Below are 44491 nucleotides of genomic sequence, written 5' to 3'. Positions count from 1 at the left end.
TAAAAATAAGAAGTCCGCCATACTCCGTAGTATAGCTCTTAGCCGCCATAGCATAGCCTACAAGCTCTCCCTCTTCCTCAAATACATAGCCCTCTATAAAAGGCAAATCGGAAAGACAGTCATCTATATCTTTGTAGAGAATTTCATCCGGCGCTGTATAAAGTACAGCCTCCGAATTATAGAAAATCCTCATCATTTTAAACACTTCTTCTCTGTCACGAGCTTCCAAATCTCTTATCTTCAACATATCCTCCTTAAAGCAAACAAGCCTCATCCAAAGTCCTGCTGTAAGCCGGTATAAATTCATTTAAAAATACTTCTACTTCTTCTAAGTCTAAAGCTTTAACTGCCTTCAAAGTAGTTTCTTCCGCCTGTAAAAACTCATGATTACCTGCCTTTTTTTCATCCAAACATTTAATATAAGCTGAAAGTTTATCTGCTGCCTTAACCAGAGCCTTCTCATATTTATAATCACCTGTTGGCTCAAATATTCCCTGATATTCTACCCTTAAATCCTCCGGTAAGAGAGAAAGAATTTTTTCACAAGCGGTGTGTTCAATTTCCTTATAAGTGTTCTTGATACTGCTATTAAAATACTTAACCGGTGTAGGCATATCTCCTGTAATTATTTCAGTAGCATCATGATACATTCCTATAAGTGCCGCCTTATCCGCATTCAGACTTTTCCCAAAACGCTTATTTCCTATTGTACAAAGGGCATGGGAGAGCATAGCTACTTCAAGTGAATGTTCGCTTAAGTTCTCCTCTCTGGAATTTCTCATCAAAGCCCAACGATTAATATACTTAAGCCTAGCCATCATTGCAAAAAACGAATAATCTTTTTCCAACCCTTCCTCCTATCTAAACCCTATTACTTTTGCTATGATATTGGATTTATAAAGCAAGGTTAAAAACATATTTTTCTCTATCTGCTCCATACCTGCCTGCACAAGAGGTTTATCTATAAACACTGCCATAAGTGTAAATATAAGCCAAACTATTACTAACCCTTGGAATAGCCCTGCTATGCCACCTCCCATACTATTAAGTTCTTTTAATACAGGTAATTTACTTATGATATTCAGCACCCTGCCAAGAATATACAGTCCGGTACTAAGCAGAAAATATACTAAAATAAAGGTACCCGAATTAATCACTATTCCTGTAAGGTAGATTGCTACCCTATGATTTACTTCTTTTTGTATATCTTCCTTTGCTTTTTCTAAATGTTCATTTTTTAAAATATCAGACACAATTTCTTCAAATACCTTATCGCCTCCGGGCAAATTTTGTGGCATATAAAGTTCATCTTTAATATTCTTTACTTTTTTCTTATTATCTTTTTTCTTATTATCTTTCTTATTATTTTTCTTATTTATCTGAAGTTTATTATCACTTCCTTTAGTATTATTATCAGCCTTTTGATAATTTTCTATTGATTTTTCTACCCTTGTAGAAATAGCATTAAATAACTTTTCATTATTTCTAAACTGATTGCTTAGAACCGGCGATATTACCGTACCTGCAAGCAATACCACAATAGAAGAAAAAAGCCCAAATACAGTCCTTACTAAACCTTTTTTACTTCCTCTGTAAAAGCTTGCTCCAAATATAAGAATCACCATTATCAATACAAAATTAGACATTCATCCTCCAAACTACTCGGTTAATTTTATTAGCTTAAGTTTTTTCCCAAGAACAGCATAATACTTTAAACTACCTCCTGCCGGCATAAAACTTATTATCTTATCTCCAAATTTATTTTTAAATTTTTCATCTCCACTAGACGAAAAAATAATACAGTTGCTATCAGAATATAGGGCTATTTCTCCATCATTACTCCACATTCCTTTCGCATTGATGTCTACCTCATTCTGAAACTTTATATTACCGTTATAATTAAACGAATATAAAACCGACTTCATATCTTTGTCATTTATAAGCAGAGAAAATCCACTTCCATCCTCAGCTATTCTCTCAATCTTACCCTCTATCTTCTTTTCCCACAAAAGTTCAGGCTCTCTTTTAGCAGCAAAACATGCTATCTTATTATCACCATATGCACACACTGTATTGTTATCTGTAAACTTCAGCTTAGGAAAAATAGTATCTTCAAACGGAAATACTCCTACTATTCTATCCGCATTTGAATTTTCACCAACCTTATCAAAATTATAAAATGTAAGGGTTGATTTTATTTCATTATTATCGCTCTTAACATACTCTGTGACCAGTTTTGAGCCATCTTTTGACATTGCCAGTGAAAGCGCATAACCATCATCCTTAGAATAAGTTTTTATTTCTGCCTTTAACTTTTCATTCTTATCATAAGGATTAATAAGGTGTATATTGTAGCCCTTATCAGCCTCCATCAGCACTGCAATTTCTCCCTGCTCAGATATGTCTACCATCATAATGTCCTGAAACATCTGTAAGCTTACCTGCACTGCCGGCACTGTCTTATGATTTACCACAAGTATGTTTCTTCCGCCTATGTCCGCAACCGCCACATAGCCTTTACTTACAGCGATTTTAGGATTAGTCATATTTAGTGCCGCATTCCACTCTATTTCACCTTTATTATTGTATATCGATATTCCTTCATCATTATAGCCAATTAATTTACCATAATCTGCAGCATATACTACATCTTCCGATAATTCTTTTTTATATTCTGCTATCACATCATAGCCATAATATGTCCTACTGCTAAAGAAAAATTCAATAGCTGCAACGGCTACTATTACTAAAGTAAGCATAATTATAAATAATATTTTTAACCAGTTTCTCTTTGTACTGCGTCCCTCTTCCTCCCCTTCAGGAATAGGCTTTAATTCATCTTCACTCAATTCTTTATTATCAAACATTATCTGCTGCCTTTCACTTCTTTAACGCCTCTTTTTTATAAATTTCAATTACTTCACCAACAGAAACATTTGGATTTTTTTCGCTTATCTCTATCAAAGCTTTCAGAATTTCTTCCTGTACAAAATTTTTACCTAAAAACACTTCATAATTCTCTGCTATATATATTTTCTTCTGTTTTATATAGTCCCTAATTTCGGACAGATTAGTTGAAATCTCAGCAAGCCTTGCCTTACATCTATCTATTTCTTCTTGATTAGCATTTTTTATCTCTTCTACGACAGCTAGTCTGGTACTTTCATCAAACAACCTCAATGCCTCTTTTCTCTTTTCAGACAAATCTTCCAACTGGAGCCTTATATCCTCTAGCCTTGCATTGTAGTTCTCAAGCCCATAACTACTATCATCTTTATCTTTTCTAATGTTTCTACTAATCTTTGCAATTACTCGTTTATTATTTTTAATTTTATGCCTTGCATTATTTCCCAGATTGATAGTATCCCTGTATTTAGTCCTGGACGCACTAAAAATAAGCATATAAAGCCCACCAAACACAAATATACAACTTACATAAATAAGCCCAATCATATAAGTGCTTACCGGCTTAGGAAGAAAATACCAAACAATCGCAGGTATTCCTACAAATAACACTGCAAAAGTCAAAATACAATATAAAAAATCTTTTAAACTACTTGGCATAAACAAGGTATAATAAATATCTGAATTAAAAAATCTCGGAGTCTTATTCTGCTTATAGAGCTTTTTAGTGTCTGACCTTATCTGATTATTAGCCTCTATAAAATCTGCTGTTTCTGTCTGAATTCTCTCCGATACCTTACCATCTCTATACCGTTCTCTCTTCTGATTAGTCTTTTTAGCAATTTCATTTAATTTGTCTTCTTCTACATCAAAAGTTTTAGCTATCTCCTCACGCCTTGTTTTTGTTGTATCTGCTATTTCTTTAGCCACAGATTTTTCTTTATCTGAGAGCAGCTTTTCATAGTCATCCTCCGACTTTGCAAGTTCTTTTTCTTTAATCTCACTCTCCTTAAGATTGATTACCTCATCATAAATTTTCTGCAAAACTTCTTTTCCTTCATTAAGAATATTATTTGCCATTTTTTCTCCTTAAAATAATTCTTAAAAAGTTTTATTATTTTTAAGACTCTGAACACAAAATGAACACATTTTTAATATATACTATGCCTTGTAGATGAAGAAAACTTTCCCCAAAGAAATACTTCATCTTCCCCCTCTCATTTAATGTAGAGCTGCTGTACTTGTTACAGTAGCTCTATTATTTTTAAAGTACAGTTCTTCCAACGAAAGCACGAAGTAATGTCACTTCATCAACATTCTCAAGATCACCTCCCACCGGAACACCACTTGCAATCCTAGTTACCTTTATTCCGGTAGGCTTTATAAGTTTACTAATATACATCGCAGTAGTTTCTCCCTCAAGACTTGAACCTGTCGCTATAATAACTTCATCCACATCATTATTTTGAAGTCTTACCATTAGTTCTTTTAATTTTATATCAGAAGGTCCAACTCCCAACATAGGAGAAATTACCCCATGCAGTACATGATAAATTCCATCATATTTTTTAGTTTTTTCGTAAGCTGCTAAGTCCCTCACATTTTCAACCACCATTATCATATTGTGATTTCGCTCCTTATCTGCACATATAGGGCAAATATTTGAATCTGTGAGTGTATAGCATTCCCTGCAATAGCAAATATTATCTTTGGCAGAACTAATTGCTCCTGCAAGAGCCTCTACATTTTCCTTTGGCATGCCTACAATATGAAATGCCAGTCTACCTGCTGTCTTAACTCCTATTCCGGGAAGTTTAGCAAGTTCCTCTATCAGCTTATTAACTTGTTTTCCATAGTATTCCATTTAAAACGGGAATCCTCCACCCAAGCCACCAAGTCCTCCTGTAATCTGATCCATAGACGCATTGCTTGCCTCTTCCACCTTGCGAAGAGCCTCGCCAAGTGCCGCTGCAACCAAATCTTCCAAAGTTTCAATATCCTCCGGATCTACAACTTCTTCTGCAAGATGAACCTTAAGTACCTCTCTCTTGCCATTTAATTTTACTGAAACAACTCCACCACCTGCAGTTCCTTCAAACTCTTTTGTTTCCATCTCTTTCTGTTTTTCTTCCATCTGACGCTGCATACGCTGTGCCTGTTTCATTATATTTCCCATTCCTCCCGGTATTCCACCGCCCGGAAATCCACCTCTTTTTGCCATCTCTTAATTCCTTTCTTAAAATATATATTCTGCTATTCTAAATTCAGCATTAGCCATAGTGTATCGCATTTAATCCTCATATGTCAATAATCCCGGAGCAGGTAAATTGCTGACGATTATTTCGATAAACTGTACCTCAATCATCTAATAACTTCATACTACTCCACAGTTCCATCTTGTAAATTTATAATTAGTTGTCTTCCATCACAATCAAGCCATAGCCTTTCATTATCCAACAATTCATAGTTCGTAACTATATCTCTGAACGCAGTACTCCATTTTTCTTTTTTCTCACTATAACAGATTAATTCCAAATCACATAATACATAAATAGCATTCTTAATACTTATTACATCTAAAATTACTGAAAATAATTTTTCATTAAATAACATTTTTTCATTATTAAAATCAAATAAAATCAAATTTTCCCCGATAGCAATATAGCACAACCCACTTTCTCTGTCCAAATTAAATATAGGTTCTATCCCATAATTGCAGTAAGCCATTCCAAAAACTATATAATTTCCAAAACCGACTGCCACATAACTATTTTGTTCCTCTTCACAAAAAATAATCTCTTTACATTGTAACAATTCTTTCATTTCATAAAAACTGTCAACCTGATAAAGTGTTATATTTTCTGTTTTAAAATCAATCCCCTTTATCTCTATAATTTCAGCTTCTGATTTACTTACAAAACTCATATTATAAGTATTTGTAACTATTATATATAGGTTCTCTTTGTCCCCTTCCAATTTTCTACTTACTATTCTTTTTACTTCACTTGTATAATTTTCATCCTCCACTTCATAAATGATATTTTCATTCTGCTCAATTGTTTTTTCATCGGATATTTTCAAAGAATTCACATTTTTAAATTCTATTTTTATCTGTTTATCTATTTTATACTCATCAGCCCAGGTTGCCAGCTTTACAGTCAATCCTCCATCTTCCCCAAAACATATGTCTGTTGTATAAGTTGCTTTAGGAATTTTGGCTTTACAATATTCTTTCCAGACTTCCATATTACCTCACTTTATATCATATTTTTATCCATTACATAAGGAAAGAGGCACTTATGCACCTCTTCTCCGTTTAATCCTCATATGTCAATAATCCCGGAGCAACCTTATCAAATCCTGTCATACTCAAATCTCCACTATGTCTAGCATCATTTTCAAATTTAATCTTAATATCAACTGACACCTCTAATTCCTCAAAAATAACCTTTTTAATTAGGTCTATACTCTCCTCCCTGTCAAGCCATTTTTTATCAAACTCTTCATTAACTGTAAGGACTAACATCTTATCCTTTTCCGAATAATAAGGTATTGTGTTAAACAATACTGTTTTAAGAGGATTTTTTATCTTCCTATTTGCCATTATTTGTCCAAACGAAACCGCTATCTTCTTTATATCTTCAGGAAGAGCCTTCTTTATCTCTATCTTCTCTTCACTCTTTATTTCCTGTACTTCATCCTCAATTATATCCACTTTTTTAATTTCACTAAATTTACCATTTTCAATTATCTCTTCCAGTTTATTTATTCTTGCTATTAAGCTCTCCTTATCCTCTTCCATCTCAGGCTTACAAAGTTTGATAAGTGCAATTTCAAGCTCTGCTCTTTTAGAAGTCGAATATTTGATTTCAGAAGATAATTTTGAAAATATTCTTATATATCTATATAAATCATTTTCATCACCAATCTTAGCCACTTCTTTTAATTCCTCAAGCTTATCCGTACTTATTTCAATCCTTTCAGCCACCGTACTTGATACTTTTAACAACAATAAATTTCTAAAATACCATGTAAAATCAAGAGCAAACTGCCCGATATCAATTCCATCCATGGATATTTTCTCCGTTACATCCATGCAGGTTGAAACATCTCCTCTTTTTATAGCTATATACAGCTTATTAAAAAAATCTGTATCCACTGCACCTATAACATTAATTACCTTATCATATGTAAGTGTCTCATTAAACGAAAATGCCAGACACTGATCTAAAAGACTCAGGGAATCTCGCATAGAGCCATCTCCCTTTCTCGCTACTAATTTCAACGCCTCTTCTTCATAAGAATTTCCTTCTTTATCCATAAGTTCTTTAAGTCTGCCGGCTATTGTTTCCACCGAAATTCTTCTAAAATCATATTTTTGGCATCTTGATTTAATTGTCGGAAGTACCTTATGAGGCTCTGTGGTAGCTAAAATAAAAATTGCATACTTTGGAGGTTCTTCAAGAGTTTTTAAAAGGGCGTTAAAAGCACCGCTTGAAAGCATATGAACCTCATCGATAATATACACCTTATACTTTGTATCTGCAGGAGAATATTTTACTTCCTCAATAACTTCACGCATATTATCCACGCCATTATTTGTAGCAGCATCTATCTCTATTACATCAAGAGTCCTGCCCTCTCCTATCTTTTTACAAGTCTCACAGACTCCACAAGGACTTCCTTCTCTAGGATTCTCACAGTTTACCGCCTTTGCAAATATCTTTGCTACACTTGTCTTTCCTGTTCCTCTAGTTCCTGAAAACATATAAGCATGGCCTATCTTATCATGCTTAATTTGATTTTTCAGTACCTCAATCACCTGATCCTGACCCTTTACCTCGTCAAATCCTTTAGGCCTGAACTTCCGATATAGTGCTATATATGACATTTCTTCCTCCTAAATACAATGTTAAATAATCTCCTTGTTATAATTATATACAAAGTTATTAATTATTTTTAATTTTTTTATATAAAACGCATAAAAACCTTGTAAATAATATAAATTATAAGTATAATAAATATAAAGGTATATTTACTTTTTTGCAACTAAAATTAACTAAGGAAGGTCAAAATATGGTCAAATCAAAAGTAAAAAGCATTCCTAAAGAAATTAAGCTTTTTAAAGAAGGCGAAAACTATTTTGCCTATGATTACTTTGGTGCCCATAAAGCTGTCAAAAGAAAAAAAGACGGCGTGATTTTTAGGGTATGGGCTCCAAATGCAAAGAGCGTATCAGTGGCTGGAGATTTCAACAACTGGGATAGATTCGCTGCTCCTGCCGAGAACATAGGTGAAGGAATATGGGAAGTGTTTATTCCTGATGTTCCTGAATATAGTGCTTACAAATATGCTATTACACATTATGACGATTCAGTACATTTCAAGGCGGATCCTTATGCTTTTCATAGCGAAACTGACGGAAGCACAGCTTCAAAAGTATATTTTTTAGAAGATTGTTTTAAATGGTCTGATGATAGCTGGATAAAAAATAAAGCTGATATTTTTGCTCCTGCTCCAATGAATATCTATGAAGTGCATATAGGTTCATGGAAGGTGCATGAAGATGGTAATCCTCTTAATTATCGTGATTTAGCTGATCAGCTCATTCCATATGCTAAAGATATGGGATATACCCATCTTGAGCTTATGCCTATAACTGAATATCCTCTTCCGGCTTCTTGGGGTTATCAGGTAACAGGATATTTTTCAGTAACTTCCAGATACGGAACCCCTGCTGATTTTATGTATTTTGTAAATAAGGCTCATAAAGCAGGACTTGGGGTAATTATCGACTGGGTACCTGCACATTTTCCAAAAGATGACTTTGCCCTTGCCAGATTTGACGGAACTCCATTATACGAAGATCCTAATCCTTTAAGAGGTGAACATAAGTCTTGGGGAACTCTCATTTTTGATTTTGGCAAAGCTGAAATACAGTCTTTCCTAGTTTCAAGTGCAATGATGTTTGCTAAAGAATATCATATAGATGGAATTCGTGTGGATGCGGTAGCAGCTATGCTCTATCTTGACTATGACAGACCTGACGGACAGTGGTGTCCTAATGAACATGGCGGGCATGAAAATCTTCAGGCAATAGCATTTTTACAAAAATTAAATCATGCAATCTCTACTAAAATGCCCGGCACTATGATGATGGCTGAAGAATCTACAGCTTGGCCTTTAGTTACCCGTCCTACTACAGACGGTGGTTTAGGTTTCCATTATAAATGGAACATGGGCTGGATGAATGACAGTCTCTCTTATATAAAGACTGACCCTTACTTTAGAAAATTTGAACATCAGAAACTTACCTTCCCAATGATGTACGCCTATTCAGAAAATTATGTACTGCCTATTTCTCACGATGAGGTGGTATATGGAAAAGGCTCATTACTCAATAAGATGCCTGGAGAATATGAGCAGAAGTTTGCCGGTTTCAGAGGCTTCTTAATGTATATGCTCAGCCATCCCGGAAAAAAACTTATATTCATGGGAAGTGAACTTGGACAGTTTGATGAATGGAACTTTAACAAAGAACTGGATTGGAATCTTTTAGATTTTGAATCACATCGTAAGCTTCATGACTTTGTAAGAGATGCAAATCATTTTTACCTTAATCGTAAAGCCCTTTGGGAAATAGAAGATGACTGGTCAGGTTTTTCCTGGCTAAACGCAGACGATGCTGACCATAATATTATTTCTTATAAGAGAATAGCAAAATCCGGTAGAGAAGTTGTCTTTATCATAAATTTCTCACCGGTGACAAGGGAAAATTATTATATCGGCATTGATAAAAAGAAAACATATAAAGAAATTTTCAATACAGATGATGTTAAATATGGTGGAAACGGTTTACTTAATGAAGGAAAAATAACTGCTAAAAAAGGCAAAATTAACGGAAAAAAATATTATATTTCTCTTACAATTCCACCATTAGCTGCAGTTGTTCTTGCATAAATTTTATTATTTTAATTATATTAGGAGGTTTATCATGTTAAGAAAAAAAGAGTGTCTTGCTATGCTGCTTGCAGGCGGTCAGGGAAGCAGACTTTATACTCTTACCAAAAAAGTAGCTAAGCCGGCTGTTTACTTTGGTAGCAAGTATAGGATTATAGATTTCCCTCTGTCTAATTGTATCAATTCTGATATTGATACAGTAGGCGTACTTACACAGTATCAGCCTTTAGAGTTAAATGATTACATAGGCAATGGTTCCCCTTGGGATCTTGACCGTAACTACGGAGGAGTACATATACTTCCACCTTACCAGAAGAGTAGAGGTGCAGACTGGTATAAGGGAACAGCCAATGCCATTTACCAAAACCTTAATTTCATAGAGCGATATGACCCTGAATATGTAATCATCCTTTCAGGTGACCATATATATAAGATGGATTATAATAAGATGCTGCAATTCCACAAGGAAAAGGGTGCAGATGTTACTATAGCCGTACTTGAAGTTACTCTTGAAGAGGCTAAGCGTTTCGGTATCCTTTCCACAGACGAAAATGACCGTATCACAGAGTTTGCTGAAAAACCGGCTAAACCAAAGAGCACTAAGGCTTCTATGGGTATTTACATATTTAATAAAGATATACTTGTAAACTACCTTAAAGCTGATGAAGAAAATCCTAAGTCTTCAAATGACTTTGGAAAGAATATCATACCTGCCATGATAGAGGACGGTCGTGGACTTTATGCTTATCCATTTAAGGGTTACTGGAAGGATGTAGGAACTATCCGTTCTCTTTGGGAGGCAAACATGGATCTTCTTGGTGAGTCTCCTGAGCTTGACCTCTCAGATCCTGACTGGAAAATTTCTTTCCGTCACGATCCTATCAACCCACAGTATATCGGCAATGATGCTAAGATTTCAGACTCCATTATAGCTGAAGGCTGTGACATAGAAGGAACCGTTATTAACTCCGTTCTCTTCTCAGGCATAAAAGTAGGAAAGGGAACTGTTATTAAAAATAGTGTAATTATGCCAAATGTAGTAATAGGAGAAAATGCAGAAATCAATTACAGCATCCTTGATGTCGGTTGTAATATTGAAAATAATGCTGTACTTGGTGAAGACGATGCAACTAAAGATATTACTGTAATCGGTGCTAACATAACCATTGCTGAAAACAAAAAGGTTGAAGCAGGAGTTATGGTTGAAGAAGATTTAAAATAATAATAAAGAAATGAGGTTAATATGGCAACAGCGGGTTTAGTTTTTTCAAATATTCACGATAGAAATGTCTCACAGCTGACCAGTGGCCGTACAATGGCTTCTGTTCCATTTGGTGGAAGATATAGGCTGGTGGACTTTGTACTTTCAAACATGGTAAATGCTGGAATTACAAAAGTCGGACTCATTACAAAATCAAACTATCAGAGTCTTATGAAACATGTAGGTTCAGGTAAAGACTGGGATCTTGCCAGAAAAAATGAAGGTGTTATTATCCTTTCTCCTTTTGGTGAGGCCGGTAGCGGACCTCTTTATACAAACAGACTTGAAGCTCTTCAGAACTCCATTTCATTTATAGAACATTGTGATGAAGAATACTTTATTATGACTGACTGCGATATAGTATGCAACCTTCCTTATGATGAAATTATTGAGTTCCATAAGGCTTCTAATGCAGATATAACCGGTGTATATCAGGAAAATAAGTCTAATCGCACAATAGAGCGTTCAAGCAGTATCTTTGAAATAGATGCCGAAGGAAGAATTACCGACCTTAAAGTTCAGAAATCTATCAGCGGCAAGAAGAACTTTTCATTAAATGTGTGGGTTTTCAACAGCCAGCTCCTTAAAGATTTGGTTCGTGATTCCATTATTTATGGTACAGAAAGCCTTTCTAGGGATATAATTGCTCCTCGTCTTGAAAAATATAAGGTGATGGGCTATGAATTTACAGGACATTCATCCTGCATTGATTCTCTTTCAGGATATTTTGAGGCTAATATGGCTCTGCTTGAAAGAGATGCAAGACGCCAGCTTTTCCATAGCGCAAGCTACCCTGTGTATACCAAAGTCAAGGATTCTGCTCCTACTAAATATGGTCCTAATGCAAGAGTGAAAAACTCTATAATAGCAGATGGCTGCCGTATAGATGGTATAGTAGAAAACTCCATCCTTTTCAGAGATGTAACCGTTTCACAAGGTGCAGTTATCCGCAACAGTATAGTTATGCAGGACTGTGTGCTTGAAAGAAATTCATCCATCGACTACCTTGTAATGGACAAGAGAGTAGTTGTGCGTGGTGGAAGATACTTAAGTGGCTGTGAAGGACATCCATTCTTTATTGAAAAGAATTCTATTTTATAGTAACCTATTAAGGGTCAAAAAGCATACTTGCTTTCTGACCCTAGACTCATATAATCGGTTCTTTCAAAGGGAGGTTAAAATGGCTACAAATAAGCTAAAGGAAACAGAAAAAAGTAAAAATCTTACAGTTGAAAATTTAAAAGTTGAAGAAAGTAAGGCTGAAGAGAGCAAGGCTGTTAAAAATAAAGTTTCTGTAACAAAAGCTGAGGACAATACTTCAGAAACAAAGGTTAAAGGGACAGTACTTGGGAAATCAGAAAAGCCATCAGCTGAAATGACTAAGGAAACAGCTGACAATGGTAAAAAGGCTGCTAAAAAGAGCCGTAAAGATACTGAGGCTAAAAAAGAAGAAAAGCCTAAAAAAACTGTGAAAAAGGCTACGACTAAGAAAACTGAAAAAACTGTTAAGAAAGAGCCTGCCAAAACTAAGCGGGCTAAAAAAGAAGTTAAAGAAACTAATACACAGGTTGAACAGGTGGCTGCTATGATAAATAAAGAAATTACAAAAGATGCTGAAAAATCTAATAAAGCTGCTCCAGAAAAAAAGAAAATTCTTTTTGTTGGCTCTGAAGTGCTCCCATTTGCTGCTACAGGCGGACTTGGAGAGGTACTTGGAAGCCTTCCAAAGGCTCTTGCTGCCAGAGGTGATTACGATGTAAGAGTTATGATGCCTTACTATAGTGATATGGGTGAGCAATATAAAAATGAAGCAAAGTATCTTTGCAACTACAATGTAGGACTTTCTTGGAGAAATCTTTACTGTGGGCTTTTCGAATTAAAAAAGGATGGTGTGACCTATTATTTTATAGATAACGAATATTACTTCCATCGTAACGGACTTTATGGTTTTTATGATGATGGTGAACGTTATGCATTTTTCTCTAAGGCGGTAATGGATAGTTTTTACTTTATCGACTTTATGCCTGATATTATTCATGCAAATGACTGGCAGACTGCTCTCATACCAATTTATAATAATTGCAAGTACCATTATGACATCAAACTCATATTTACCATACATAATATTGAGTATCAGGGACAGTATGATTTAAAAATCATGCCTACCGTATTTGACCTTCCTCCTGAAGCCGGTGCTTTTGTTGAGTATGAAGGCTGTGTAAATCTTGTTAAAGGAGCTATTGAAACAAGTGACTGCGTAACTACTGTAAGTGAGTCTTATGCAAAAGAACTTGAAGATGCAGCTTTTGCACATGGACTTCAAGATATGATTAAAAAGAATAACTGGAAAACAAGGGGTATCTTAAACGGTATAGATGCTGAAGGTTACAATCCTGCTACAGACATAGCCATATCACACAATTTTACTCCTGAGGATTTTTCAGGAAAACTTCAGGATAAATTAGAACTCCAGAGACTTGCAGGACTTAGAGAGGATGCCAATATCCCTGTTATAGCTATTATTTCAAGACTTGTGGCACATAAGGGACTTGATCTTATTACTCAGGCAATGGAAAATATAGTAAGAAACTGTGAAGTACAGCTTGTTGTACTTGGTAAGGGTGACAGAAAATATGAGGATTACTTCATTTGGCTGCAGAATCAGTATCATGGTAAGGTCTCTGCTATGATTACCTATAACAAAGACCTGTCAAGAAAGGTTTATGCCGGTGCTGATATGTTCTTAATGCCAAGTAAGGCTGAACCTTGTGGACTTTCACAGATGATAGCCTGCCGCTACGGTACAGTACCTATTGTAAGAGAAACAGGCGGACTTAGAGATTCTATTACCGACTGCAGTTTTGGTGAAGGTAACGGTTTTACTTTTGCAGCATATAATCCTGATGATATGGCAAATGCAATTTACCGCTCCATTGACCTTTACTATAATAAGCCTGAAGATTGGGATAAGCTCCGTAAATATATTGCAACAATAGACTTCAGCTGGGCTAATTCAGCGAATAAATATGATGAAATGTATAGCTGGCTTATAGGAAGATAATCTATATACTAATTTTTATAAAATTCAAACACCTTATTCATATAGTAATATATGGTAAGGTGTTTTGATTGCCGTCCGGACTTACAGCTATTTTTCATAAAAACTTGCTTTTATTTTAATTCTATGTGATAATTAGTGTGTTTATTTATTTTTATATTTAGGGATAACCCTAGGAAATGAGGTTACTGTGTCAAACAAATTTAAGAAAAAACATGGTCATGTAAGGGAAGTAGCTGAGCCTGCTATAAAGCCGGTACAAACTTCTGTTACAAACTTTGATCAAATTGAAGCTGCAATTACAGACAAACTTTCAAGACATTTTGGTGCTTCTTTTGAAGAAGCTACAAAAGATCAGATTTATAAAGCTACTGCGATTACGGTTAAAGATATTTTACTCGCAAAACGTCGTGAATTTAAAGAAGCTAACAACAAATCCGGAGGAAAGAGAGTTTATTATCTTTGCATGGAATTTCTTGTTGGGCGTTCTCTCAAAAATAACCTTTATAATTTAGGCCTTACAAATATTTATGCTGAAATACTAAAAAAACATGGCTATGACTTGAATGAATTATATGAGATGGAGCCTGATGCAGGTCTTGGAAACGGTGGCCTTGGAAGACTTGCTGCCTGCTTTATGGACTCCCTTGCCTCTCTTAACTATCCTGCTACCGGATTTTCAATTCTCTATGAGTATGGTCTGTTTAGACAGAAAATAGTTGAAGGGTGGCAGATGGAACTTCCTGATGTATGGCTTCCCGGTGGTGAGGTTTGGCTATCTCCTCGTACAGATAAAACCTTCGTAGTTAAGTTTGGAGGACATGTCAATGAAACTTGGACCGAGAACGGACTTATTACAGAACAGGTTGACTGTGAGGAAGTTGAAGCTGTGCCTTACGATATGATGATTTCCGGTGCCGACAGCAAGGGTGTAAGTGTACTTAGAGTATGGCGTAGTCGTGATATAGATACCTTCGATATGAATTCATTTTCAAGAGGTGACTATGCAAGAGCAACTATGGGAAATAACAAGGCTGAACTTATTTCTAAGGTACTATATCCAAGAGATAGCCATTACGAAGGCAAAGAGCTACGCCTTAAACAGCAGTATTTTCTTGTATCTGCATCTGCACAAAACATAATTGCAGATCATATGAAATACTATCCTTCTCTTGATAACCTTGCAGATAAGGTAGCTATACATATCAATGATACACACCCTGCTATGATAGTGCCTGAGCTTATGCGTATTTTTATGGATGAATACCACTATTCTTGGGATAATGCATTTAATATAATAAGCAAAACTCTCGCTTATACTAACCATACTGTTCTTGCAGAAGCTCTTGAAAAATGGCCTGAGGAAATGATGAGGAGACTCCTCCCAAGAATTTATCAAATTATTCATGAATTAAATGAAAGACATTGTAAACATGTATATGATAAATTTGCCGGTGACTGGGGCAAATGTTCCCATATGGCTATAATTTCAGGTGGCGTTATACATATGGCAAATCTCTGCATAATGGGTTCACATAATGTAAACGGAGTATCTGAGCTTCACTCTGACATCCTCAAAAAATCTGTATTTAAAGATTTTTATGATGATACTCCTGATAAATTTACAAACGTTACTAATGGTATAGCTCATCGCAGGTGGCTCTGCCAGTCTAACCCAAGACTTTCAGGACTTTTAGATGAGATTATCGGTACTTCATATAAAAAGAACGGTCCGGATTTGATAAAACTTCTTGCTTTCCAAAATGACAATGCTATTTTGGATAAATTAGCTGAAATTAAATTAGCTAACAAAAAGGATTTTGCAGAGTTGCTCTTTCAGGACAGTGGAATAAAAATCAATCCAGACTCTGTTTTTGATGTACATGTAAAGAGACTTCATGAGTATAAACGCCAGCTGTTAAATGCACTTCAAATTATAGCTCTCTACTTAGACCTTAAGGAAAATCCTAGCTTAGACATAGTACCACAGACATACCTCTTTGCTGCAAAGGCGGCACCTGGCTATGACAGAGCTAAATCTATAATAAGACTCATAGTAAACCTCGGTGAAGAAATAGCCAAAGACCCTATAATCAGCAAAAAGCTACAAGTAGTCTTTCTTGAAAACTACAGGGTTACTATGGCTGAACATATCATGCCTGCCAGCGATATATCTGAGCAGATTTCTCTTGCCGGAAAAGAGGCTTCAGGTACCGGTAATATGAAACTTATGATAAATGGTGCTGTCACAATAGGTACCCTTGATGGAGCAAATGTGGAAATCTCTGAAGCTGTAGGTCGTGACAATATCTACATCTTCGGTATGACAGATAGGGAAGTTGAAGATAAATGGCGTGATGGTTACAATCCTTATAAATATTATGAAGAGAACCACCGTCTTAAAAGAGCCGTTGACTACCTTAAAAATGGAATAAATGGCAATGATTTCTCCGACATACACCGTTACCTCCTAGTAGGCGACCATGGTATAGCAGACCCATATATGTGTATGGCTGATTTCGGTGATTATTGCAGAGCTAGATACGATATGATGAATGACTACAAAAATCAGAGAGACTGGACAAAAAAATCTCTTGTAAACATAGCTTCTGCCGGAAGATTTGCTGCTGATACAGCTATCAGAAAATATGCAGAAGAAATTTGGGGCATTACGCCAATTAAATAAGGTGATGTATGTTTAGACTTTGGGGAAAAATAATTATTTCAGGGAAGATGGTTAAAAATATAACAATTGAAAATAACGATTCTTCCCTGAATCGTACAAAAAAAATATTTGCTGCCTTAGACGAAATCTGCTATACCTATGATCTTAGCAGACCAATTTGGCTAAATAAAAATATCAATGACTTTAAGAAACATAGCAAGACTAGATTTACAAAAGATAATTTTATAGACGAAATAGACTTCGACTCCCTAGACATAGAAGTCATTGAAGAAGATTAATAATATTTTGTAACAAACTGTATGATTAATTTATAATAAAAAATGACACTGTAAAACATTTCACAGTGTCATTTTTTATTTACATTTCTTTAATTAATTCAGCCATCAACTTTACAGTATGCTCTATTGCTTTCATTTCAAACTCACTATAATCTACGGTAGCACTTCCATCTGCCTTATCAGAAATTGCTCTTATTATTACAAATGGAACCTTATTTAGATATGCAGTATGTGCTATTCCACAGCCTTCCATTTCAGTACAATAACCATTAAACTTATCCTTAATCCATGCTTTTTTCTCTTTAGCACTGATAAACTGGTCACCACTCACTACCCTGCCTATAAAACATTTAATATCAGAATTTACCCTCTCACAGATTTCTTTAGCCTTTAACGCCAAATCCTTATCTGCTGTAAAAGTTGAGGTTTTCATCCTAGGTATAATACCTTCCTCATACCCAAACCCAGTCACATCAACATCGTGATAAAGGGCGTCTTTTGAAATGACTATATCACCAACATCCAAGTTTTCGTTTATTGCACCTGCAACACCTGTATTAATAACCCTGTCAATCTTATAATCATCAATAAGAATCTGTGTACAGATTGCTGCATTCACCTTCCCTATTCCACTTCTGACTACCACTACATCCTTGCCATATAGTTTCCCTGACAAGAACTTCATTCCTGCCTTCTCTTTCTCTATAGCCTCTGTCATTTCTATTTTGAGCTTAGATACTTCTTCTTCCATTGCTCCTATTATGCCTATAATCATTATATCTCCTTATTTCTGATTAAATACTTTATCAAACCATCCGGTTCTTCCCCTAGATGCCTTATAATTATTGGATGATGCCTCATTTAAGAATGATATAATTTCATCTGTCAGCCCTATTCTATAAAACTGAGTACCTCCACCATCACCTATTACAGCAAGATAATTATAATTAGTAGTAGTAAAGCAGGTCAATCTTGAAGCTCCCGGATAAAATCTATCCATGCTATCTACAAATTCCACCCTGTAGCCATAATTATCCCTAGTTGCCGTAGAATTATATTCAGACTGACTCACCTCTACTGCCTTTATCTCTTCTTTTTGAAAAAGATTGATTAATTTTTCCGTTTCGTCTTGGTCTAATACATAGCCTAATGATGCTCCTCTTTTATCTGCACTTAATGCTGATACCTTAGCCTTTGTAACTTCTGCTGCAAACAAAACATTTATTTTCTTTATAACTCCTTCAAGTTCCTTCTGCTCCAAGGTAAATTCATCTGATAATTTTACCTCATCATTTTTTTTAGACCCCTTACTTCCACAAGCAGTCAACAAACTTATAGATAAAATTAAATAAAGCATAATAATCTTAATCTTCATATAAAATCCTTCTTTGTATCATTCCAATACCTTCATTATAACTTTATTCTTGCCTGTTTTCTTAGCCTCATACAACATCTCATCAGCCATTCCCATAATTTCAGACTTAGTTATTACCTTATTAGGCTTAGAGATTGCAATTCCTATACTCATGCTTAAAATACCGGACTCCGTATTTTTATTTTCTATACCTAAGTCAAATATTTCCTGCCTTATCCTATTTCCTAAATCATAGCTTTCTTGTTCAGTTAGTCCTGTACAGGCACTGATAAATTCTTCCCCACCAAATCTAGCCGCAACTCCTTTATTCTCAATAATATTTTTATTTATTATATTAGCAGCTCTCTTTAGTGCATCATCACCTGCAAGATGTCCATAAGTATCATTATATTTCTTAAAATCATCTATATCAAACATAAATACACTTATCATCTTCTTTCCATTAAGTGCCTCTTTTCGCAGTGCATGAAACTTTTCAGTAAATTCTCTTCTGTTACTTATCTGCGTAAGTGCATCAAGTCCTGCTATTCTACTCAACATACAGTTCGCTTCTTTTAATTTTTCTTGTATTTCCTGATTTCTCTCTATCTCATTTTGGAGTTTCCTTGAATGAATAGCATTATTTAAAGCAATAACAAGATATGGATGCAATTCATTTAAAAAATCCAAATTTTCAGATTTATAAGCTCTTGGATATCTACTCTGAATAGAATAAGCTCCTATAACCTTATCTCCTATGCTTAGTGGGATAAATAATGCAGACCTCATAACGTCTTCATCCGGTGGATGCTCCACATCATCTATACTTCCTAAGCATGGTGCAAAATCATTATCTTCTGTGGTAATGATTTTATTGTACAAGCAACATTTTACAAAAGAACTTTCTTTATCTGATAATGATATTGTAAAACCATCGCTCATCACACCCATATTGTAGCTTAAAAGTGAACGCAACTGATTATTTTCCGGCTCTGCTGCCAAAAACATAAAAGTATCTACCAAAATATTTTCACAAATATTTTTATAAATCAATTTTACCACTTCATTTAAATCTGTTGAAGAAGTGAGTTTCAGTCCTATCTCATGTATTATCCTAAGTCTGTCATAAGTCTTTTGAAGTTCATTTTTATTTTTGATTGCTTCTTCTGCAACCAGCTTAAATTCCTTATCCTTATCTTCTTCAAACCCTATATCCTTATTAAGTTTAAAGGCATTTTCAATTATCTGAATAGAATTGGCCTGTTTTTTCTTGGAAAGCTCAATATCATTTTCAAGAAAAACAATATATTTTTTATATAATTCATCTGCCTTTTGCTCATTACCTTGCTTTAGATAATATTTTCTTAAATTTTTATAGACTACAGGCTCATCAATTGCATTTCCATTTTTCTCCATTTTTTCCGCTTCTATCAGTTCATCCGCAAAAAACTCAACATCAAGCCCATGTTTGTCACATTCTTCTATAAAAGAATATACTATTGCTATCTTATTTATATGATCATTTGCAACATATTTCATAGCATCAAAATATGCCTGTTTTGCCTTATCATAATCTTTTTTCCAAAAATAATAATGCATTAATCCTATATAATAAACATCGATAATGCTTTGATCAATTCCTTCAAGATCAAATTCATTAATCTGGTTATATATTTCATTCAATTCTTCTATATTTGGATTTTCCATCTTGGTTATAGCTGTCATAATATCGGCAAGAATATGAATTTTCTTTTCCCTAAACCTAAAATAATCCTTATCAGCATATTCAATATATCCTAATGCTAATCTAAGATATTCCATTGATTTCTCATACAATCCAACATTTAGGAAAACTAAGCCTATATTGGCATAGGAAACAGGCATGGTATTTTTCAAACCATGCTCTCTCTCCAATGTAATAGATATATAATAATATTCTAAGGCCTTCTCATACAGCCCTAACAAAAAATAAGCATTTCCCATCATGTTGTAATCAAAAGAAAGCAGTTCCCATTCTTGAAGTATTATAGCTACTTCTATCAAATGGCTACATCTCTTGATTACCTCCGATGTCTTACCTTTAATTGAAAGTATATATACTTTGGAAGTTTCGATACTCGCGCGGAATATATGGTCTTCCTTATACCTATCTGTAGCAGTAAGCTCCTCAAGGAACTCTTCCGCCTTATCCATATTTAATGCCACATCCGTTATAAGTCTTCTGTGAACATCCTCTGCTTTTAATGCAATATACTTTTCTTTATCCATACTTTTCCTTTACTTGCCTTCTACAAGCATATAACAAACCTACATCTCAAGTCACCAAAACCTTTATTGCTTATTCAATTTCAGATACATCTTTTATTAGCTGCTGAGCCTTAGTCTGCTGCAATTTTTCAACCATCTTGTAGAAAGTTTCAAGCGGAACTCCATGCATCTGCTGTTTCTGTCCACGAACAGTTATAGAAACTGTACCCTCTTCCTTCTCCTTATCACCAACCACTATGATATAAGGATCCTTCATCAGCTTAAAGCCCTTTATTTTTTCATTCATGTTCTTGTCATCATAGTTTGCCTCTACACGAATGCCCATCTCATAAAGCCTGTCCTCTATTTCCTTAGCATACTCATTATGCTCTGTTCTAATAGGAACAATAGCTACCTGATATGGAGAAATCCAGAATGGAAATTCTCCTTTATAGTTCTCAATAAGAATACCTATAAATCTTTCAAAAGAACCGAAAATAGCTCTATGGATAACTACCGGCTCTTTGATAGTACCGTCACTATCCTGATAAGTAAGCTCAAAGTTATGTGGAAGTTGGAAGTCAAGCTGGATAGTACCACACTGCCATTCTCTTCCAAGTGCATCCTTAATCTGGAGGTCAATCTTAGGACCATAAAAAGCTCCATCACCTTCATTTACTTCATAGCCACCTTCGCCATACTTCTTGTCAAGTATCTTCTTAAGTGCGGCTTCAGCACGATTCCATACCTCAATATCTCCCATAAAATCATCTGGCCTTGTAGAAAGTTCTGCCCTATATGTGATACCGAAAGTATTGTAAATCTGGTCTGCTACTTCCATTACATCTGCAATCTCTTCCTCTATCTGAGATTCCATTACAAAAGTATGGTCATCATCCTGCCTAAATTCCTGAACTCTAAAAAGTCCATTCAACTGGCCTGATTTTTCTTTTCTATGTATTACATCTATTTCATTATATCTGATTGGAAGTTCCTTGTAAGAATGCACAGTACGCTTGTAGGTAAGCATAGCATTTGGACAGTTCATAGGCTTTGCTGCAAAGGTTGAGTCTGAATCAAGCTCTATGTTCTGTAAGGTTCTCTCCGTAAGGTCATCTTCAAATCCGGGTACTATAAACATATTGTTTACATAATGAGCCCAGTGACCGCTTATAAGCCAAAGCTTACGGTTATTGATAACAGGTGCGGATATTTCCTGATAGCCATGCTTAACATGGATCTTTCTCCAGAAATTAATAAGCTCCTGATAAAGCCTCCAGCCTCTTGGCAGCCAATACGGCATACCCGGTGCTGTTTCATTAAACATAAAGAGGTCAAGCTTTGGACCAAGTTTCTTATGATCTCTTTCGAGTGCTTCTTTTATAAGGTTTAAATGTGCCTTAAGTTCATCCTTTGTTGGAAAAGCATACACATAAATTCTCTGAAGTCTATCCCTCTTCTCATCACCTCTCCAATAAGCACCTGAGGCAGATTTTACCTGAAAAGCTACATTTAAAAGCTCTGCAGAGTTTTCAATATGAGGTCCTCGGCAAAGGTCACAGAAATCATCACCTGTATTATAAGTAGTAATAGTAGCATCTTCCGGAAGTTCGTTAATAATTTCAACCTTAAACTTCTGATCCTTAAATTTCTCAAGAGCCTCTTCTTTTGAAAGCTCCGTCCTTGTCCACGTTTCTTTGCGTTTTAAAATCTCACGCATCTTATCTTCAATAACTTTATAGTCATCTTCCGTAACTGCCCTTGGAAGTACAAAATCATAGTAAAAACCATCATCTATCTGTGGTCCGATAGCTATCTGAACACTCTCACCGAATATCTCAAATACCGCCTTAGCAAGCACATGAGCGAGTGAATGACGATACACCTGTAAAAACTCTTCTCTTTCCATCTCAATTCTCCTTGTAAACTTACCTTAACCCGAACTAAGCCTTTACTAAAAACTTATAAATGCTTATTCAAACATTATACACCTTTTCTTAGGATAATACAAACCTCAAAACCTTTAAAACTGCCCCTAATACCTTGAGCAATCTAAATTATTCACACCATAGGTTACAAAATTTTATTTCATATAATACAATAGGATAATTAATTCTTTCTTCCTGCCCTTTTTCTTGCAAGAGGGTCTAAAATTTTCTTCCTTATTCTTAAATTCTTAGGAGTAATCTCAAGAAGTTCATCTGTTTCTATAAAGTCTATTGCCTGCTCAAGACTAAGTATCTTTGGAGGCGATAATTTAAGCGCATCATCAGAGCCTGATGAACGGGTATTAGAGAGATGTTTTGTCTTACATACATTTACCTCTACATCCTCTGCCTTACCGTTCTGCCCGATTATCATACCGCTATAAACTTTCTCTCCTGCCGAGATAAAAAGTGTACCTCTCTCCTGTGCATTGAAGAGTCCATAAGTTACACTCACTCCGGTTTCAAACGCAATGAGAGAACCCTGTCCACGATAACTTATCTCTCCCTTAAAAGGTACATATCCCTCAAAGATAGTATTAATCACACCATTTCCCTTGGTGTCGGTAAGAAATTCACCTCTATATCCAATGAGTCCACGAGAAGGAATCATAAATTCAAGCCTTGTAGTACCACTTGCGTTTGTAGTCATATTTCTAAGCTCACCCTTTCTCTCAGACAGCTTAGAAATTACTGCTCCGGAAAATTCTTCAGGCACATCTATAATAGCCTGCTCTACCGGCTCAAGTGTACCACCTTTTTCATCTTCTTTATATAATACCTCAGGCTTACTTACTGCAAACTCAAAGCCCTCACGACGCATATTTTCAATGAGTACAGACAGATGAAGTTCGCCTCTTCCTGAAACCTTAAAAGCCTCTGTTGTACTTGTATCTTCTACTCTAAGACTTACATCTGTATTTAACTCCTTATACAGCCTGTCTCTCAGATGCCTTGAAGTCACAAACTTTCCCTCTGTTCCTGCAAAAGGACTGTCATTTACTATGAAATTCATTGCAAGTGTAGGTTCGGATATTTTCTGGAAAGGAATTGCCTCAGGATTATTTACATCGCATAAAGTATCTCCTATATGTATATCTGAAATACCTGAAACAGCAACAATAGCACCTACCGTAGCACTTTCAACCTCTACCTTATTTAATCCCTCAAACTCATAAAGTTTTGTTACCTTTACCCTCTGTTTTTTGGACACATCATGATGATTTACAAGCATGACTTCACCATTTACTTTAATGGTACCGTTGCTTACCTTGCCTATACCTATACGACCGACATACTCATTATAATCTATAGTACTTATGAGAGTCTGTAAAGGTGCATCACTATCTCCCTCAGGTGCAGGTATATGTGAAAGAATGGTTTCAAACAAAGGTTTCATATCTGTTCCCTTCACGTCTGCATCAAGAGATGCATAACCTGATTTTGCTGAGGCAAATATAAATGGGCAGTCAAGCTGTTCTTCATTTGCATCTAGTTCAAGCAAGAGTTCAAGCACCTCATCTACTACTTCTGCCGGACGTGCCTCAGGTCTGTCTACCTTATTCACACAGCATATAACAGGAAGATCAAGTGCAAGTGCCTTTGTAAGTACAAACCTTGTCTGTGGCATTGCTCCCTCAAAAGCATCCACTACTAATATAACTCCATCAACCATCTTTAGCACACGCTCAACCTCTCCACCGAAGTCGGCATGACCTGGAGTATCTATAATATTTATCTTTACATCTCCGTAAGTAACAGCTGTATTCTTTGCAAGTATGGTGATTCCTCTTTCTCTCTCTATATCACCTGAGTCCATTACACGCTCGGCTACTTCCTGATTTACTCTAAATACACCACTTTGTTTCAAAAGTTCATCTACAAGTGTAGTCTTACCATGGTCTACATGGGCTATAATTGCAATATTCCTAATATCATTTCTTTTAGCTAAAGCCATTATTTTTACCTCATTCTAAATACTTATAGTAGGTTAACTTTTTAATTGTATCATATTTGAGGGATTTTTCAAGGAAAATTTTTAAAAGTAACCATTTTGCTGCCCTGTAAAAACATCTACTCAGCTTTTGCAACATCAGCCTAAAACTTCTGATGCTTAAATTGTAGCTTAATTCTCCTTATTATATTACTTTTACTGTTGTATCTGGTGCCATAATCTTAAAGATTTCACCTACATTAATCTTTGATGGACTTCCTGCAAAACTGCTATCTCTAAATACTGCTCTAAGAGGCTGCTGCTTTGCAATCTCCTTAATTACAGAATCAGGAATATTCTCATCAAAGCAAGCAATCAAATCTCCGGCATTGTAGTTATGAACAGTATAACCTTCAATCTTCTCAGAACTGTAAGGTAATGATAATGGAAGTCCCCATTCAAGAAGGCAACCAAACAAAAGATCCAAATCTGTTCTATCTTCTTTTATGTTTGACTCTAGCATTGACAACAAGGACTGTTCTATGTCTGCTGGTGAGAAATAAACATCTTTCATATTTGAATCAGAAACCCTAAATATTCTCACTCCTAAATCTGTATTCGCACTGTCTTTTCTAATACTATCCGAAACTAGCCTAATACGTTCTTTTCCAATAGCACTTATTGTTTCATATCCTTGCTTATACGCATCAGATTTTTCATCGCAGCTTTCATCAATCTGTACCATAATATACTTTCTATTACCACCATCCTCCATATTTAATTGCATAACAGCATGTGCTGTGCTACAAGAACCCGCAAAAAAATCTAGAATAATACTGTCTTTGTCTGAGGCAAGTTCCAAACAAAACTTCAACAGTCCAAGTGGTTTAGGGGTATCAAAAATGACTTTATCCCCAAATATAGCTTTTAATTCTCTAGTTGCCTCCTGATTAGATGCAAGATTATCCAGCCATGTATTAGCTAACTGTCCTTCTTCCATCTTTTCACTTAAGAACAGTTTATATCTAGGTTTTCCTTCACCACCTTTTGGGAAAACAAGCCTATTATCATTAAGCAATGAATAATATGTTTCCTGCTTAAATCTCCACTCTTCAGTTATTTCTTTACCTGTCGGAGTCGTAACTGTATAAACCACACCCCCTTTATTAGTACAAGGCATTGTTTTATAAGCTCCTCGTGGATCATTATCAGGATTTTTATACTCACTCTCATCTATGTTGGCTTTTACACGATTTAAAATATCTCCCTTTTTCTTTGCATAAATAAACATGTACTCATGTATCGGTGATATATTCTTTGACAAATTTGCCTGGCTATCTCTTCTTTTTCGTACACATTGAGCTATAAAATTCCCCTCTCCAAAAATTTCATCACAGATTTTCCTCATATTAGCTTGCTCGTTGTCATCTAATGAAATAAATATCACTCCATCGTCTGTCAATAAATTTCTTGCTAGAATCAATCTTGCATAAATCATTGAACACCAATCAGAATGATATCGTCCGTTTGAATCTGTATTTTTGAATAGACGGTTGTCGGAACTATCTTGCAATCCAATCAACTCCTTATACTCATCAACATCCATTTTAAAATCATCAGCATATATAAAATCTCCACCTGTATTGTATGGAGGATCAATATAAATCATCTTAATCGCACCTAAATAACTTTCCTGAAGTAATTTAAGTACCGTAAGATTATCTCCTTCTATAAAAATATTACCGGTTGAATCCCAATCTATGCTCTCTTCAACTATTGGTCGAAGTGTAGATCTAGTTGGGCTGTTTGCTGCTACAAAAGCATTTTTTTTGCCCACCCAAGTAAATTCATATGATTCCCCTTCTTTAGAAATGCCTTCTCCAAACATTTGTCGAAGTGCAGCATAATTCACACGTTCTTCAATCTGACCATTCTCTCCCTCGCACTCTGTGACACAACTGGGGAACAAGGTTTTTAATGTCGCTATATTTCTTATCCTTCCATCAACTGTTTCACATCTCATCTTATTCATTCTGGTTCTCTCCTTATATATCCGTAATAGATATTAAGCATTCTCGCCAATCGTTGGTAGTCAGTGACTTTTGTTTCATAATTATCGATTTGATTTAAAGTTCCAAACCTTGTTCGACTTCCTGCTCTTAATATATGTTTACGAGATATTTCTTCCTCCGATATATATCCTACCAATATTATTTTTTTCAGATTCGCTATTTTATAATAGTAGCATAGAATAACACAGTCTTTTCCTTCTCTCTGATTCTGCACTACAGGATATAAAAAATTCCACGTCAATTGTGGTTCTTTGCTTGTTTCCGCTGTTTTTACATCTACAAAAATAGTTTTTCCACTCTTTTTTTCTACTATTTCTAAATCGTATTTGTCATAAAAATAGCTTTTAACATATTCGACTTCTTCCTTGGCACTGTTATTATTCTCAACTGCACTCTCTATCCTGTTCAAGTCAAACAAATCTGCCCATCGTCTTACTTCAATTTTATCACCATAGTTCTCTAAAAGGTAATTTGACACTGCAGTTTCAGAAATATAGCCAAGCAAAGTATCATTTTCTGTAATTGTAAATTTGTCATAACATGCACCAAATCTTGTTAGATAGGCCTTCATTTTGCTACGAAATTTTGAAATGCGTTCTGCCTCCTTTTCTAACTCAATGCTAACTGTCATAATTTCTTCCATTACAAAAATCCTCCCATTTTTAAGTTATCCTTTAATGTTTTATGTAAATTATCAATTAACAATTTTCAAAGTTTGTTGTAGGATACTACCATCTCAAATCCTTCGCTTGAACAATTCAAATAGTTGAATTTACAACAAATATCATCATTGTCTCTCTATTTATTAGTATATCATCTGACAATCGCAATGTAAAACGGAACTTTCGAGTTCTCAAACAGTAAAATCATGACCACTAGCTTAGCTGGTGGTTTACTCTGTGACTATAAACCACTGTTTCCTACCTGCCCCTAATGTTAATCACGTTGATAAAATGTACAAAATTTAAGCGTGATTGACAGTACTCACTCCGTACTCAAAGCACACCAAAAAACGCCACAAATCCTTATAAATACTGGATTTGTGGCGTTACTTTATGTTATTCAAGCTCTTCTGAACATTGGTCATTTTCCATACATCCCATCGTTTTTCAGACAATATTAAAGCCTTTTTTCATTCTGGTGCTGTCTGGTACACACTGTTTTTACTCTTTTATCCCAGAAACAGCCCGTGCCTCATTTATATCCCTTCACAGGCTTTTAGCTATTTTATACACATTAGCTGGTATATTTTTTCATAAATTTAATCAACGCCCAAATCTTCCTCGAAATATTGGAGAGTTGAATACTGTACAAGTCTCTGATTTACAGGCTTACTCAAATCCTGCTTTGCTTCTTTATATTTTTTAATGTACTTTTGCATTTTACACTTAATCTTATAATCTTTTCCTCGCAAAGCATCAAACTCTTTCTGTCTTAAATATGGTTCTATGTTCATATCAATATAGCTTTCCCTTTTAATTACCACCGCCTTTGAAAAATCAACTCCGCAATGATTAGCTTTATCAGTCCACAAAACATGGGGATGGTTTATATCAGACCTCAAAGGGATAGCAAATTGAACACCATCTATCTCAACACAAGCCTGAATATATGTTCTATTTGCTTTTGCTCCATTTCTGGATACTCAGTTGCAGTATATATACTATAAAATTCATTTGATAAAAATACAAACCTCTTCTTAGCCATCTTTTCTCCTATGATAAAAACAACCCCTGTAAACAGGAGTTGTCTTCTCGGTGAGCTTTTCTTTTATTTTACTTGGTCACGCTCTATGACCAAATCTTCTATTGAGTTTTCTTTATACTCACGCTCTATGAGTCTTATCTGATAACAGCATAGCATATAGACTATATTATGTCAAGCTTATCCTAACTCAAACTTCAGTATAGGCAGTAAAATTGACATAACTTCACAAAATTTCCTTAGTCTCCATTTCTACCCCATCCTTCTCTACCGAATCAATAAGTTCTTCAATATGGGCAAGCCTCTCACTGGCACTAACCCTTTCTGGGGCTTCCTTATCAAATAAATACGCACTTCCGTCTAAAATATCTACTATTATAGAGCATAAAACGGCATACCGCAACGACATTTCAATTAAAGTGTCATTAGAAAGTGGAAGCTCTCCTGCATTACCTCCTCCTTCCGCCAGCTTTTCACTGCTTAGCCTCTCTCCTATCTCTATAAGGCTGTATCTCATTTCTCTTACGGCATCTAAGATATATTTTATGTTCTCAATACTGCCGACAACACAAATCTTTGAATTGATACAACTCCTTGTTATAAAGTCCTTTTTAGTAAGACCGCTTAAGGCTGCCTTCTCCTCTATCATAATCCGCTCACATTTACTCGGACGGAAAGCTACCGTCTTATTCTTATGTATCCCTGGCATTTTTATTCATTACCTCCCGTATAACCATTATCAAGTATTTCGGCAACCTTCTTTGCATCTTCATCAAATATATGGGCATAAGTATTAAGCGTAGTCCTTATGCTTTCGTGACCTAGGCGTTTTGCTATGACACCTATATTTACGCCTCTTGAGATTAGGATGGACACATGGCTGTGGCGTAAATCATGCACTCTTATACGCTTAAGACCTGCAATACCTGCTCCCCTCTTAATCTCTTTCTCAAGATGGCTCTTCGTTACAGTGAACAGCCTGTTACTTTCAGTCCTTCCATATAGCTTGTCACAGTACTCCTTCATCTCAGCAAGCACGAACTCAGGCAGGTGTATGGTTCTTATTCCTGCCTCTGTCTTAGGTGGAGTAATTATATCCCTGCCACCTGTACGGTTTAGTGACTTTGTTATGCTTAAAGTTCCCTTATCAAAGTCCAAATCACTAACAGTTAGGGCTAAAAGCTCTCCTACTCTGATACCTGTCCAGTACATAAGAAAAAATGCATATCTTATTTCTGTCTTGTCAGATACCGCCTCAAGAAAAGCGTCCATATCCTCCTGACTCCAGATACCGATGTTACCCTTCCGCTTTCTCCCCATAGTTCCTGCCATCTTACATGGATTGTTAGGTAAGTTATAAACCCTGCATGCATAGTTAAATATGGCACTAAGCTGGCTGTTTATCGTACTGAGATATGAATCCGAAAGTCTTCTCTTCTTAATCTCAACCTGCCATTTCATTATGAACCTTGAGTCTATCTTGGACAGCTTAATACCCCTGAAGTACCGCAGTATGTACATTTCCACTATATTCTTCTTTACCTTAAGGGAACTCTCCCTAAGGTCTTGGCTTATGTCGGAAATATACTCTTCATAAAGCGACTCAAAGTTCATATTTATATTTCCTTCTTCTCTCCTGATAAACTCCTCCGCCCAGAGCTTTGCATCCTTTTTTGTATTAAAACCGTACTTGTGCTTTCTCTGTGTCTTTCCAGTAAAATCCTTATAATAAAACTGTACAGACCACTTTTTATTTGTCTCCTGTTTGAAAGATGCCATAAAATGCCTCTCCTTTCTTTAATCTGACCTTTATCTTCATATTAACTTCCTACATTTCAGGCTGGCACTCAGAGCCTGCTGTTTCATTAAGGTTTACTGAAAGGTTGCCTTCAATTCCCCCATAATACTTACTGGCAAAGTATGCCCTCGGAACTTTTCCTGCCACCACAAGATAGCCTTCTTTCTCCAAATCACAGTTCAGCTCCTTTATTATTCCGTAAGCCTTGCCCTTTGACACTCCGAGCATCACTGCAACTTCCTTGGCTGTAAAATAAAGCGTGTTCATATCATACTCCTCCACATAAAATATTTATGCACTTCAAAAGAAATGTGATATGTATACTTCAAACTAATACCTGGAACTAAACATGAGGAAAGAACTGAAACACAGCATAAATTTTCTGCCTTAGCATTTTTTTAGGGCATATACCTATTAAAAATGATATATACCCCTAAGACTTATACATGAAAACAGGACTTACACATGACAGGCAATACCCATTCTTTAAAACAGAATACCTGCATGGCGAAAATAACAGCCATATTAATTACTGGAAATAAAACTTCAGTTTATGTCTGCGTCATCACCTCCGTAATAGGTCTTTCTCATCTTGTAAAATGTGCCTCTTTTAAGCTTAAGTACCTTCATTGCACCTACTGCCGTTATCTCTCCTGAAAATACCTTTTCCATCACTTCCTCGTAATTATCAGGCTTAACTATCATCGGTCTCCCAAAAATTACCCCTCTTTCCCTTGCCGATGCTATTCCTTCAGACTGTCGTTTGTGTATCATTAACCTCTCTTCCTCTGCTATTGATGACATTACCTCAATAAGAATGTTAAAAACCATGTCAAATACCCAGTCCTGACCTTCAGTCTCTGTAAGTGTTGTAGGAATATCAAGTATTTTTACACGAATACCGTTTTCCTTTAACCATTTAAGCTCATTCTTTACCATCTCCTTGCTCCTTCCAAGACGGTCAAGCTCCTTTATAACCAGAGTATCGCCCCTCCTAAGACGCTTCTTTAAGTCAAGATACCCCTCACGCTCGAAATCCTTACCTGACCTCTTATCAGTAAAGATGTCCTCTTTAGCAACACCGAACTTCATAAGGGCATCTGTCTGCCTTGAAAGATTCTGGTCGATACTGCTTACCCTCGCATAGCCAAATATCTTTGCTTCTGCTTTTCCTGCAAGGCTCTTAATACTGTTTACTGCACCTGAATTCGGAAAATCTGTTCTGTTTTCATTAACCATAATAAATAGGCTCCTTTCAAATTTCGATTTATACCGATTAGTATGACTGAAAATGTCGGTCACCATGCTCCGAACACTCTTATTCGGCTGAAAAGTATAAAACGATATTGTTGGATGAAAAATTAATATCAGAAAATGCAGTTAAATCACCTGATTTATTATGTATGAAAAGCATATTTTTCTGAACGCAGGAATATAAAAAACCAGCTTGCAGGAAAAGAAATATTTTTATATTATCCGCCTGGTATCTTACAGCTCTTCTTTTGTTCTCTTTAAATAAACTGTCTGAAATAACCAGCTTTCTAAATAAAAAACAGGAAAAAGCAAGGCTACGGATACCCCAAAGGCTGAATTAAGTGCTGTAATAGCTTTCTCAAGGCTGTTTAGCACTCCAAGGTACTCTAAAGGCTGTATCGGTACTCTAAAGGCTGTATATACCAAAAGGTGGCTATCCATTACCGTTATGATAATGTAACTCTGTTTCAATATTCTGTAAATACAGAAAGTTACCAGTTATTTAGCCCCATTTTTATCTATTATGTATGCTATAAGCTATTCTTCATTAAAAATAGCGGATTATACCCCTGATAAGTAATTAATCCGCCATATATTAAAAGTACAAAAAGAATATAAAGCTCAGTAATCAGATACCATGCTTAGCCCTAATACCAGCAATAAGCTCACTACCATTATACTGTTCATACCATTTCTTAAATTCTTCAAATATAAAGCCTGCAAGAGCATAATCAACATTTTCCGATTTACAGAACATACCGATGGCAATACCTGTATTAAGCTCAGCCACAGAACCCTCTGGCAATGACTGTAAGCTCTTAGGCTCTTCCGACAGCTTATTGTACTTCTTTGAAAGCTCCTCAAACCTACTGTTAAGGATGTCTCTCTCCGATAACAGACTCTTAATTCTGCTCTTGTATTCCAAGTAACGCTTATTAGATAAAACAGCTACACCATCAGACATATCCTCAATAAATAAGTAGCCTGTAGCCTCATCCTTATATACCTTCATCAGAACCTACCCCTTTCTTTAAACGCTTATAATACCACGCAGATAATTCTTCAAGAGTGCAATCAAATATACTCGGATAGCTGTTGTATAAATTAAGTATACGCTCATAATCTTCAGGCTTTTTAACCGATAATGCAAAGAATATCTTACGCCTCTCGTATATCCTTTTGTTTCCTCTGCTGTTATATGTGTACCTGCCCTTCATAATATCGCTTAAAGAGTCGCCTCGTACGGCTCTTGCTAAAATCTCTGCACTAGCCCTGTTGCCACTACCCCTGTTGCTTTTAGTGCCTCGTATGGAATTGAAATAATCGGATACGGCTGTTTCATTTGCAGACTTAAGCTCTGCTATCTCACTATCCTTCTCTCTTACCTTTGGAGTCTCATTCAAATACAGATGGAGCAGACTGTCTTTAAGTTTCTCAGCCCTATTTAGCTTACCCCTATCACTTACAAGTGAGTTAAAGTCTATCTTTGGCAACAGTACTATAGAACCTGTATAGGAAACTACTACCTCTTCATCATCCACCACATTAACCTCAAAGGTCTTTACATCATGCTTAAAATCCATATTACCCTTCCTCCCTTCATTACATAATAAAAGCATATCAGTGTTTATAATTCTGCTGTTAAAAAGTGATTTCGGCTTAACAGTTATCACTTTTTTCTCAAATATAAAATGTAAATGTATAAAAGGCTTCAAATCAGATGAAAAAAATAAAAACCTAAAGGCTCTTAAAAGTTTCCTTAAGGTTCATTAAAAATATCACATATAAAATTTTTCGTTAAAGTAAAAATTTTCTTACCACTCAATACCGCTATTATTTTTTTCACAAGCCCCTAAATTTCCCCTAAAATATACAAAAAAATATGTCTGTGTAAAAATTTTAGGTAGCTCAAAAGTTTTTGGATACATATATATTTTACCATAAAAAACATAGAAAAAAAGAGAAGTAGCCAATCCTTAACCTGCTATCTGTCTTCACTTCCCAAAGCACAAAACAGGCAGGTTTTCAAAGATAACCATAGAAATATTCCTTAAGTGGCTCTCTTTTACTTTTAGCTTTCTGAAAACAGGATAAAGTCGATATTAAAGCAGATAAAAGGTTGAAATCAGCAAGATTTACTAACTTAATGACAGAATAATATAAGGCTCTGGTTGCAGATTATACGCTATAAATACCCCAAAATCAAGGTTTTTCTTTGTTCCCGTCTGTAGGCTTACAGGCTTCAGCTGTAATTATAGTAACTAAGTCGTTATTGTAGCAGATAAGTCTGACTTGTAGTAGATTTTTTTCTGTAATTAATACAAAAATTTCTAAATTTCTAAGACAAAATATCAGACAGACTACAAGTACCAAAAAGGTACACTGTCTGTAGTCTCAACAGGCTTCAGCTGTAATTATAGTAACTAAGTCGTTATTGTAGCAGATAAGTCTAACTTCTAGCAGGTGTATTCTGAATATAAACCCATAACAAATGAACGGGGTTAAATAATAATACCCCTGAGTTCCTTGATTTTATCACAAAAAACACAGAAAAGCAACTATATTTCAAACTTTCGCACAGGCAGTAATTAACAGGCATACAGACGAATACCTGCACCTTCACAGCTGGTAATTTTCCAGCTTAAATTAAAGATACACTATAGTTACACCGTGTTTTTATTTTATATCGCAAAAAATAATTTAGCCTCTCTTCTAAAAGTAGTAAATGGTATAGCTTTTAACGATATTAAAGAAACCAACTCAGACACTGCAAGCCCTTTCTCGATAGTCTAAAACAGGTGCTGTTTTTTGTAAGATTTCTCAGGGATGGTATTTTTCAAACTCAAGGCATAAAAAATCCGACACCTAAATATAAAGTGTCGGATTATAAAAAGACGTTATGTATTTCTAAAACTCTTTAGTGCTGTCAGCCGAAATACCGAAATCAGCCCTCTGCACCCTGACTCCATGCATAAGTACCGTAAAGCTGTCCCTTGCTTCTGAAAGTTTCGACCATCTCTTAGACGGGTCATAGAAACTACCCCTGCCTACTAAGAGGTCTTTTACCTCCTTTGCTCTTGCAGGATTAAAGAATATACTGAGTTTCCAAAATGCACGGTTAACTCTGTTATAATTTGCATTCTGAAGCCTTCTTTCACTTCCATCGGGTGCTAAACCATAATCAATCTTGTCGGTGGCGGTAATACTGTTTATCTTGTTACCTTTGTTGGTGAATCGCCTCACTACAAAGGTATTTACATATTCATCGTACCAGTTGCCGTCACTACCTAAGTCATTAGTCCAATCAACCTGCCCAAGCTTCGCCTGACCTGAATTGTTGATATCCGAAGTACTGCTCTCAATGGCATTTAATATCGAAGTGTAAATACCACTCGCCTTAAATACCCCCTCAGCCTCAGACTCACTACACTGATAGTCGCTGGCTATCTGCTTTATAAGCAGACTATAATCCCTGTTGGAAAGTAAACTGCCTTTCTTAAACTGAAGCTGATATACCCCATCTTCGGTAATGGACTTGTTACGCTTGATATCCCCTACCACGGCACTAAAATTGCTTGCCTTTTTAATACCATTTACATGTAACTCAAAGTCCGCACTAAAGTTCCTTATGTCAAGTATATTATCTGTCCAGTCACTAAAATGCTTTATTAGGGCTGGTCTGTTTGCCTTACCGTTCCACTCGGTATCTACATTCCTACCGCTTGCTACTATGTCTGTATATTTATGTGATGTGAATTTCTCTGGCTTAAAAGTTGAGTCTGTATCAGCATTTATACTGTCAAGTGCATAACCATATAAATCAAGAGTGATATTCTTAGGCTCTGCCTTGATATGTACATCCGCTCCTGCAGGAATAACTACATGTCTGCTTCCCCTGCTCACCGTTCCGCCTAAAGCTGAGTCGGAATAAGTTACCCCTGTGGTGGTCTGTCCTACCCCGTTTAGCTTGAATAAATACAGAGAGCTTGATTTGGACTTCCTAAGTACCTCTCCCATTGTCGAAGCTATACGATATGGTGAATTACCATCATATTGTGTGCCGTCTATCTTGTATACCATATTAACCTCTGGATAGAAGTTATGTGTTACCCCATTGTAACGGACATTCGCAAACCTGTATTCATTACCATCCGCTACCTCGCCCTCTTTAGGACTGAAAGCGTGTATATTAACTGCTGTACTACCCCCAGAGATTTTTTCGTTTTCTCCAGTATCCATTGTGGCTGTCTGATACTTACGTACATTGCTCTCAAAAGTGTAAGTGAAACTGTTCGCAGATGAGCCGTTTATACGTATACCGCTTGCTATCTTGGTTGGGAAAGAGTACCAGTAGATATTTACCTCTGGCTCATCAACTACCCACCAACAACTATATTTACCACATTCGGTATGACCTATTTCTGGCTCAAAATGATGATTTAATTTCTCATCAAAACCTGAACCATGATATCTTGTAAACCTTGAAGCTACCGTAATTGTGTCACTAACCTTTCCTGCTAAAGCCATCGAAGAACGCAGGGAACTAGCCTTCAAAGGACTTGAAACAGGTGATACCCCAAAGTATGGCTTGAACTGTAATACATTGTCCTTATCTACTACATCGTAAGTCTTGTAAGCTATACCTGAAAGTGCTTTGTTATCCTTAACTGAAGCCCTTATAAGGTTAAAGCCGTAATCTATGATTTTTCCACTTGGGTCTGACCATCCTTCAGTATTCTGCGATGTCCAACTGGCTAAAACGCTACGCTTCGCACTACCCCATACACCATTAGGCATTGATGGAAAATACCTGTCACGATTCTTATTATCTAAAGCAATATGATACCCACTGGATGACTGGTCTCGCCACTCTATATTCCAATCCTGATACCTGTTAGGCTGTGTTATAGGGAAGAATGTTGAACCACATCTAGGGCAGGTCTCCTGGTCTTTGTATAACTCCTTCTTAACTGTGAAATCCTTTCCTACCTGATATTGTACCTTACCGTCACTCGATGTATTGATAATGTTCGGGAAGTAACGGTTTAACATATACGCTGGCAATTCCACTTTGCCACTTGCTGGGTCTGGAGTGTTACCGCCTGTAGGGGTTTCAGCGTTTATTAGGATTTCGTAAACGGTGTAGCCTTCTATCTTCTCCTTACTCTGACAACCTAATGCTATTTCCGATGGAATACCCATTGCAGTTGAAATCTCTTTATCTGGGAACATAGTCTCAAGCTTTTTAGCTACCTTGCCTGCGTCCTTAAGGTCTTTAGCTTCTACCCCACTAAGTTTTTTAATTAGCTCAGAAACACCTGCATTCTTACCCTTGTAAGGCACTACAGCTAATACCTTTGTTCCTTTAGCTATCGGCATATTATATTGGTCTAAGTTGGTATAATTGCCAGGTACTATTCCTCCAACTGTCGTTATCTTTGCCTTACCTCTTTTGTCTATATTTATTTTTATTGTCGCTTTATTTGATGTGACAGGCTCTGCTTTAACTAAGTAAGAGATAGATACCCCTAGAGGTTTGCCTGCTACAATACCGTCACCTTTATTATTTACAATACCATCTGGTGAGTCTACAACCCCTGAAAGATTTTTTATTAAATCTAATAAAACTAACTTGTAAAACTTAACTGGCATACTTGTATCAGTAATAGTAGCCTCATAATCCCCACTACTTTTAAGCTTACCCTTCGTTATATCCTCTCGACTAAAGATATCATTGTTTACTATAGAACCCTGCTCGCTATTAAGATAATTCTGAAAGTCGGTTATAAAATGTTTAGGTACTACCTTAACACCCACTACATTTTTACCAGTTAAAGGCTCTGATTCCCACTTTACACGTGAAGTGTTAAAAGTAGCCTTGAGTTCTTTAAGCATATCTGTAAAAGTCTGCTCCTTGCTTAGAGTTAGTTTCACGAAACGTCCCGCAAACATTGTGTAAGGCTTATTTATTCTGACTTTATTCTGCTTATCAGTCTCACGAAGTCGCAATAATGTTTCAGCGTCACCCTTTGCCGATTTATAAGTGTTATCTGTAACTTTCCAGTATTCACTATCATTTTTTATGAAACTTGACCTTGTATGTATTGTACCTTTCTCCTGACCTACATTACCCTGATACTCTACAGTTATGTTGAGGGTGGTCTTTGAATTAGATGGTGGGTCTCCTGCCGTTCCTGCATATACCGCATAACCGTACTTTCCGTTACCCCCTGTGAGGAAACCTACCCCGAATGGTGCTTCATTACCTTGATTGAGCCAACCATCAGTTGTTGCACTCATTACCTGTCCGTTAAGTTTGTAATCGTACCCATACATATTATCGTACAAACGCTTCTTGCTGTCCGTTAAAGTACCTAACTTACCAAGCATAGCGTAAATATGATTTCTACTGCCCTGACTGTAGCGGTAATCCTGTCTGGATATCAAGGTGTATACTGTCTTAGAACTACTTACTTCCTTAAATACCTTTACACGCTCAAAGACGAAGTAATATTTAGTATTGCCATCGTAAGCCTTATCTAAAAGGAACTTTAGAAGTTTTACCGACTTATTATTATCACTCTTACTGCTATCAAATTCGTTCTTATCCTTTGACTTGATAGCCTTGTCCCAAACTGCCCAGTCGTTTGTGTAACTCGATACCCCTATGATTTTCATGAACTTCTTTAAATCGCTATCATCAGTTCCATGTACCTTTACAGAAGTCCTTACACTTCCCTGATATAACACCTTCGCTCGCTTTGACCTCTCCTCTGTAGTAAAATACCACCAGTCCTCTGGCTCTGGATAGTTAGGTACTTGCTTACGCAACTTTACCTTCTTACTACCGCTAGAGTAAGCTAAAAACGGAGTTACCGCATCTCTGCTCGTATCTATAGGTACAGCAGTAACTCTGTAAAAATCCTGTAATCCTGTATCACCTATTGCTGACGGATTAGCTACAACCATCTCTGGTAAATCCCTTACGCCACCTGAACCGAATAACTTTGCATATACCCCTGTGGTTGGTAAGAACGAGATGGTTAAGAAAAATACCAGTATGAAAGATAAAATACTCTTAATTCTCTTCATTAGGATTTGCTCCTTTCTTATGTGATATGACTGCTGTAAGTGCTATAAATACCCCTGAGATAGCTAAAAGCAGTATAAGATACAGCTGACTATTTGACTCGATACCTGTCTGTGCTAACTTCTGACTGGAAATATCTCCATCCGAACCTACACCCGTAGTATCAAGCTTTTTATTCACTGCGTCTTCTGATGGCATCATACCACTAAAAAAGTCTATATTTACCGTATCGTTTAATACCTGCTTTCCTGTATTTACAGAGTAGGTATAAACTCCGTTCTCTGATACTTCAAACTTAGCTGACTTAACTTTCTTAGAATCATTTAATGATTTACCGTTAAAACTAAAGTCACTTGCTATATCAGAAGTTATCGTAAGAGTGACTGGAGTACCCCTGAAAGGAGCTTTCTTTGGGAAACCTGTTATCTTTACCTTTGGTTTACGGTCTGGTATCCTGTCAAAAGCTTTTTCCTCGGCTAACTCATCTTCAACACTATTCGAGCTGTTATCAGATGTTACAAAGTCTACCTTGAAAGTGCCTTCATACTTTACCCCATTTTCAGACTCTATGAAATAACTGTAAGTTTTATTCTTAAGACCATCTAAGGTAAACTCTTTACCCCTGGCATCAGCCTCCTCTAATACCATCAGATAATTTAACTCTGGTATCTGAAATGAATCAGCTGTTGCTTCATTTCCTAAATTAAAGGTTAACCTGAAAGTACCTGTTGCTCCGTCTGAATTTACTAATGTGACCTTTGACCTCGCTGTATTACTTTTAGTGGAATCGGAATTAACATTCTTTCTGACATCATAATCTGCTAAATCAGATACATTACAGGTGTAAAGTAAACCATCTATAGACTTTGCGTCTGGCTTAAATACCAAAAGTAAAGCATCCTTATCAGCTAATGTGTAAAAGTAAGAGCCATACCCCTCTGATATGGGTGTATTCTCTAAAGCTACCTGCAAATCCGATGGACTGGTATAGCTCTTTAATACACTTCGCTGACCTTTCTCCTTAGTACCTGACTCAATTTCATAAGTATAATCCTCTAATGCCGTACCATAAAGCGTATCTCCCTTAAATGACAGAAACTTATACCTGCCATCATTTAATACAAAAGGAAACATACCCCTCTGCTCGGTAAGCTCATAACCAACTATAAGACTAGCTCCCGTTGGTTTAGGCTTACTCTCAAAATGATAATCAGACCAAGACTTAATCTCGCCTGCCAATACCCCTGATGGAAGTAAAAACAGTACCGCTAAGGCTAGTACCAATAACTTACTAAACTTTCTTAGCATTTCAAACCTCCTCTAAAATATAATTTTTGAATTCGTTTATCACGATTAAATAGTATAGACAGATATTACTAGAATTAATAATGAAATGAGTATTATTTAAAATTAAAAAAGAGCCAATCTCTGGCTCTTCTTTAATACAGTTATTTAATATTACTTACCTGACGCTGTATAATAGGTATTTCCTATTAAGTTCCACCACTCCATATAATTCCAACCATCTTTATAATGCCAGAAATCACCATACACCATAAGCTTATTGCCCTGCATTGTGAACTTCTTAGAGTAGTCTAAATTTTGTATAACAGTTTTTCTATCTACGCCCCATCTATTAGGGTCGGAACTACTAAACCAATCGGTTGCCATCATCTGTGTGAATACTGTGCCTTTATAAGTTGCAGGATGATACACATTTAATACTATAGAACCTGCAGGATACCCCTCAGATGGTTCTCTCTTTTCAGCAGTCGCCTGTACAGCCCATTTCTTACCATTAGCTTTGAATACACAAGCATTCTTTAACTCAAGACCTGTCTTAGCATCTGTATAATCTTCTGTGCCAGACATAAGGTTAATACCTGTAGTTCTATCAAATGCCTGATGGTAAACTATGATATCTGTATAACCAAAGTTAGCACGACTCTCTGTATTGTATATATCCGCTACAGAATTAGATACAGTCTCATCATATTCATTAAATACCCTATTTCCTATTTTAACTGTAAAGGTGGTATTCATATAACCATACTTATCTGCTTTTGAAGTGGTTACCTTAACGGTGTCCTTTCTTGCGTAATACTTAAATGTCTGGTCACCATCATTACAGGATAATGCAGTAAAAGGGAATTTGGATGAATAATCGACTTCTTGAAGAATTGCTCTACCTTTAGAAATTTTATCGTAGCCTCTTGCGAATTTTGTTTTATCAAATGTATGGAAGATTGGTGGGTGTGTCTTTGGTTTAGGCTTAGCTTCTACGGTTACTGTATTCGATAACAAAGTAACTACCCCTAGAGCTATAACAAGTATCTTCTTTAATTTCATATACGAACCTCCTAAATTGTTTGTTTCCGTTCTACCGTTGTAGTATGATACTATTATAACTCCAAACTTACGTTCTGTCAATAGTGTATTAAGGGTTTTTTATTTTTTATTAGAGAATTTTCAGATTTATTCGATAATTTAGCAGAAATGCCTGTGAAATACCCCAGACTTACTCCAAAACCTCGGCTATGCAAACCTAAATATAATCGGCATTCGCTATACCCCCTTGCTTCGCACAATTCAGTAAAATACCTGCATTATGTCTGCAAAAGTCTACCCAATATGCTACCTCATCTGGAGTGAAACCTATAACATTAGATACTACGTAGGTGGAAATTAAACAGTCCATAGTCTTAAAACAATATATGTCACTAGGCTCCTCTATATGTACTAAGGTCTGACCTGCACTGTTTAACGGTGTATGGACTATCTCCGTTAAATCATTTACCGTACAATATGGGTAAAACATATACTAATACCCCCTTTGGCTAACTATTATAATAGTCTAGGCGTATTAAGTCAAGGATTAGCGACTATCTACCACACTCAATACACCTGTCTCCAGATAGGAAGATACAGCTTCTAACCGCTTATTAGTACCCCTGAACCATGGATACATACTTTGTTATTAAAAGGCTGTCTGGGCAGGATTACATATATTACTGGTGTGCCTGCCCAAACTGCCTATCAAATTTAGGAGTAAATTTTATTAGGAGTTATGATAAAAAAGTTGTATTACACACCAGTATCCCCTATCGGGGAGAACACCCAACTGGGTTATTAGCTGAATTGTCTGGTGCAAAACCAAAAAGCATAGTCCACACCAGCTAAATAGTATAATACTATATTATCCGATTTATATTAAAAATGAGATGGATAACCCTCTTTATCAGTTACCGAATGGAATGGATTATGTATCAATACCCTTAATTTTCTTTAACCATTTGCAGACTGTCGTCTTACATAACTTTGTATCTCTTATTATCTCGCTTGTTCTCGCTGACGGATTGGCTGATAAATAATCCCTTACAACCTGCTCAGCTGAATCTGCTGTTCTGCTTCGGACTGTCTTATCCTTTGCTCCTAATCTCGTACCTCTCTTGTTGCCACCTTCTACCCCAAATCTGGTATCCTTTATTTCACCTGACTTCCTCAAAAATGGTATATAACTTTTAAGATGCTGTTCTCTCGTCCTTCCATTGCGTTTATTGCGCTTCACTTTTATACCTAAAATCTTTTCGTAATAGTCTAAGGTTATCCATTTAGGAAACGCAGGGTCATAAAACTTAGAGGCACACACAACATCATCTATCGTGAACTTATTAACCTCATCATCTTCATCAACAAAACGGTTGTAAAATTCAATACGCCCCTCAGCTTCCTCATATACCTCATCAAAAGGTATCCTGCACTTAGAAGCAATCGCAAATAAAATACATAAACTATGATAACGAGAACCTACTTTAGCATAAAACTTAGTATCATCCTTTGCCTTCTCATATAACCAAGGGAATATCTTTTTATCACTTATTGGTATATTGCCTAAAACTTTTCGCTCATACCAGTCTGGATAAAGCTCCTTACATTCATCAAGAGTCTTTCCAGTAACTCCTCCAGGTCTGTAGCTTTCTAAAGGTAATGAAATCCTGTCGCTAGGATGCAGATATTTATTAATCTCCTCTAAAGACACCCTGCCACCTGTTTTATATGCAGTTACAGGATAACCTGCCCCTAGCTTTGATAGAGAACCTACCACACGATAAGCCTGCCCCCACTGCTGGAAATCCCTGTCCTCAAACTCGGAAGTATATTTATTCCAAAGCAGTTTAGCCATTGCATTCTTCAAAACAGTAATAGGCTTCCTTACATAATTGTAGCAGGCAATAGGCTTATCAAGCAAGTAATACAAATGCAAACCATGACCAGAATTAACTATATATGTCGGACTGCAAAAAAGTACACTCTTCCTGACTGTATGATTTATTATATATCTGAGATTGTCTACAGATACCCCATCAAGGTCTATTACCAGAGCGTGTATGCAACTTGCATTCTTAGCATTAGCCTTCTTTCCAAAATACGATATCGGTGGCATAATGGCAAATGCCTTACCCTCTGTGGTTTTCAATTCAGCTAAATCGTCATGCAACAGCCTGTCATACTTTACAATTATAGTGACAACCTTATTATGTCTTGAAACCGTTACAGTTTTTCTGATAGGCTTACTGCCAGTGGATTTTTCTGCGTGCCACATCTTATCCAACTTCTTTAACTCCTTAAATGTTTTGGAATCTACAGGAAGAAGATAGCCAAAGCCATCACTCTTTATTGCCTCACCATAGCTATCGATAATTTTATCCCTCAAAGCTTCATAATCAGACCTATCTGGCTCATACCTAAATATGGCATTACCTACCCCCTCGGTCAACACACCTTTATTCTGTAAAGTACCAGACGGGAAAATATCCCTGTAGAAAGCCAAAGGCTCAACCTTCTCGAATTTCGAACTAAGCAACTCCTCCTTGGCTGTATATGAAGCCTTCGACTGCTTCATCCTGTAATTCCTAGGCATACAGACACCTCCTCAAAATTTTTTGCTCGCCACTACTACTCTAATGTATATAATATCATGCTTTAAACTTTAAACCATGCTCCTTAAGACAACCAAAACATCATGAGCATGAGGGTCTTTAAACATGTTTAAAATCTGCTTTAAACAATACTATATATCTATTACTCTATATCTGTTACCTCTCTATACTCTAAGGTCAAGGGATAAGACCCCAATAGCCGACTTATTTGTACAAAGCCTGTAATAGAGCGTACCTCTTATTTTCAAATCTGTCAAGAGGATTTTGAAAAATTTAAAAAATAATTTTTGAAGCCATACAGTAAGCGACCAAAGTTTAAATACCCTATGTGCGAGCGTACAAGACGAATATAGAGATTTTATCCGCTCCGTCCAGGTTGTTACCAGATAAGATATAAAAACGCTAAAATGGCAAAATACAAAGCCACAAAACTATCCCTGTGAAATAAAAATATACCAAGAAATAAAACTAAACAAGCTTCAAAAAAGAAAAAGACTGGCTTGCTAACCTTCGGCAAGCCAATCATATATCTAAAATCTATATGAAGTTATATTAAAAATGATATGCAAATATATCAAAAACTTGAGCTAATAGCCTAAGTTCAATATCCCGTCCCTAAAATTAGACGAAACAGGCATTAAATGGGCATTCTCTGATTTTTCTCTTCCCTGTTTTATACAAATTTCGTTAGAAAGCCATAATCTCCAAGGTACAAAATCATCTCAATATCCCGTCCCTAAAATCAGCTGTAACAGGCATTAAATGGGTATTCTTCATTTTTCATCTGCCCGATTTCAGTCGATTTTTATGAGAATTTCCATGTCTTTATCCCGTAAATAGACTGTATACAGCTGTAGAACGCCTAACTTTACCCATAAATAGCGGTCTTACGGACTCTGTCCGTTATTCCAACTCTATCGTCCCCGGTGGCTTACTGGTTATATCATACAGTACCCTGTTAACTCCC

At 36.2% G+C, this 44491-nt stretch carries 35 protein-coding genes and 1 pseudogene; 6 read left to right on the top strand and 30 right to left on the bottom strand.

Features of this window, described 5'->3' with window-relative positions; all coding sequences use genetic code 11:
- From ACTTG8_RS05140 to dnaX, 9 genes and pseudogenes are all read right to left on the bottom strand, one after another.
- Positions 1 to 247, bottom strand: a pseudogene (locus tag ACTTG8_RS05140) (GNAT family N-acetyltransferase); the annotation flags it as partial.
- 7 nt (positions 248 to 254) lie between these two features.
- On the bottom strand, positions 255 to 848 hold the full coding sequence (gene yfbR, locus ACTTG8_RS05135) for a 5'-deoxynucleotidase (RefSeq protein ID WP_442561048.1): 594 nt from the start codon (positions 846 to 848) through the stop codon (positions 255 to 257).
- Positions 849 to 857: 9 nt separating this feature from the next.
- Positions 858 to 1646 carry a CvpA family protein gene (locus ACTTG8_RS05130; RefSeq protein WP_442561047.1) on the bottom strand — a complete coding sequence of 263 codons (789 nt, stop codon included), beginning with the start codon at positions 1644 to 1646 and terminating at the stop codon, positions 858 to 860.
- Positions 1647 to 1658: 12 nt separating this feature from the next.
- Positions 1659 to 2867, bottom strand: coding sequence for a DUF5711 family protein (locus ACTTG8_RS05125; protein ID WP_442561046.1), 1209 nt, complete (start codon positions 2865 to 2867; stop codon positions 1659 to 1661).
- Positions 2868 to 2880: 13 nt separating this feature from the next.
- On the bottom strand, positions 2881 to 3984 hold the full coding sequence (locus ACTTG8_RS05120; RefSeq protein WP_442561045.1) for a hypothetical protein: 1104 nt from the start codon (positions 3982 to 3984) through the stop codon (positions 2881 to 2883).
- A 184-nt stretch (positions 3985 to 4168) separates the two neighbouring features.
- The gene (gene recR, locus ACTTG8_RS05115; protein ID WP_442561044.1) at positions 4169 to 4768 is read right to left on the bottom strand and encodes a recombination mediator RecR; all 600 of its coding nucleotides are present in this window, start codon (positions 4766 to 4768) and stop codon (positions 4169 to 4171) included.
- The gene (locus tag ACTTG8_RS05110; protein WP_442561043.1) at positions 4769 to 5125 is read right to left on the bottom strand and encodes a YbaB/EbfC family nucleoid-associated protein; all 357 of its coding nucleotides are present in this window, start codon (positions 5123 to 5125) and stop codon (positions 4769 to 4771) included.
- Between the two features lie 158 nt (positions 5126 to 5283).
- Positions 5284 to 6150: a hypothetical protein gene (locus ACTTG8_RS05105; RefSeq protein WP_442561042.1), complete on the bottom strand. Its 867-nt coding sequence runs from the start codon at positions 6148 to 6150 to the stop codon at positions 5284 to 5286.
- Between the two features lie 70 nt (positions 6151 to 6220).
- Positions 6221 to 7795 carry a DNA polymerase III subunit gamma/tau gene (gene dnaX / locus ACTTG8_RS05100; RefSeq protein WP_442561041.1) on the bottom strand — a complete coding sequence of 525 codons (1575 nt, stop codon included), beginning with the start codon at positions 7793 to 7795 and terminating at the stop codon, positions 6221 to 6223.
- A 185-nt stretch (positions 7796 to 7980) separates the two neighbouring features.
- Here dnaX and glgB point away from each other — a divergent pair, with 185 nt between their 5' ends.
- The 6 genes from glgB (at position 7981) to ACTTG8_RS05070 (ending at position 17147) form a co-directional block, all read left to right on the top strand.
- Positions 7981 to 9864, top strand: a complete 1884-nt coding sequence (glgB, locus tag ACTTG8_RS05095) for a 1,4-alpha-glucan branching protein GlgB (RefSeq protein WP_442561040.1) — start codon at positions 7981 to 7983, stop codon at positions 9862 to 9864.
- 34 nt (positions 9865 to 9898) lie between these two features.
- The gene (locus tag ACTTG8_RS05090) at positions 9899 to 11086 is read left to right on the top strand and encodes a glucose-1-phosphate adenylyltransferase (RefSeq protein ID WP_442561039.1); all 1188 of its coding nucleotides are present in this window, start codon (positions 9899 to 9901) and stop codon (positions 11084 to 11086) included.
- 21 nt (positions 11087 to 11107) lie between these two features.
- Positions 11108 to 12226, top strand: a complete 1119-nt coding sequence (glgD, locus tag ACTTG8_RS05085) for a glucose-1-phosphate adenylyltransferase subunit GlgD (RefSeq protein WP_442561038.1) — start codon at positions 11108 to 11110, stop codon at positions 12224 to 12226.
- Positions 12227 to 12305: 79 nt separating this feature from the next.
- Positions 12306 to 14186 (top strand): glycogen/starch synthase, encoded by a 1881-nt coding sequence (locus ACTTG8_RS05080; protein ID WP_442561037.1) that lies wholly within the window; start codon positions 12306 to 12308, stop codon positions 14184 to 14186.
- Positions 14187 to 14373: 187 nt separating this feature from the next.
- Entirely contained in the window at positions 14374 to 16869 is a 2496-nt protein-coding gene (locus ACTTG8_RS05075; RefSeq protein ID WP_442561036.1) for a glycogen/starch/alpha-glucan phosphorylase, read from the top strand.
- 8 nt (positions 16870 to 16877) lie between these two features.
- The gene (locus ACTTG8_RS05070; protein ID WP_442561035.1) at positions 16878 to 17147 is read left to right on the top strand and encodes a hypothetical protein; all 270 of its coding nucleotides are present in this window, start codon (positions 16878 to 16880) and stop codon (positions 17145 to 17147) included.
- A gap of 79 nt (positions 17148 to 17226) precedes the next feature.
- Here ACTTG8_RS05070 and ACTTG8_RS05065 read toward each other — a convergent pair whose 3' ends face one another.
- The 21 genes from ACTTG8_RS05065 to ACTTG8_RS04965 all read right to left on the bottom strand — a co-directional run.
- On the bottom strand, positions 17227 to 17919 hold the full coding sequence (locus ACTTG8_RS05065) for a 5'-methylthioadenosine/adenosylhomocysteine nucleosidase (protein WP_442561051.1): 693 nt from the start codon (positions 17917 to 17919) through the stop codon (positions 17227 to 17229).
- Between the two features lie 12 nt (positions 17920 to 17931).
- Positions 17932 to 18522 (bottom strand): hypothetical protein, encoded by a 591-nt coding sequence (locus tag ACTTG8_RS05060; RefSeq protein WP_442561034.1) that lies wholly within the window; start codon positions 18520 to 18522, stop codon positions 17932 to 17934.
- Between the two features lie 18 nt (positions 18523 to 18540).
- Positions 18541 to 20769 (bottom strand): diguanylate cyclase, encoded by a 2229-nt coding sequence (locus ACTTG8_RS05055; RefSeq protein ID WP_442561033.1) that lies wholly within the window; start codon positions 20767 to 20769, stop codon positions 18541 to 18543.
- A 70-nt stretch (positions 20770 to 20839) separates the two neighbouring features.
- Positions 20840 to 22657, bottom strand: coding sequence for a threonine--tRNA ligase (gene thrS, locus ACTTG8_RS05050; protein ID WP_442561032.1), 1818 nt, complete (start codon positions 22655 to 22657; stop codon positions 20840 to 20842).
- A gap of 200 nt (positions 22658 to 22857) precedes the next feature.
- Positions 22858 to 24690, bottom strand: coding sequence for a translational GTPase TypA (gene typA / locus ACTTG8_RS05045; protein ID WP_442561031.1), 1833 nt, complete (start codon positions 24688 to 24690; stop codon positions 22858 to 22860).
- Positions 24691 to 24871: 181 nt separating this feature from the next.
- On the bottom strand, positions 24872 to 26698 hold the full coding sequence (locus ACTTG8_RS05040) for a site-specific DNA-methyltransferase (RefSeq protein WP_442561030.1): 1827 nt from the start codon (positions 26696 to 26698) through the stop codon (positions 24872 to 24874).
- Positions 26695 to 27381, bottom strand: coding sequence for a hypothetical protein (locus ACTTG8_RS05035; protein ID WP_442561029.1), 687 nt, complete (start codon positions 27379 to 27381; stop codon positions 26695 to 26697). The genes ACTTG8_RS05040 and ACTTG8_RS05035 overlap by 4 nt, the downstream gene beginning before the upstream one ends.
- A 618-nt stretch (positions 27382 to 27999) precedes the next feature.
- Complete coding sequence (gene tenpIN / locus ACTTG8_RS05030; protein WP_442561050.1) at positions 28000 to 28308, bottom strand: type III toxin-antitoxin system TenpIN family toxin; 309 nt, start codon at positions 28306 to 28308, stop codon at positions 28000 to 28002.
- Between the two features lie 360 nt (positions 28309 to 28668).
- Entirely contained in the window at positions 28669 to 29151 is a 483-nt protein-coding gene (locus tag ACTTG8_RS05025) for a plasmid mobilization protein (protein ID WP_442561028.1), read from the bottom strand.
- 2 nt (positions 29152 to 29153) lie between these two features.
- A complete protein-coding gene (locus ACTTG8_RS05020) occupies positions 29154 to 30221 on the bottom strand; it encodes a tyrosine-type recombinase/integrase (protein ID WP_442561027.1) in 1068 nt (355 codons plus the stop codon).
- Positions 30222 to 30270: 49 nt separating this feature from the next.
- Complete coding sequence (locus ACTTG8_RS05015; protein WP_442561026.1) at positions 30271 to 30507, bottom strand: ICEBs1 excisionase; 237 nt, start codon at positions 30505 to 30507, stop codon at positions 30271 to 30273.
- Between the two features lie 279 nt (positions 30508 to 30786).
- Complete coding sequence (locus tag ACTTG8_RS05010; RefSeq protein WP_442561025.1) at positions 30787 to 31479, bottom strand: recombinase family protein; 693 nt, start codon at positions 31477 to 31479, stop codon at positions 30787 to 30789.
- Positions 31480 to 31728: 249 nt separating this feature from the next.
- Complete coding sequence (locus ACTTG8_RS05005) at positions 31729 to 31935, bottom strand: hypothetical protein (protein ID WP_442561024.1); 207 nt, start codon at positions 31933 to 31935, stop codon at positions 31729 to 31731.
- A 187-nt stretch (positions 31936 to 32122) separates the two neighbouring features.
- Complete coding sequence (locus ACTTG8_RS05000) at positions 32123 to 32506, bottom strand: hypothetical protein (protein WP_442561023.1); 384 nt, start codon at positions 32504 to 32506, stop codon at positions 32123 to 32125.
- Entirely contained in the window at positions 32493 to 33077 is a 585-nt protein-coding gene (locus ACTTG8_RS04995) for a hypothetical protein (protein ID WP_442561022.1), read from the bottom strand. Before ACTTG8_RS04995 ends, ACTTG8_RS05000 begins: the two co-directional genes overlap by 14 nt.
- Before the next feature lie 1324 nt (positions 33078 to 34401).
- Positions 34402 to 38586 carry a hypothetical protein gene (locus ACTTG8_RS04990; protein WP_442561021.1) on the bottom strand — a complete coding sequence of 1395 codons (4185 nt, stop codon included), beginning with the start codon at positions 38584 to 38586 and terminating at the stop codon, positions 34402 to 34404.
- Positions 38573 to 39892: a hypothetical protein gene (locus tag ACTTG8_RS04985; RefSeq protein WP_442561020.1), complete on the bottom strand. Its 1320-nt coding sequence runs from the start codon at positions 39890 to 39892 to the stop codon at positions 38573 to 38575. Before ACTTG8_RS04985 ends, ACTTG8_RS04990 begins: the two co-directional genes overlap by 14 nt.
- A 150-nt stretch (positions 39893 to 40042) precedes the next feature.
- Positions 40043 to 40933, bottom strand: coding sequence for a hypothetical protein (locus ACTTG8_RS04980; RefSeq protein ID WP_442561019.1), 891 nt, complete (start codon positions 40931 to 40933; stop codon positions 40043 to 40045).
- Between the two features lie 196 nt (positions 40934 to 41129).
- Positions 41130 to 41402, bottom strand: coding sequence for a hypothetical protein (locus tag ACTTG8_RS04975; RefSeq protein WP_442561018.1), 273 nt, complete (start codon positions 41400 to 41402; stop codon positions 41130 to 41132).
- 441 nt (positions 41403 to 41843) lie between these two features.
- Positions 41844 to 43505, bottom strand: a complete 1662-nt coding sequence (locus tag ACTTG8_RS04970) for a hypothetical protein (protein WP_442561017.1) — start codon at positions 43503 to 43505, stop codon at positions 41844 to 41846.
- A 922-nt stretch (positions 43506 to 44427) separates the two neighbouring features.
- On the bottom strand, positions 44428 to 44491 hold a 64-nt coding region (locus tag ACTTG8_RS04965; protein ID WP_442561049.1), incomplete at its 5' end, for a GMP synthase (glutamine-hydrolyzing).

The sequence above is a fragment of the Catonella sp. genome (genome assembly GCF_052173895.1).
Classification (GTDB): domain Bacteria; phylum Bacillota; class Clostridia; order Lachnospirales; family Lachnospiraceae; genus Catonella.
The sequence above is the reverse complement of the archived record's forward strand: the minus strand, read 5'-3'. Positions and strand labels throughout refer to the sequence as shown.

Bases quoted from the DNA above. Each gene is read 5' to 3' on its own strand.
- ACTTG8_RS05130 (WP_442561047.1), bottom strand. From the start codon at position 1,646: ATGTCTAATTTTGTATTGATAATGGTGATTCTTATATTTGGAGCAAGC.
- ACTTG8_RS05125 (WP_442561046.1), bottom strand. From the start codon at position 2,867: ATGTTTGATAATAAAGAATTGAGTGAAGATGAATTAAAGCCTATTCCT.
- ACTTG8_RS05120 (WP_442561045.1), bottom strand. From the start codon at position 3,984: ATGGCAAATAATATTCTTAATGAAGGAAAAGAAGTTTTGCAGAAAATT.
- recR (WP_442561044.1), bottom strand. From the start codon at position 4,768: ATGGAATACTATGGAAAACAAGTTAATAAGCTGATAGAGGAACTTGCT.
- ACTTG8_RS05110 (WP_442561043.1), bottom strand. From the start codon at position 5,125: ATGGCAAAAAGAGGTGGATTTCCGGGCGGTGGAATACCGGGAGGAATG.
- ACTTG8_RS05105 (WP_442561042.1), bottom strand. From the start codon at position 6,150: ATGGAAGTCTGGAAAGAATATTGTAAAGCCAAAATTCCTAAAGCAACT.
- dnaX (WP_442561041.1), bottom strand. From the start codon at position 7,795: ATGTCATATATAGCACTATATCGGAAGTTCAGGCCTAAAGGATTTGAC.
- glgB (WP_442561040.1), top strand. From the start codon at position 7,981: ATGGTCAAATCAAAAGTAAAAAGCATTCCTAAAGAAATTAAGCTTTTT.
- ACTTG8_RS05090 (WP_442561039.1), top strand. From the start codon at position 9,899: ATGTTAAGAAAAAAAGAGTGTCTTGCTATGCTGCTTGCAGGCGGTCAG.
- glgD (WP_442561038.1), top strand. From the start codon at position 11,108: ATGGCAACAGCGGGTTTAGTTTTTTCAAATATTCACGATAGAAATGTC.
- ACTTG8_RS05080 (WP_442561037.1), top strand. From the start codon at position 12,306: ATGGCTACAAATAAGCTAAAGGAAACAGAAAAAAGTAAAAATCTTACA.
- ACTTG8_RS05070 (WP_442561035.1), top strand. From the start codon at position 16,878: ATGTTTAGACTTTGGGGAAAAATAATTATTTCAGGGAAGATGGTTAAA.
- ACTTG8_RS05060 (WP_442561034.1), bottom strand. From the start codon at position 18,522: ATGAAGATTAAGATTATTATGCTTTATTTAATTTTATCTATAAGTTTG.
- ACTTG8_RS05055 (WP_442561033.1), bottom strand. From the start codon at position 20,769: ATGGATAAAGAAAAGTATATTGCATTAAAAGCAGAGGATGTTCACAGA.
- thrS (WP_442561032.1), bottom strand. From the start codon at position 22,657: ATGGAAAGAGAAGAGTTTTTACAGGTGTATCGTCATTCACTCGCTCAT.
- typA (WP_442561031.1), bottom strand. From the start codon at position 24,690: ATGGCTTTAGCTAAAAGAAATGATATTAGGAATATTGCAATTATAGCC.
- ACTTG8_RS05040 (WP_442561030.1), bottom strand. From the start codon at position 26,698: ATGAATAAGATGAGATGTGAAACAGTTGATGGAAGGATAAGAAATATA.
- ACTTG8_RS05035 (WP_442561029.1), bottom strand. From the start codon at position 27,381: ATGGAAGAAATTATGACAGTTAGCATTGAGTTAGAAAAGGAGGCAGAA.
- ACTTG8_RS05025 (WP_442561028.1), bottom strand. From the start codon at position 29,151: ATGCCAGGGATACATAAGAATAAGACGGTAGCTTTCCGTCCGAGTAAA.
- ACTTG8_RS05020 (WP_442561027.1), bottom strand. From the start codon at position 30,221: ATGGCATCTTTCAAACAGGAGACAAATAAAAAGTGGTCTGTACAGTTT.
- ACTTG8_RS05015 (WP_442561026.1), bottom strand. From the start codon at position 30,507: ATGAACACGCTTTATTTTACAGCCAAGGAAGTTGCAGTGATGCTCGGA.
- ACTTG8_RS05010 (WP_442561025.1), bottom strand. From the start codon at position 31,479: ATGGTTAATGAAAACAGAACAGATTTTCCGAATTCAGGTGCAGTAAAC.
- ACTTG8_RS05005 (WP_442561024.1), bottom strand. From the start codon at position 31,935: ATGGATAGCCACCTTTTGGTATATACAGCCTTTAGAGTACCGATACAG.
- ACTTG8_RS05000 (WP_442561023.1), bottom strand. From the start codon at position 32,506: ATGAAGGTATATAAGGATGAGGCTACAGGCTACTTATTTATTGAGGAT.
- ACTTG8_RS04995 (WP_442561022.1), bottom strand. From the start codon at position 33,077: ATGGATTTTAAGCATGATGTAAAGACCTTTGAGGTTAATGTGGTGGAT.
- ACTTG8_RS04990 (WP_442561021.1), bottom strand. From the start codon at position 38,586: ATGAAGAGAATTAAGAGTATTTTATCTTTCATACTGGTATTTTTCTTA.
- ACTTG8_RS04985 (WP_442561020.1), bottom strand. From the start codon at position 39,892: ATGCTAAGAAAGTTTAGTAAGTTATTGGTACTAGCCTTAGCGGTACTG.
- ACTTG8_RS04980 (WP_442561019.1), bottom strand. From the start codon at position 40,933: ATGAAATTAAAGAAGATACTTGTTATAGCTCTAGGGGTAGTTACTTTG.
- ACTTG8_RS04975 (WP_442561018.1), bottom strand. From the start codon at position 41,402: ATGTTTTACCCATATTGTACGGTAAATGATTTAACGGAGATAGTCCAT.
- ACTTG8_RS04970 (WP_442561017.1), bottom strand. From the start codon at position 43,505: ATGCCTAGGAATTACAGGATGAAGCAGTCGAAGGCTTCATATACAGCC.